This window comes from Paenibacillus pasadenensis DSM 19293, assembly GCF_000422485.1.
Taxonomy (GTDB): Bacteria; Bacillota; Bacilli; order Paenibacillales; family Paenibacillaceae; genus Paenibacillus_O; species Paenibacillus_O pasadenensis.
In genome coordinates this window covers 138,838-187,905 of sequence record NZ_KE383851.1, presented here as the reverse complement: position 1 = coordinate 187,905, position 49,068 = coordinate 138,838, and the positions used below count along the sequence as shown (strand labels likewise).

General features: G+C 60.7%; 33 protein-coding genes and 1 tRNA gene (1 of these 34 only partly in view). 6 read left to right on the top strand and 28 right to left on the bottom strand.

Translation table 11 applies throughout. The annotated features are described in order from the left end of the window. Positions 1 to 176 precede the first annotated feature (176 nt). From H582_RS28310 to H582_RS0117755, 3 genes are all read right to left on the bottom strand, one after another. Entirely contained in the window at positions 177 to 4,715 is a 4,539-nt protein-coding gene (locus tag H582_RS28310) for an endo-1,4-beta-xylanase (protein WP_052333396.1), read from the bottom strand. Between the two features lie 190 nt (positions 4,716 to 4,905). After that, positions 4,906 to 6,318 carry an arsenic transporter gene (locus H582_RS28305; RefSeq protein ID WP_052333395.1) on the bottom strand — a complete coding sequence of 471 codons (1,413 nt, stop codon included), beginning with the start codon at positions 6,316 to 6,318 and terminating at the stop codon, positions 4,906 to 4,908. Positions 6,319 to 6,742: 424 nt separating this feature from the next. Continuing rightward, complete coding sequence (locus H582_RS0117755; RefSeq protein ID WP_043111532.1) at positions 6,743 to 9,772, bottom strand: adenosylcobalamin-dependent ribonucleoside-diphosphate reductase; 3,030 nt, start codon at positions 9,770 to 9,772, stop codon at positions 6,743 to 6,745. Positions 9,773 to 9,945: 173 nt separating this feature from the next. Here H582_RS0117755 and H582_RS28300 point away from each other — a divergent pair, with 173 nt between their 5' ends. The 3 genes from H582_RS28300 to H582_RS30290 all read left to right on the top strand — a co-directional run bounded on the left by H582_RS28300 (position 9,946) and on the right by H582_RS30290 (position 13,863). Further along, a complete protein-coding gene (locus tag H582_RS28300) occupies positions 9,946 to 11,775 on the top strand; it encodes a DEAD/DEAH box helicase (RefSeq protein WP_084137405.1) in 1,830 nt (609 codons plus the stop codon). Further along, on the top strand, positions 11,772 to 12,719 hold the full coding sequence (locus tag H582_RS0117745) for a YqhG family protein (RefSeq protein WP_028599592.1): 948 nt from the start codon (positions 11,772 to 11,774) through the stop codon (positions 12,717 to 12,719). Before H582_RS28300 ends, H582_RS0117745 begins: the two co-directional genes overlap by 4 nt. 139 nt (positions 12,720 to 12,858) lie before the next feature. Continuing rightward, complete coding sequence (locus H582_RS30290; RefSeq protein WP_028599591.1) at positions 12,859 to 13,863, top strand: hypothetical protein; 1,005 nt, start codon at positions 12,859 to 12,861, stop codon at positions 13,861 to 13,863. Here H582_RS30290 and H582_RS0117735 read toward each other — a convergent pair. Next, positions 13,860 to 14,042 carry a YqzE family protein gene (locus H582_RS0117735; RefSeq protein ID WP_028599590.1) on the bottom strand — a complete coding sequence of 61 codons (183 nt, stop codon included), beginning with the start codon at positions 14,040 to 14,042 and terminating at the stop codon, positions 13,860 to 13,862. The two genes, H582_RS30290 and H582_RS0117735, sit on opposite strands and share 4 nt — an antisense overlap. Positions 14,043 to 14,168: 126 nt before the next feature. Here H582_RS0117735 and H582_RS0117730 point away from each other — a divergent pair, with 126 nt between their 5' ends. Next, positions 14,169 to 14,906, top strand: coding sequence for an N-acetylmuramoyl-L-alanine amidase family protein (locus H582_RS0117730; RefSeq protein ID WP_028599589.1), 738 nt, complete (start codon positions 14,169 to 14,171; stop codon positions 14,904 to 14,906). Here H582_RS0117730 and H582_RS0117725 read toward each other — a convergent pair. Both H582_RS0117725 and H582_RS0117720 read right to left on the bottom strand, forming a co-directional pair. After that, the gene (locus tag H582_RS0117725; RefSeq protein WP_043111531.1) at positions 14,871 to 15,692 is read right to left on the bottom strand and encodes a divergent polysaccharide deacetylase family protein; all 822 of its coding nucleotides are present in this window, start codon (positions 15,690 to 15,692) and stop codon (positions 14,871 to 14,873) included. The genes H582_RS0117730 and H582_RS0117725 overlap by 36 nt on opposite strands. A gap of 162 nt (positions 15,693 to 15,854) precedes the next feature. Continuing rightward, complete coding sequence (locus tag H582_RS0117720; RefSeq protein ID WP_028599587.1) at positions 15,855 to 16,826, bottom strand: aldo/keto reductase family protein; 972 nt, start codon at positions 16,824 to 16,826, stop codon at positions 15,855 to 15,857. 105 nt (positions 16,827 to 16,931) lie between these two features. On the opposite strand from H582_RS0117720, the gene H582_RS0117715 reads away from it, so the two are divergent. After that, on the top strand, positions 16,932 to 17,318 hold the full coding sequence (locus H582_RS0117715; RefSeq protein WP_028599586.1) for a MerR family transcriptional regulator: 387 nt from the start codon (positions 16,932 to 16,934) through the stop codon (positions 17,316 to 17,318). Positions 17,319 to 17,339: 21 nt separating this feature from the next. After that, positions 17,340 to 18,221, top strand: coding sequence for a 2-hydroxyacid dehydrogenase (locus H582_RS28290; protein WP_052333394.1), 882 nt, complete (start codon positions 17,340 to 17,342; stop codon positions 18,219 to 18,221). Here H582_RS28290 and H582_RS0117705 read toward each other — a convergent pair. From H582_RS0117705 to H582_RS0117605, 22 genes are all read right to left on the bottom strand, one after another. After that, the gene (locus tag H582_RS0117705) at positions 18,207 to 19,232 is read right to left on the bottom strand and encodes a Gfo/Idh/MocA family protein (RefSeq protein ID WP_240479038.1); all 1,026 of its coding nucleotides are present in this window, start codon (positions 19,230 to 19,232) and stop codon (positions 18,207 to 18,209) included. The genes H582_RS28290 and H582_RS0117705 overlap by 15 nt on opposite strands. Positions 19,233 to 19,267: 35 nt before the next feature. Continuing rightward, positions 19,268 to 20,194 carry a Gfo/Idh/MocA family protein gene (locus H582_RS0117700; protein ID WP_028599584.1) on the bottom strand — a complete coding sequence of 309 codons (927 nt, stop codon included), beginning with the start codon at positions 20,192 to 20,194 and terminating at the stop codon, positions 19,268 to 19,270. A 22-nt stretch (positions 20,195 to 20,216) separates the two neighbouring features. Next, a complete protein-coding gene (locus H582_RS28285) occupies positions 20,217 to 21,155 on the bottom strand; it encodes a carbon-nitrogen hydrolase family protein (RefSeq protein WP_052333393.1) in 939 nt (312 codons plus the stop codon). Between the two features lie 45 nt (positions 21,156 to 21,200). After that, positions 21,201 to 22,202 (bottom strand): Gfo/Idh/MocA family protein, encoded by a 1,002-nt coding sequence (locus tag H582_RS0117690; RefSeq protein ID WP_084137404.1) that lies wholly within the window; start codon positions 22,200 to 22,202, stop codon positions 21,201 to 21,203. Positions 22,203 to 22,272: 70 nt separating this feature from the next. Next, positions 22,273 to 24,927 carry a hypothetical protein gene (locus tag H582_RS0117685; RefSeq protein ID WP_127464333.1) on the bottom strand — a complete coding sequence of 885 codons (2,655 nt, stop codon included), beginning with the start codon at positions 24,925 to 24,927 and terminating at the stop codon, positions 22,273 to 22,275. 12 nt (positions 24,928 to 24,939) lie between these two features. Beyond that, a complete protein-coding gene (locus H582_RS0117680) occupies positions 24,940 to 25,923 on the bottom strand; it encodes a Gfo/Idh/MocA family protein (protein WP_028599581.1) in 984 nt (327 codons plus the stop codon). Between the two features lie 100 nt (positions 25,924 to 26,023). Beyond that, positions 26,024 to 28,060, bottom strand: a complete 2,037-nt coding sequence (locus H582_RS0117675) for a hypothetical protein (protein ID WP_028599580.1) — start codon at positions 28,058 to 28,060, stop codon at positions 26,024 to 26,026. A gap of 19 nt (positions 28,061 to 28,079) precedes the next feature. Continuing rightward, on the bottom strand, positions 28,080 to 28,916 hold the full coding sequence (locus H582_RS0117670; protein ID WP_028599579.1) for a carbohydrate ABC transporter permease: 837 nt from the start codon (positions 28,914 to 28,916) through the stop codon (positions 28,080 to 28,082). 12 nt (positions 28,917 to 28,928) lie between these two features. Further along, positions 28,929 to 29,876 carry a carbohydrate ABC transporter permease gene (locus H582_RS0117665; RefSeq protein WP_052333392.1) on the bottom strand — a complete coding sequence of 316 codons (948 nt, stop codon included), beginning with the start codon at positions 29,874 to 29,876 and terminating at the stop codon, positions 28,929 to 28,931. A 67-nt stretch (positions 29,877 to 29,943) separates the two neighbouring features. Next, positions 29,944 to 30,177 carry a hypothetical protein gene (locus H582_RS32070; RefSeq protein ID WP_127464334.1) on the bottom strand — a complete coding sequence of 78 codons (234 nt, stop codon included), beginning with the start codon at positions 30,175 to 30,177 and terminating at the stop codon, positions 29,944 to 29,946. Positions 30,178 to 30,300: 123 nt separating this feature from the next. Then, positions 30,301 to 31,410: an extracellular solute-binding protein gene (locus tag H582_RS28280; protein WP_127464335.1), complete on the bottom strand. Its 1,110-nt coding sequence runs from the start codon at positions 31,408 to 31,410 to the stop codon at positions 30,301 to 30,303. Between the two features lie 291 nt (positions 31,411 to 31,701). After that, complete coding sequence (locus H582_RS0117655) at positions 31,702 to 33,036, bottom strand: extracellular solute-binding protein (RefSeq protein WP_164820101.1); 1,335 nt, start codon at positions 33,034 to 33,036, stop codon at positions 31,702 to 31,704. Positions 33,037 to 33,314: 278 nt separating this feature from the next. Then, positions 33,315 to 34,367, bottom strand: a complete 1,053-nt coding sequence (locus H582_RS0117650; RefSeq protein ID WP_028599576.1) for a Gfo/Idh/MocA family protein — start codon at positions 34,365 to 34,367, stop codon at positions 33,315 to 33,317. Next, positions 34,364 to 35,197 (bottom strand): sugar phosphate isomerase/epimerase family protein, encoded by an 834-nt coding sequence (locus H582_RS0117645; protein ID WP_028599575.1) that lies wholly within the window; start codon positions 35,195 to 35,197, stop codon positions 34,364 to 34,366. The genes H582_RS0117650 and H582_RS0117645 overlap by 4 nt, the downstream gene beginning before the upstream one ends. A gap of 40 nt (positions 35,198 to 35,237) precedes the next feature. Beyond that, complete coding sequence (locus tag H582_RS0117640; RefSeq protein ID WP_028599574.1) at positions 35,238 to 36,401, bottom strand: ROK family transcriptional regulator; 1,164 nt, start codon at positions 36,399 to 36,401, stop codon at positions 35,238 to 35,240. Positions 36,402 to 36,509: 108 nt separating this feature from the next. Then, positions 36,510 to 37,595 carry a Gfo/Idh/MocA family protein gene (locus tag H582_RS0117635; RefSeq protein ID WP_043111530.1) on the bottom strand — a complete coding sequence of 362 codons (1,086 nt, stop codon included), beginning with the start codon at positions 37,593 to 37,595 and terminating at the stop codon, positions 36,510 to 36,512. Between the two features lie 42 nt (positions 37,596 to 37,637). Further along, positions 37,638 to 38,702: a carbohydrate kinase family protein gene (locus tag H582_RS0117630; protein WP_127464336.1), complete on the bottom strand. Its 1,065-nt coding sequence runs from the start codon at positions 38,700 to 38,702 to the stop codon at positions 37,638 to 37,640. A gap of 67 nt (positions 38,703 to 38,769) precedes the next feature. Next, positions 38,770 to 39,501: a 6-phosphogluconolactonase gene (locus tag H582_RS0117625; RefSeq protein ID WP_043111529.1), complete on the bottom strand. Its 732-nt coding sequence runs from the start codon at positions 39,499 to 39,501 to the stop codon at positions 38,770 to 38,772. Positions 39,502 to 39,655: 154 nt separating this feature from the next. Then, a tRNA-Leu gene (locus H582_RS0117620) sits at positions 39,656 to 39,742 on the bottom strand. Between the two features lie 130 nt (positions 39,743 to 39,872). After that, positions 39,873 to 41,597, bottom strand: coding sequence for an S-layer homology domain-containing protein (locus tag H582_RS0117615; protein WP_127464337.1), 1,725 nt, complete (start codon positions 41,595 to 41,597; stop codon positions 39,873 to 39,875). 36 nt (positions 41,598 to 41,633) lie between these two features. Next, entirely contained in the window at positions 41,634 to 47,186 is a 5,553-nt protein-coding gene (locus H582_RS30285) for a chitobiase/beta-hexosaminidase C-terminal domain-containing protein (RefSeq protein WP_084137402.1), read from the bottom strand. Positions 47,187 to 47,389: 203 nt separating this feature from the next. Beyond that, positions 47,390 to 49,068, bottom strand: the 3' portion of a protein-coding gene (locus H582_RS0117605; RefSeq protein ID WP_028599569.1) for a beta-galactosidase. 331 nt of this gene lie beyond the right edge of the window; only the last 1,679 of its 2,010 coding nucleotides appear in the window; its start codon lies off the right edge, out of view — the gene reads right to left on this strand; it ends in the stop codon at positions 47,390 to 47,392.

The window sequence follows — 49,068 nt, the reverse complement described above, 5'->3', positions numbered from 1 at the left end:
GCTGATGACGATGCACGCTCGCACACTACCAGCTTGAATCCATTCCGTGTCTTTCTTTCAAAAAAAGCCTTGCCAAGGTCGCTTTCATCGACCTCGGCAAGGCTTTAGCTGTCTAACGCTTCTAAAGGAAGCTCGCTTTAACCGCCTCCACCGATCAAGAATGGACGATGTTCTGGTTAGGATCCTGCTTGCCCGATCAAGGCAGGAGCAGCTTCCAAACCGCGTGGAGAAACGGCCGCCGCTTCGGCGCGGGTCAGCGCGCCGGCCGGATTCAGACGGCCGGCCTCGTCGCCGCGGACAAGTCCGGCCGCGACGAGCTTCTCCGCGTCCGCGCGGGCATAGTCCGCGACCTGGCCGGCGTCCTTGAAGCCGGCCAGTCCGCTGCCGCTGCCGCTGTCGAGCGGCCATCCAGCCGCCTGCAGCGCGCGCACGGTCAGCGCCATCATTTCCTGGCGGCTGAGCGGCGCTTGCGGCCGGAACGTGCCGCCGCCTTGGCCGCCGGCGATGCCGAGCTCCTTGGCGGCGCGCAGCTCGGCGGCGTACGGCGCGTTCGCCGGAACGTCGGCGAACGGAGCTTGCGTGCCGGCTGCCGCTCCGCCCTTGAGCTCGAGCAGGCGCAGCAGCAGCGATACATAATCCGCGCGGCGGATCGGCGCCGACGGCGAGTAAGCGCCGGCTCCGGTGCCCTGGATCAGTCCGCGCGCGGCGAGCGTCTCGACCGCTTCCTTCGCCCATGCGGCGGAGGATAGATCGGAGAAGGACGCCGGCACAACCGTCATCGCATACAGGCCGGACGCGGAGAGCGGGAAGCGGATCTCCGCCGCGGCGGCGTCATACGCCGAGCGGATGACCGGCACGAGCGCGCCCGTGCCGCTGCGGAACCGGATCGACGCCGCAGGGGCGGATGCGATCGCCGGTCCGTCCTTCGGCACGGCCAGCGTCGCGGAGGCTCCCGTCGCGGAGCTCGGTGCGAGCTCCTTTCCATCCGCTTCGAGGCTCCACTGCAGCGCCGGCAGGCCCGAGGAGCTGACGCTCCACGGCAATCCGGACGCGGATGCCTTGGCGAGCCGCAGCGTCACGACGCGGTCAGGCGCCAGCCCGGCGCCCTGCAGCAGCTGTCCCGGCAGCGAGACGGCCGCGAAGCCGGCGTCCAGCTGCAGCGTCAGCGCAGCTTGTCCGGCCAGCCAGCCGGCCGGCAGACGGACTTCGAAGGCGTCGGCCTTGGACAGCGCGGCGAGATCGACGGCGATCTGGCGGCTGCCCGCCTCGCCGACGGCGGCCGCTTCAAGCAGGCGCCGCAGGTACGCTTCCGTCAGCTCGACGGTCGCGCCTGCCGTGCCGCTCGTGACGACTGGCCCCGGCGTCGGCGATGGAGAAGGCGTGCTCGCAGCCGGAGGCTGCTGGCCACCAGGCGTCGATGTCGGCGTCGGCGTGGACGTCGGCGTGGACGTCGGCTGCGGCGACTCCGACTCGCCAGGCTCGCCCGGCTGGACGGCCTCGGCCAGCTGCAGCATGCCGAGTCCGCTCGTATCCTGGTAGGACTGGCCGGAGCCGTCCGCCCAGTTTTTGACGGAGTAGCGGACGCCGCTGCCCGTCTCGTCGTTGTTCACCTGCAGGTCGAAGCCGATGTACATGCCTGCTGCCGGCTGGATCGCATCCAGCGCGATCTTCGCCTCGACCGCATACCCGCCGTCGACGATGCGGACCGCCGAAGCGTAGTTGTCTTGGCTGGCATGGCCGCCCGTCGTGCGCACGTTCTTGAAGTTGATGCGGTACTGGCCGTCATCTCCCTCATAGACCGGCGTCTTGCCGTTGTTCTGGTCGACGAAGATCTCGATCGAGTCCTGCTCCCAGGCGTTGGCGCTCGCATCGCTCAGCAGCGGGTCCTTCACGACCGCGTATACATACAGATTGTCCTCGTCCCACAGCGTGCGGAAAGCTGCCGTCGCCCCTTTGTCGGCCGGACCTTCGACCGCCACCTGGGTCAGCAGCTCGTCGGCCTGCTGCCAGATGCCGTCCGCCTCGCCGTCGATGACCGGCGTTCCGTAGCGGGCTTTCGCTTCCTTTGATGCCGCGGCCAGCGTCAGCTCGCCGTAGCCGAGATCGTCGCGCTCCTGCGCGCTGCGGGGATCGCTCCAGGAGACGATCGCGCCGTTGCTGCCCTGCTCGGAGCCGTCGTTCACTCCGGTATCCGTCACCCGCAGGTCGAACTTCAGCTTCGCGCCGATCTGAAGCGGATCGGGCAGCTCGAACGAAGCCAGAACCGCGTAGCCTCCCGCTTTTTCCGCTGCGCCCTCAGCGCCGCGAGCGACCGTACGGACCAGCGTCCGATCGCCGTCCTTCAGGAACAGCTCGACCTGATCGCCGGCGCCGACGGAGGCGTCGCGCACGTCCGCAAGGACATGCAGCCTGCCGCCGTCCCACAGCGTCTTGAACGAGGCTTGCAGCGTTCCGATCTCTTCCGTCTTCAGAGCCGGCACCTTCTGCCAGGCCTGATCTCCGCCGCCTCCGCTTCCCAGCGCTCCTTGGCGGGAAACGGCGCTTTTGCCTACGACCGGCAAGCGGCTCGGATCGACCATGCCCCAGAAGGCGGGCTTCGCCTTGTAATTCTTGTCGAAGGCGAACGGCGCGTCCTGACGGCCCGTGCCGCTCGGACGGTCATGCAGCCACGTATGGTCGTCGGCGATGCCCCAGAACGTCACGTTGCTGATGTATCCGCCAGGAACGCCATTGCGCTCGCCCTCGTCATCCACTTTCTTGAGGGCGTCGAACAGCTCCTTGTACCGGTAGCCCTGCTTGTCGAGCAGCGCCTGAGGCACCGTCTGGTAGGAGTCCGTGTTGTTCGTATAGACGGATACGTCCAGCTCGGTCAGCTGGTTGTCGAAGCCGGCCGCACCGAACTTGCGGATCGACTCCGTGATCTCGGCGACCGACGGACCGGCGATGTTGATGTGCGTCTGATGCCCGACACCGTCGATCGGCACTCCTTCGGCGCGCAGCTTGACGACGAGATCATAGAGGAAATCGCGCTTCTTCGCATTCTGCGTGCCGTAGTCGTTGATGTAGAGCTTGGCGTCCGGCGCATGCTCGCGCGCCGTCTCGAACGCCGTGCGGATGAAGTCGAGGCCGGTGATGCGGTACCACTGGGAATCCCGCATGCCGTCCGGACGTCCCTCGTCGATCACCTCGTTGACGACGTCCCAGTCGGTCGCGACATCCTTGTAGCGCTCGACGGCGGCAGCGATGTAGTTGCGCAGCCGGTCCAGCACGAGCTCTTTGTTTTCCGGCGTCGGAGCCAGGAACTGGCCGCTCTCGTCCTGCAGCATCCAGTCCGAGCCCTGGCTGTGCCAGAGCAGCGTGTGGAAGCGCAGGTTCATGTCGCGTCCCGCCTGCTTCTCCGCGCGCACGTAGTTCGCCAGCACGTCGGCCCCCGACCAGTCGAACTGGTCGAAGCCCTGGCTGAGGTACGCGGGCTTCATCGCGTTTTCCGCGACGAGCGAGTTGTAATGAAGATCCAGCAGCTCCTTGTGCACGCCTACAAGCTGAGTGTTCGTCACCGCCGCGCCGATGCGGAAGTACGGAGCGTACGCCTCCTTCAGGCTCGGCAGATCCTTCTCGATCGAGCTCGGCGCCGGAGGCGCGATCGACACGTCGTCCACATAAAACGCATCGTCCACGCTCGACGTCTCGACGTAAAGCTTGAGCGTCTCCAGCTCGCCGGAATAGCTGAACGTTCCCTTCAGCTGCACCCAGTCCGTGCCGGACACGCTCGCCGAGGCGAGCGTCGTATACTTCGCGTCGCTGCCGGGCGCCTTGTTCTCCATCGACAGCCGCACCGTGCTCGGCTGCGCCGGAGCCGCAGCCAGCTTGACATACGCCGTCACCGCATACGGCACGGACGGCTGAAGCTGTCCGAGCAGATCGCGGTTCGGCCCGTTCCAGCTCTCGGTGCGGCCGGAAGCCTTGATGCTGTACGTTCCGGTGCGGGCCGCCTCGGAGCTGACCGCGACCGTTTCGCTGCCGCGCGGCCCCCAGCCCATCGACGTGCCGTCCTCGAAGCCGAACTCGATCGCCGCCTCGCCGGGCTCCGAAGGCTCCTGCGGGCCGGCCGTCAGATCGACGATCTCGACTTCATCGACATACAGGTCGGCGGACGATGCGGCCGTCTCTACGTAGAGCGTCATGAGCGTCGAGCCCGGCGGACGGGTGTACGAGTCGACGGACAGCGTCGTCCACTCCGCATCGCTCACCGGCTTGTTGCCGACGATCCACGTATAGTTGTTGCTCTGGCCCGTCGTCCGCATCGTGACATGGGCTTGGTCGCTTCCTTGGGCAAGGCGCGTCTTCAGGGAGATCTTGTACGCATGCCCTTCCTGCAGCTGCGAGTTCAGCTCGAGGCTCGGACTGCAGGTTTGCGAGCCGCGATTCGCCAGCTTGAGCGAAGCTTGTCCGCTCGCCGCCTGCTCGTTCGAGACGGACAGCGCGCCTGCTCCGGAGCCGCAGTTGAACACGCTCCAGCCCGCCGTCGTGCCGCCCTCGAAGCCATAGACGGCCCCTGTCGCCGTGCTTGCGCTCGCCGCGAGCGCCTTAGCCTCCGGCTCCGCGGAAGCGCGGGCCGCTTGCGGACCGAGCATCCCGCCTTGCGGAGCGAGCAGCAGCGCCGCCAGCGCCAGCGTCAGCGCCCGGCGGCCGGATTTTTTCCAACTGGAAAACATGATGGACAACCCCTCCTTCATGATGGTCGAGGAACATTTGAACCGCTTACAATTTCCCTCCGCTTCTATGTAAGCCCTTACATTATAACGAGCCGATTCGCGCAAGTTTACCCTGCAAACTATAGCATTTGCTTCGAAATCCATAGAACTTGACGGGGAAGGCATGAAAAAATACGCCGAACCGAGCGGTTCAGGCGTCGATGGATGGGGCCTGCTTCAAGCCGCGCGTCCGCCGCAGCAGCGCGAGTCCCGCCCAGCCGGCCGCGAGCAGTAGGCCGAGGACTAGAGCGGTCGCCCAGCCGGCGCTCAGCCAGCCGGCCGCGAGGAAGCGCAGCCAGACGTACAGCCCGCCGAGCGCGAGCAGCAGCGTCGGCACCGTCAGCACGATGCCGGCCTTCATATAATAGCCCCAGGAGATGCGGACTCCTTTGCCCGCCAGCACATGCAGCCAGAGCAGCGTCGCGAGCGAGCCGATCGGAGTCATCTTCGGGCCGAGGTTGCAGCCGATGACGTTGGCGTAGACCATCGCCTCGCGGATCGGTCCGGAGACGCCGGATTGCTGGATCGCCAGCGCGTCGATCATGACGGTCGGCATGTTGTTCATGACCGAGGACAGCAGCGCCGCAGCGATGCCCGTCGCCAGCGTGGCGGCGAGCAGCCCGTGCTCCGCCGCCGCGGCAAGCATCTCTCCGAGCTCTCCGGTCAGTCCGGCGCCGCGCAGCCCGTACACGACGACATACATTCCGATCGAAAAGACGACGACCGACCACGGCGCGCCGCGAACGACCTTGGCGATCGAGACGGCCGGACTGCGGCGGGCCGCGCCGAGCAGCAGCAGCGCCGCCGCCCCGGTCACGAGCGACACCGGCAGCTTCAGCAGGTCGCTCGCGAAGTAGGCGGCAAGCAGCGCGCCCATCACGATCCACGACAGGCGGAACAGCCGCGGGTCCCGGATCGCGTCCGCAGGCGCGCGCACCTCCTCCGCCCGGTAGCGGCCGCGCACGTCCCGGCGGTAGAACGCCCCCAGCACGAGCAGGCTCGCGCCGATGGAGACGAGCGTCGGCACGATCATGCGCGAGGCGTACTCGCCGAACGACAGGCCGAAAAAGTCGGCCGACACGATGTTCACGAGGTTGCTGATGACGAGCGGCAGCGAAGCCGTGTCGGCGATGAAGCCGCTCGCCATGACGAACGCCAGCACGAAGCGCCCGCCGCCGCCGAGCGCCCGCACCATCGCCAGCACGATCGGCGTCATGATGAGCGCCGCCCCGTCGTTGGCGAACATGCCCGAGACGGCCGCCCCGAGCAGGATGACGGCAACGAACAGCAGCGGCCGGCTGCCGCCCGCCAGCCTCGCCATATGCAGCGCGCACCACTCGAAAAACCCGATCTCGTCGAGCACGAGCGAGATCAGGATGATGCCGACGAACGCGAGCGTCGCGTTCCAGACGATGCCCGTCACCGCCGCGACATCGTGCAGCGTGACGACGCCGAGCGCGAGCGCCAGCAGCGCGCCGACCGAGGCGGACCAGCCGATGCCGAGCCCGCGCGGCTGCCAGATGACCAGAATCAAGGTAAGGATGAATATCGCTGCCGCAGCCATATGAAATTGCTCTCCCCCGCCATTCTATTTCTCTTAAACGCACGGACTCTATTATACAAAAAATGTGCATGACCGAGTGGCAGCTTTTGCAAAGCCCGAGTTGCGAGCTGTAACCCGATGAAATCGGGTTGCAGCTGGTTCAGAGCTCGGTTTGCGAGCTGTAACCCGATATATTCGGGTTGCGGCTGTTTCAAAGCCCGGTTTGCGAACTGTAACCCGATAAAATCGGGTTATAGCTGTTTCAAAGCCCGGTTTGCAAGCTGCAACCCGATAAAATCGGGTTGCAGCTGCTCCAAAGCCCGGTTTGAGGGCTGTAGCCCGAAAAGTTCGGGTTGCATAAAGAGGCCGGTCCTTCCCGAGAGAACGGACCGGCCTCGCGTTCCAGCCTCTGCAATCGTTCGGCGGAATCAGGCCAGGTTCCCGCTCAGCAGCGGCTGTAGCCGCAGCTGCCGCAGGTGCTGCAGCCTTCCAAGCGGAGCAGAGCCGCGCTGCCGCAGGAGGGGCATAGATCCGCCGCGACGGCCCGTTCTTCGGCATGCGCTCGGGAACCGGCATGTGTATCAGAGCTGGCATGCGCCCGGGAACCGACATGCGTATCAGAGCCGGCATGCGCCCGGGAACCGGCATCCGCACCGGAGTCGGCAGGCGCCCGGAAACCGGCATGCATCTCGGAACCGAGCGGCGCGTCCTTTGCGCGGCTGCCGCGCTCTCCGGCTCCAGCGTCCGGCGCGGCTGCCTCGCCGCCGCTGGCGGCATGCTGCTCCAGCGCCTTGGCGACCGCATCGGCGATCGACTCGACGCGGCTCGCGCCGAAGCCGGTCGCCCCGGAGCCGCCGATTCCCTTCAGATGCTTGATGAGCAGGCCGACCTTCCGTCCGTGCTCGCCGTACCGGAGGAACAGCGAGCAGACGCGTCCGAGCGCTTCCGCCATCGCGAACACATCCGATCCCGCCTTGCCGACGTTGAGGAAAATCTCTCCCGGCGTTCCGTCGAGATCATTGATCGTGATGTACGCCATGCCGAGCGGCGTGTTCATCCGATATGTCGAGCCGCGCAGCACCGCCGGACGCCGCTTGTACTCGTGGTCAACGATGCGCCCGGATGGGACCGAGGTCGATGGGGCCGAGGTCGACGGGACCGATGTTGACGGGACCAACGCGGACGAGACAGGCGAGGACAGTACCGGTGGTTCGGCCGCGTCGCCGCGTGCCGCGCCCTGTCCGGCGTCCGCCTCGGCGGCTCCGCTGCCTGCAAATCCGCGTGCCGCGCCCTGTCCGGCGTCCGCCCCGGCGGCTGCGCTGCCTGCAAATCCGCGTGCCGCGCCCTGTCCGGCGTCCGCCCCAGCGGCTGCGCTGCCTGCAAATCCGCTTGCCGCGCCCTCCCCGGCGTCCGCCCCTGATACGGCGCCCTCGCCCGCCGCCCCTGCGCCTCCCCCTGCCTGCCCGGCGTCCGCCCCGGCCGCAGCTCCGTCTCCCTCAGCACCGCCGCCCTCAGCAGCGCGTGCCGCGCCTTGCCCTTCCTCGCCCTTTTTGCCCTCGGCCGCGCTCAGCACCTGCGTATCCCGGCTGCCGTCGCGGTAGATCGTCACGCCCTTGCAGCCGAGCTCGTACGCCAGCTCGTAGAGACGACGCGTGTCCTCGACGGTGAAGTCCGCCGGGCAGTTGGCCGTCTTGGAGATCGAGCTGTCCACCCAGCGCTGGATCGCCGCCTGCACGCGGATATGGTCCTCGGCGGACAGGTCCATCGCCGTGACGAACGGCTCCGGCAGCTCCTCGCCCGGATGGGCCTCCTTCCATTGCCGCGCGATCGGCACGAGCTGCCGGTCGAGACCGAGCCGGCTCTGGCGAACATACTCAAAGGCGAAATAGGGCTCGATGCCGGTCGACGTGCCGACCATCGTGCCGGTGCTGCCCGTCGGCGCCTGCGTCAGCACGGTGACGTTGCGCATGCCGCTGCGGCGGACAGCCTCCGCGACCTCAGGAAACCGCTCGGCCAGGCTCCGCATGAAGCCGCTTTTCAAATAGGGCTCCGCCTCGAACGCCGGGAACGGCCCCTTCTCCGCCGCCAACTCCGCCGAGGCGAGATAAGCCTCGCGCGCGATGAAGCTGTACAGCCGGTCGAGGAACGCGAGCGACTCCGGACTGCCGTAGCGGATGCCGAGCCGGATCAGTAGCTCCGCCAGTCCCATCGTGCCGAGGCCGATGCGGCGCTCCCGCTGCTGGTTGCGCTCGTTCGCCGCGAAATGGTAAGGCGTCGTGTCGATGACATTGTCCAGGAACCGCACCGACCCGCGCACGACCCGGGCCAGCTCCTCCCAGTCGACGTCCTGGCGGCTCTCGTCGTGGAATCGGGACAGGTTGATCGCCGACAGATTGCAGACGCCCCAAGGCGGCAGCGCCTGCTCGCCGCATGGATTGGTCGCGATGAGCGGATTGAAATACCAGCTGTTCGACATCTCATTGTAGCGCTCCATGAAGACGACGCCCGGCTCCGCCGACTTCCAGGCCGACTCCACGATCGCCGCCCACGCCTCGCGCGCCTTGACCGTCCGCCAAGCCGTCACCGCGCCTCCGAGCTCGCGCCATGCGGCCAGATCGCCGGTCCAATGCTCGTCATAGAGCGGATGCTTCGTGTCAGGGAAGGCCAGCTCCCAGTCGTCATCCTCCCGGACCGCCTGCATGAAGCGGTCGCTCACGCAGACCGACAGATTGGCGTTGGTCAGCTCGCCCCTCGTCTGCTTGACCGCGATGAAGTCGAGCAGGTCGGGATGCCAGTCGTTCAGCATGAGCATGAGCGCGCCGCGCCGGCTGCCTCCCTGCTCGATCAGTCCCGTCGTGTAGCTGAACAGCCCGCCCCAGCTGACCGAGCCGCTGGAGCTGCCGTTCACGCCCGCGACCGGCGCGCGCCGCGGACGCAGCGACGACAGGTTGATGCCGACGCCTCCGCCGCGCGACATGATCTCCGTCATCTCGCCGAGCGTCTGCATGATGCCGCCCCTGCTGTCGCGGGGAGACGGCAGCACATAGCAGTTGAACAGCGTCAGTTCCTCGCTCGTGCCCGCTCCGGCCGCGATGCGCCCGCCCGGCACGAGCTTCCAGTCGTCCAGCAGCGAGCGGAAGCGCTCCTTCCACAGCCGCCGGCTCTCCTCGTCCGGCTCGGCCGCCGCCATCGCGCGGGCGAGCCGGTCCCACATCTGCCCGGGCTCGCGCTCCTCCGCGAGCGTCAGACGGTCCGCCTCGGTCTCGACCAGCTCGCCGGAGCGCGTCCGCACCGTCGCCCGCGAGCCGGAGCGCGCGACGACCTCGCCGACCTCTTTAGCCGGGAAGGCCGGATCGTCCTTCGTCAGCACGAGCACAGTGTCGCCGGGCTTCGCCTCGCGCGGATCGGCCTTCTTCCAGGCATAGCGGTCCAAAAAGATTTTTTCGCTCAAGCCTTCCAAACGGGTCGCCGTCATCGCATGCACTCTCCTCGCTTCGCTGGTCTATCTCCCATATCTAGTGTCTACTCCATTATATCCTACGACATCTAGATCAACATGTGATAAATGTCCGATTCCGCCTCCCCTTATTGAACTCCCGGACGCTGGGCATACTGAATGGCATATGACAACGAGAGGGGCCGATAGAGATGACGCGAACCGTCAAAGAAGGCGGATCGGGACGGCTTCATCCGCTCGTCGACCTGAGGATGGACCGATCCTGGTTCGAGGAGCTGCAAGCCCGCGTGGACCGCAACGGCCCGTGGGACGATTGGACGCTGTACCAGCTGGCGATGGAGGCCGAGCAGTCCCGGCGCATCGAAAGCTTCGACGAGCTGCAATGCCTGCGCTTCCTGAACGGCCTCGAGCCGATGAAGCATCAGACCGAGACGGCCGTCAAGGTGCTGCACGACATGGGCGGACGGGCGATCCTGGCTGACGAGGTCGGCCTCGGCAAGACGATCGAAGCCGGGCTCGTGCTCAAGGAATACATGGTGCGGGGGCTCGTGCGCCGGGCGCTCATCCTCGTGCCGGCCTCGCTCGTGCTGCAATGGGTGCGGGAGCTGAATACGAAGTTCGGCATCACCGCCGTCGCCCAGAAGCGCGCGCATACGTGGAACTACGATGTCGTCGTCGCCTCGATCGACACCGCCAAGCGCGAGCCGCATCGCGACCTGCTGCTCGGCACCGACTACGACATGCTCATCATCGACGAGGCGCATAAGCTCAAGAACAAAAAGACGACCAACTACCAGTTCATCACCCAGCTGCGCAAAAAATATTGCCTGCTGCTCACCGCGACGCCGGTGCAGAACGATCTCGACGAGCTGTACAACCTCATCACGCTGCTCAAGCCGGGCCAGCTCGGCGGGCAGGGCGAGTTCGCCTCCAACTTCGTCGTCGGCAAGCGGATGCCGAAAAACGAGGATCAGCTGCAGGAGGCGCTCTCCTCGGTCATGATCCGCAACCGCCGCGGCGACGGCGACGTGCAGTTCACGAAGCGGATCGTGCGCAACGTGCCGCTGCGCCTGTCCAAGGAAGAGATGGACTTGTACGAGGCCGTCACCGCGTTTGTCAAGGAGCGCTACGAGGAAAGCGGCGGCAGCCTGACGAGCATGCTCTCGCTCGTGACGCTGCAGCGCGAGGTGTGCTCGAGCCGCGACTCCGTGTTCCTGACGCTCGTCAACCTGTTCAAGAAGACGGAGGAGGATTCGCCTGTCCGCGGCAAGATCTGGGAGCTGATCGAGGTCATCAAGCGGATCAAGGCCAATACGAAGGCGGAAAAAGCGATGGAGCTCGTGCGCGAGAGCGACGGCAAGGTCATCATCTTCACCGAATACCGCGCGACGCAGGAATACCTGCTGCAGTTTTTCCGAGGCTCGGACATTACCGCCGTGCCGTACCGGGGAGGCATGGGACGGGGCAAGAAGGACTGGATGATGGACCTGTTCCGCGGCCGCGCCCAGGTCATGATCGCGACCGAAGCCGGCGGCGAGGGCATCAACCTGCAGTTTTGCAGCCGCATCATCAACTTCGACCTGCCGTGGAATCCGATGCGCGTCGAGCAGCGGATCGGCCGCGTGCACCGGCTCGGCCAGACCGAGGACGTGCAGGTATACAACCTGTGCACGCTCGGCACGATCGAGGAGCATATCGTGAACCTGCTGCATGAAAAGATCGACATGTTCGAATCGGTCATCGGCGAGCTCGACCATATCCTCGAGCGGTTCGAGCAGGAGGAGTCGATGGAGCAGCGGCTCGCGCGCGTCATGCTGGAGGCGCCGGACGAGGAGGCGCTCGCCGAGGGCATCGACCATCTCGGCCGCTCGCTGCGCAGCCTCGCCGAGCAGCCGGCCGCCTCGCCGAAGGTCCGGCTCTCCGGCGCAGACGGCCGCAAGCTCTCCCGCGCCGAGCGCAAGCAGGCGCTGAACCGTCTGCTCGACGGCATATCCCAGCCCGTGGAGGTCGATGCGCCATGAACGACAAGCAAGTGCAGCGCTTCGTCGCCCGCTACGCCGAGGCGACCGGCTCCCGCATCGTCGAGAAGTCGCCGATGCATCTGACCGTCAAGCTCTCCCCCGCCGCCGACCGCGAGCTGACGAACCGCCCGTACTATTGGAGCTACGTCGACCGGGCGGGCGTCGAGCCCGAGACGATGACGTACCTGTTCGTCACCGACAGCAAGCGCTACGACGAGCAGCAGCTGCGCCAGGCCAAGGCCGAGGCGGAAGCCGCCGCCGAGCCCGGCTCGCTCGATCAGGCGGCGCAAAGCGCCCTCGCCCGCTCGATCGGCTTCGTGCACGGCTCGATCCAGGGCCGCACGCCGCGCGAGGACCTGTACTTCGGCTCGCGCAAGCTCGACCAGCTGTTCGCCGCCGCCCGCAGCGGCGGCAGCTATGTCTGCCTGTTCCAGGAGCCGGAGCGCCGCTCGCTCCATCCGTTCGAGTCGGTCGCCTACACGGCCTGGCTCGGCGTCAACCTGCGCGTCGAGTTCGCCTGCGACATGAAGCGCGAGGAGATCCACTCCTACGGCATCTCGCTGGCGACGGGCAACATCCAGGAAAACTTCCACGAGCGCTTGTCCGGCCTCAAGCTGACGCCGAAGCTGCCCGCCAACGTGCATGCCGCCCGCAACGGGCTCACGCATGCGCGGGCGATGTCGCTGATCGAGGGCCATCTGGAGCGGAAGCTGCGCGCCGCCGACTTCAGCTGGGCGGAAGGCGCGAGCCGCAGGCTCCAGGAGGAGCTGGACATCCTCGCCCACTACTACGACCGGCTGCTGGAGTCGGCCGAGGAGGAGCAGCGGGACGCGATCGCCGCCCAATTCGAGACGAGGCGCCAGGAAATCCGCTGGCAGTACGAGCCGCGGGTGACGGTATCCGCCATCAACGGCGGCCTGTTCCATCTCGAGGGGATCGAATGAGCGCCTTTTCGCCAGCATGTCCGTCCATCCGCCACAAATAGCCCCGGCGCAGGCGCGGCGGAGCTGACAGCAAGCAACAGCCTTCGCCCGCGATCCGCGGTAGACTGAAGCAGAATCGAATCGACAGGAGGCAATCGTAATGGCCCAATCCTCGCTGCGCGCCGCCGCGGCCGCCTTGCTCGCCTTGATGCTGGGCGCCCTGCCGGCCGCCGCTGCCGCCGCCGCGCCGCCGCTCTCTCTCGCCGTGTCCAAGGCGCCGTCCCGCTACGCGAGCTCGGACAAGGCTCCCGCCGAGGATGCCTTCCGCTCCCGCTTGCAGGCGCAAGCCGCGAGCTGGCGGGACGAGCTGGCGCGCCTGCCCGAATTCGCCGCTTGGAAATCGGCCGAGCTGCGCCTGGAGCCGCTCGGTCCCGGCACGCATGCCTGGCTTGCCGACGTATTCGCAGCGGACAGCGGCGAGCAAGCCGGGTACATGATTCTGAACGCCAAGGAAGACGGTAGCGTCGAGCTGGGCGAATACGGCGTCGGCGAAAGCCCGCTGTTCCGCGAATCGGCGCTTCGTCAGGGGCTGAAGAAGGAAGGAAAAAGCCTCGCGGACTTCACGGCGCGCAAGCGATATGCATCGCCTTTCGCCGCCGTCTGGAGGCTTCAGGACGGACAAGGCCGCGTCCGCTACGCCGATGCGGCGAGCGGCGAGCTGCTGCCGATCTCGGACGCCGATTGGAGCCGCTGGGCGAGCGACGCGGCGCGTTCGGCCTCCGGGCAAGCAGCCGCGCTCCATGCCGCGACAAGCCAAAAACCGGCTTCAGCAACGAAGCCGGTCCATTTGGCAAGCCATCGCCTGTTCGCCGGCGACGATCCGCTGCAGCGTCTCTCCTGGCTGCTGCAGCGGCCGCTGTCCGCGCCGACCGAGGCGCAGCTGCTGCAGCGGCTGCAAGCCGGAACCGCGCTCGATTACGCCGCAGAAGCGTACGGCGGCAAAGCGCTGTTCATCGGACAAGCCGCCGGGTTCCACCGCTGGAGCGGCGCGCCGGCGTTCGGCGCGTTCCGCATGGCGGGCTCGGCCGGCATCCGCTACTTGCCGCTGGTCGACGCTGCGGCGGCAGGCTCTTTTTATCCCGTCGGCGATGTTGCGACCGCTTAGCGCTTCAGCCCGCGCAGCCACATGCTGATGCCCATGCCCGACATGCCGAACCAGCGCGTCAGCCACGGCTCGCGGCTGCTCTTGCGCTCCCGCCGCTTCTGGCGGCGCACTTGGCTGGGCGTATCGACATAGCGGACGAACCGCTCCGTCATATCCTTGATCCATTCTTCCGAATCCATGCCTCATCCCTCCGTCGCTTCGTTCATGGAGATAGTATTTCCGCCGCCGGCTGCTCCTAAACGCGAATAGAGCCCGGCTTCGAGTGGAAAAGTATCCGTAAGCTTTCCATGAATGGAGGATCGAGGATGAAGCAGAAGAAGCTTCCCCGCTGCCGGGCGGCCGCGCTGACCGTCGCCCTGGCGCTGCTTGCGCCCATGTCCGCCTATGCCGCTCCGACGCTGGATCTCGCGCCGCCTCTTGAAGAAGCCGGCGGTCCCAGCTACAAAGGCGCGCTTCCGTATGCCGAGGTGCTGATCGACGCCGGCCACGGCGGCATCGACGGCGGCACCTTTTACGAGAAGGTGCTGGAAAAGGACACCAACCTGGCGGTCGCCAAAAAGCTACTCGTGCGGCTGCAGCAGCTCGGCGTCAGCGCCGTGCTGAACCGGGTCGACGACTACGCGCTCAGCGACGACAACCGCTGGCTGGGCAGCCGGTCGCGGCATCAGAAGGACCTGTCCCAGCGGACCGGCCTGACCGAAGAAATCCATACCGGCATGCTGGTCAGCCTGCATGTGAACTGGTCCAAGCGCGGCGCGGCCCGCGGTCCGGTCGTGCTGCATCAGAAAAACCGCGGCGAAAGCGTACTGCTCGCCCTCTGCGTGCAGGACGCGCTCAACCGCCAGCAGCTTACGGCGGAGCTGCCGCGCGCGGGCAGCCCGTTTTATCTGCTCAACACGGTCAAGCAGCCGGCCGTCATCGTCGAGATGGGCTTCATCAGCAACGGGGACGATCGGGCGATGCTGACCTCGATGGAGGGCCAGCAGAAAATCGCCGAAGCGATCGCCTCAGGCGTGCGGCAGTACAAGCTTCTCTTCCGCTGAGGCCGGCAGCAGCTCCGTCAACCGCACGAATCGGCTCTGCGGCATCGATGCGGCGGCGGAGCGCACGGCGGCGGAGGTGATGAGCCCCGGCACGCCGACGTGTCCGATCGTGATGCAGTCGTTTTTCTCGCGGGCGAGCTTCCGCAGCTTGACGATCTGACCGGAAACATGGCTCGCGGTATAGACGTCATCAAGGAAGATGTCGTTGCTCAGCACCGGCACGCCCAGCTCGGCGCCGACACGCGGGATGACGGTCTTGAACGTCGTCCGGCTATCCAGGAAAAACAATCCCTTCTCCTTGCAGACCGCGAGCACGACGCGCATGATGCGCTCGTCCGCGGTTATTTTGCTGCCCATATGGTTGTTCATGCCGACGGCATGGGGCACCTCGGCAATCGCCTTCTCCACCGCCTGCCTCACCTCGGCATCGCTCATCGAGGCGCGGATCGCGCCGGGTCCGAGCCACTCCGGCTTGCCCTGGTTCGGCTCCATCGGCATATGCACGATGACGTCCAGGCCGAGCTTATGCGCCTGCTCGGCATCCTGGCGCGAAGTCGGCATGAACGGCATGACGGCGGCCGTCACCGGCACCGGCAGCTTGAACATCTCCTCGGTTCCCTTCATCTTGTTGCCGAAGTCGTCGATGACGACGGCGACGCGGCTTTGCGCCGCGGCTTGCTGTCCGCCCCGCTGCTGCTGCGCTTGCGGCGCGGACGCTCCGGCCCAGGAAGGCAGCAGCAGCAGCGCGGCGAGCGCGATCACGGAGCTTTTTCGGAATGTGGTCATGGCAAGAATCCCCTTTCTATTCGGGCTTTCCTGTTCATTTTGCATCCGAATGGAGACGCTTATGCCGGCGAGCGTAAAGGCAAATTGAGGCTCTTGCTTGCGCAGCACGCAAAAATGGCTTCCCGTTGCCGAAGCAGCGGGAAGCCATAGTCGAACGAATGCTTATCTCATCGGGGCAAAGCCGCTGACCTCGGACAAGATCTCCTCGGTCCGCTGGAGCACATCGTCGGTCAGGACGAGATCGAGCGCCTTGATGTTTTCTTCCAGCTGCGAAGGACGGCTGGAGCCGTTGATGGCCGAGCTTACGTTCGGCTGGCGCAATACCCACGCCAAGGAGAATTGGGACAGGCTCGCTCCCAGCTCCGACGCCAGAGCTTCCAGCTTGGCCGTGCAAGCGAGCACGTCTTCACGCAGGTAGCTGTTGATGACGCCGTTCGTCTGGTTGTTGGCCGCGCGGCTGTTTTGCGGAATGCCTTGGCCCGGTTTATATTTGCCGGTCAGGACGCCTTGAGCGAGCGGCGAGAAGACCACTTGGCCCAAGCCTGCCTCCTCGCATTGCTGGATGACGCCTTCTTTTTCGATATAGCGCTCGAAGAGGTTGTAGATCGGCTGGTTGGAAATCAAAGGACGCAGATTGAGCTGCTTTCCGATCGCAGCGGCGCTCTTGATTTGCTCGGCGGACCACTCGCTGACGCCCGCGTACAAAATTTTGCCTTGAGCCGTCAGATCGTCCAGCGCCCGCAGCGTCTCTTCGATCGGAGTTGTGTCATCGAAGCGATGGCACTGGTACAGATCGATGTAATCGGTGTTCAGCCGCTTCAAGCTCGCCTCGCATTGCTCCATGATATGCTTGCGGGACAGGCCGCGCTCGTTGGGGCCTCGGCCCTGCGGGAAGAACACCTTCGTCGCGAGCACATAGGTGCTGCGGCGATAGGCTTTCAAAGCCCGGCCCAGCACTTCCTCCGCGCCCTCATAGGAATTGGACGTATCGAAAAAGTTGATGCCTAGCTCGTAGGCTTTATCAATGCACGCCTTGGCGGTTTCCTCGGCCGTAACCGATCCGTATGTCAGCCAGCTTCCAAGACCGATCTCGCTTACCTTGAGGCCGCTTTTGCCGATTGCTCTGTATTTCATTGCCTTCACTCCTCCTAGTTGGGTTGTTCTTTACGAGCATAAAGGCTAAAGTTAACTTCAGGTCAAGCGTTTGATTGACCCACCTTGCCAAAGGAGAAGATCTGCATGGACTATACGATCAAGCAAGTCTCGGAACGCCTCGGCCTGCCCGTCTCTACTCTTCGCTACTATGACAAAGAAGGCTTGATGCCGCTGCTGAAAAGGACGGATTACGGAACTCGCCAATATTCCGAGACGGACATCTGCTGGCTGGAGCTCGTCTGCTGCCTCAAAAACAACGGCATGCCTTTGAATGAGATCAAGGACTTCATGGGCTTGTGCCTGGAGGGGGCGTCGACCTGCGAGCAAAGGAAAATCATGCTGGAGAAGCACAAAGAGCATGTCCTGCAGCAGATCGATTCCTTGACCCGCAGTCTTGACATGATCAACTATAAATTGGATCATTATGATGAAATCGGCATCTTCCACATCGATGCCCCGGTCCATTCCTAACTTTCTTTCAGGAGGTTCTCCATGCCGAAGCCGATTTGTTATGCCGAAGTCTCCCTGCATCCTCTCGCATGGGAGCAATTGAAAGCGCATTACGAAATCACGAGCGACGACAGCCGCTTGCCGGAGGCGTCCGCCGCGCTGGTGTATTCGGTGCCCGATCATTGGGCGTTCAGCGAATCGACGAGCAGGCTCAAGGCTGTCGCTTGCCACTCCTGCAGCAGCTCGGCCGCCGCTTGGATGAAGGAGCAAGGAATTGCTCTGACGCTGGCACACAGCTTGTGGCGCACCGTAGCGGAGCATACGCTGGCCTTGATGATGGCCGCGGCACGAAATATCGTGCCGGCGGACCGGGCCGTGCGCAACGGCGAATGGAGCGGTCAAGACTTGAAAATCCCTTACTCGGGATGGGATTTCCAGCAAAAAACCATCGGGATTTGGGGCATGGGCAAGATCGGCATCGAATTGGCCGGATTGATATCCGGCTTCGGCATGAACAGGCTGTACAACGATTGCCGCCGCCTCCCGGCGGAGCAGGAGCAAAGGCTGGGCATCGCTTATGCCTCCGTCGAGGACATGCTCGCGCAGGCGGATTATTTCTGCATCCTCCTGCCGCTGAACGAGCAGACTCGTGGCGCATTAGGGAAAGAGCAATTTGCGCGCATGAAAAAAGGCTGCATCCTGATCAATACCGCAAGAGCCGGCATCATCGAGGAGCAGGCTTTTCAAGAAGCGCTGGAAAACGGCACGATCGGCGCCGCCGGTCTCGATGTCTTTTGGCGGGAAAACGATGTGCAGCCCGCCTATCTGGCGGAAAGAACCAATGTCGTGCTGACCCCTCATCTAGGAGGATCCACCTATGAATGCGACATGGTTCTGGTGAATGCCGTGCTAGAGCGGAAGTAGCGGGTCGGAGACGATGAAGCGCGACCGCTCGTCCGCGTCAATCGCCGCCTTGACCGAGGCCAGGATGTCCTCGCCTGTCAGGATCGAGTCTCCGCCCTCGAGGCGCTTCAGAAAATCTGCCGTGATGGACGGCGGAGAATCCAGCCGCGCTTGGACGAAGGGCTCTGTATGCGTCGCCGTCAGCAGCAGCGGCTCCGCCTGCGCGCCAATCGCCAGCGGATCTCCCGCCAGCCGGCATTCGGCCGAGCCGCGCGTGCCCGCGACGAATATCCTTCCGTCCCCCCACGTCCAGCTCTGCCTGGGCGTATGCCAATCGGCATACAATTGAGCGACCAGGCCATTGTCCATGAGGACCTGCAAGGAGGCCGCGTCATAAAAATCCGGATGCTCCGGAAGGATGCGCTTGACCGCAACCCCTTCCGCATGGCGGATCTCGCTGCCCGTCAGCCAGCGGAGCAGATCAAAATCGTGGATGAGAAGATCCACGATGATGCCGCCGCTCTGCGTTTTGGAAAAAAACCACGGGGGGCGGCTCTCCGGGCTCAACCGATGCGGCTTGCGGATTCCGATCGACACCAATTGCCCTAGATCCCCTCGATCGATGAGCTGCTTCAGGGCATGGATGGCCGGCTGGAATCGTTCCGTGAGCAGCATGCCGACTTGAATGACTCCCCGGTCCATGACCGCCTTCAAGCGTCGATACCCTTCTCGATCCGTCACCGCAGGCTTGTCGACCATGACAGGCTTGCCGTGACGCTCGCATGTCTCGATCACTTCGATTTTTTCGTTGTGGATCGCCGAAGTGCCGATCAGCTTCACCTCCTCCGCCAGCAGCCTGTCGCATTCGCTCAGCAGAGGCACTTGATGCTGGGCGGCCAGCTGCGATGCGAGCGCGGTATGGCGGGGGTCATAGATGCCGGCGCAGACATGGCCCAGTGCCAGCATTTCCTCAAGAAAAACTCCGATATGCGCATGCTCGCAGCCGAGAATGCCGAACGTCATCGTTTTCATGTCGAACTTAAACCTCCTTGACGGCTGCGGCTTGGTCAGAGAGAGAACCGCTTCTGCTCGCGATAAGCTCGCGCGAATGCGGCGCCGTCGTAGCCGCTCGCATCCGGCGTCAGGCTCGGCAGCTCCACCGGTTGTCCGCCTCGCTCCTTGGACAATCGGGCCGCGATCGCGGCCAGCTCGGTCTCGATCACGGCCTCGAGCTGGACCGGCGCCGGGGCCTCGCCGCTAAAATACGGCATGACGGCCTCGAGCAAGGACCGATACAGTCGGCTGCTGTCAGCCGTGATGAATTCCACTCCGGACTGCGTAATCATCGTGGCGTAGAACGGATGGCTGCTCTCCGTCGCGCCTACGCTGACGATCCCCCGGCGCCCGTCCGACCAGGACAGCTCATATTGATCCTGTCCCGAATGCCCCAGATGGCGCACGCTGCGAATGCCCGGCCCCAGAAGCCCGTGCAGCAGCGTAAAGGCATGAATGCCATAGTAATACTCGTCGTTGGCACAGCCGGAAAGAGCGTAGATGAACGAATGCGGAGCCGCGGCTTGCCGCCTCAATGCCTGCACTTCTGGCGCATAACGCAAAGCGGAGCCGCCCGTGACGACCGCCCCCCGGCTTGCCCATTCTTTGATTTGCAGCAGGTCGCGGACATTGCCCGCTAGCGGCTTGTCGATAAAAACAGCTTTGCGGGCGTGGACAAAAGGCAGCGCCCTCGCGACATGAACATCCCAGTTGCAGCTATGAATAAAGGCCATATCGACTTGTTCGGCCATTTCCTCCACGGACGCATAGACCCGCTCGATGCCGTGATCGGACGCGAATGTTTCTGCATAGCCGGCTGGATTCACCTCTCCATGGTCGCATACGCCGACGACCTCGTGACCGAGGGATCGCAGGATGGGGATGAAGCTTTCGGGGTGAGACGTATCGGGATCCACCAGTCCGATTCGCAAGGCTTTCATGACGCAACGCCCCTTTTCTGCGCTACTCGGCGCGCCGACCTGCGGATACCCGCTCCAAATAATCGTCCAAGCGTTCGATTTGGAATTCCTGGATGATGTCTTCTATCGTGCATTCATCCGTCTCGCAGGAGATCAGAACGGAGCCCAAATGCCCGGGATCCGCGATGGCCACTTTTGATCCGTATTTGGATTTGAGCTGCCGCAAACGCTCCATATTGTAATCGAGATGCACGACCGCGCAATCCAGATTGACGGATGTCGTCGCGAAGTCGAAATAGCTGGTGCTGGATGCCAGCACCTCGCCGACCGGGGACAGCACCGCGCTTGGCAGGCCGCCTCCGATGGCGCCGACAAAATGCGATCGGCAGGAATAAGCCCAGTAAGGCTGCATGATTCCGCCATGATACAGAGAGGAAAAAAGGATCAAATCGGGCTTTGACTGGACGTATTGCAATCGCAGCCGGTCAAAGTTCAAATCAAAACAAATCGCGCATGCGACCCATCCGAAATCGCATGCGATGATCGGCGCCTCGGTGCCGCAAACGACGCCATAATCCTCGATTTCTCCCAACGTCAGATGGTTTTTCGCATACTCGCCGATCGGTTCGCCGTTTCGATCCAGCACGACGATTGAGTTTCGCCAGGTCCGATCCTCCTGCAGCCTCAAGGTCGGATACGCGATATAGCAGCCGTTCTCGCTCGCCATTTCGGAGAAGAGACGCTGAATTTTATCTCCGCGAACGCGGCAGTATTCATGCGTTTTGGCCGGCGACAAGAAAACATTGGACGGAATGTCGCAAAATTCAGGCAAAACGATTAGATCAGGCTGATCGGGAAGCACCTGGCTCAGCTTCTGTTGCAGGTGCTTCATCATGCGATCGACCATTTCCTCCGTCGCCAGCTGCTCCTCTACGTTGAACTCACGATTGCCGATCGTGCTGATTTTGACGTAATTGCTCATGGCTCAAGGCTCCCTTCGCGCCCGGACGGCATGCGGAAGATCCGATCAGCTCAGGACGGGTTGATCTCTTTGAATGAGAGACCGTATCGGCTCGGGCTTGCCGCTCTTCACGGATTTTATCGCCTGCAGCATCATCAACGTCGCGTACAGGCCGTCCATATGGTTGATCGGCGGCTCCGCATTCTGTCTCAAACTTTCGATGAACGCTTTATTCTCTTCGAGAATGCCGGTTTCCTTGCCGCGATACAAGATCGTTTCCTTGCCTTCTTCGCTGTAGATCAACGTCGTCAAGCGATCGGACAGCGTAACGGTCTTGTTCTCGGCGAACAGCTGCATGAAAAACTTGCTGGTGAAGGGCGGACATTTGCAATCGCCCTGAATCAAATTGCCGACGACATTGTCGTCGAAGCGGAAAATGGCGGCTATATTGTCCACTTGGGCATTTTGCTGGTAATAATTCGCCCCGGCCGCGTAGACATCGATCGGGTCCTTGCCGACCATGAACCTCATGATGTCGGCCGAGTGGCAGCCTTGCGACAGCACATTGCCGCCCCCGAACGTCGGATCGTTGGCCCATATGCCTGCCGGCCACTTGTCGTCCATCATCTGCATGCTGACCAGCAGCGGCTCCGGAATCAGTTCCTTCGCTTTCAACAGCATATCGTAATAGCGCATCTTGAACGCCGTCATCACCTTTTTGCCGCTTCGTTTGACGGCTTCGTCGATGCGCAAGCAGTCTTCCACATTCATGGCGAGCGGTTTTTCCACCATCACATGCTTGCCCGCTTCCAACGCCCGGATGCAATAATCGGCGTGCGTATTGTGCATGGTGGAGATATAAATCGCGTCGATCGTCTCGTCGGCGTACAGCCTTTCCGCATCGTCGGTCGCATAGTCCCCGCCGAACTCCTCCAGCAACTTCTGAGCGTTGCCCACATGCACATCGCAAAATGCAACCATATCCATACCGTCCAGCTGGCGGATGCATTCGGTATGAATCCTCCCGTTTTGTCCGCAGCCGATGAGTCCGGCTCTAAAAGTTCGCACCGTTTATCTCTCCCATTTTCAGAGCATGTATGATTCCGCAGTTGTCCGACCGTCTGATCCTCGGATAGGATCAGACGCTCCGAAGGAGGGCCTGCCAGGAATGATGGCTGCGGGCGTTCAACGGATCGCGCTCCCACTCGCTCGCTTCCATTCCTGCAGCCGACTCCAGGCAATGGCTCGCTGAAGCAAAAATCGTCCCCCGCAGCCCATTGTCGACGAGCTCCAGCTCGATATCCACCGGCGAGCTGAAGACAGCCGCGCGTTCTCCCATTCGCAGCTCTCGCAAGCCGAGCGCCGTCAATCGCCGATGCGCCGGGTCCGATAGGACCGCTTCGGCGTCGATCTCGCAGCCTTGCAGCCGGATGGACGTCGCTTTCTTCCCGAACTGCAGCTCTGCCCCGCCTTCAAATGAAATGACGCCTTCCTGCATCGAGACCTCACCGGCGGTCGCGGTGACGGCAAAGAGGAACGCTCCTTGCTTGACCTGCGACGGATAGGCAAGACGCCAGCGCTTGTATCGCGGAAAGCGCCCGTGCTTGATATCCTGCTCGCCGGCGTTGCCGTTCAAGCCGTAGATATAGGTCGGATGCCATGCCGGCTCCTCGATGTTGACTTGCCGGTCGTCCGGTCCATCCAAAATGCTGACGAACACTTCGCCCTTTTCTTCGTCGCTCAAGCCTTTGTCGCCATCCTTGATGCCTGCGATGAGGTTGGCCTGGCCGCCTGTAAGCCGATACTGGCCCGCTCCGAGATCCGTTGCGGCGCCCGAGCAATGCAAATGCGTCGCGAAATGGAGGGGGCGGCGGCCCTCGAACGAATCGGACAGGACGATGGCGCCGGTGCGCTGATCCACGACGATGATCCGCTCGGCTTGCTTCACCTCATGCCGGGGATGAAGCTCGTTCGTGATGACGGCATGCGCGTAGATGAATCGTTCGCCGATCAGGCAGCGGCGAATATACGAGCTTTTTTCCGGTCCGACATTTCCGTTCAAGTATTGCCCTTGCGTGTAGCAGCCCCCGTCGTCAAAGCACATGGAATTGCAGAGGGAGCTGTCTATGCCGTAGGTTCCGATGTCGATCAAAACGGGAGAACCGTCCGCGCTGAGCTGAATGCCGCCCATGGCCGGCGGGAACTCGCGGTTATGCGTCTGGATGTTGAAGCTGACGGAGCGGCCCGCTTTAAGCCCGGCGGTGAACGCCCCGGCGATCCGTCCGCCGGACGCAAACGTAATCATGCCGATATCCTTCGCAAAGAAGGGCCGCTCCGGATACGGCGCAGCCGCGCCTTGCCCCTGCGGAGCGAACAAGAAGTCGAATAATCCAAGCTCGACGTCTCCCGCCGTTTTTCGCTCTTGATCCACGAAGGTTCGATAGATGGAATCGATGCCCGGCGTCGGATGGAACCGGGTCAAAAAAGCCGTCAGGTAGCGATGCTCCCGCGTACGCAGTCCCCGCTGCAATTCCTGGCTGTTCGGCGCGTTGAAGCACGCCAGCATCGCGTGGCCGAGCCGGTCCAGAAAAGGACTCTCGTCCAGCTCGGGACGCTGTCCGCCAAACGTATGCGCCGCCGCCAGATAACGAATCAGATGAAAGGGGAAGTAGGTGACCCATACGTTTTTGCCGTCCTGCGGGAACAAGCGAAGGCTTTCGGCAAACAGCCCGTGAAAAAACGGAAGGGCTTTGCGTGCCGCCTCGAGATCGTCATAAAACGCCATGCAGGCGATCGCCGTTCCGTTCCATGTGCCGAGCGAATGAGGCTCCGGCGTCGGGCAGCCCATATACGCCCGCTGCAGAACGGTAAAGTCATACAATTTCCGGATGTACGTTCCGACCTTTTCCTTCATGCGCGTCTGCTCGGCCGCATCGAACAAATCGGAGCACCAATCCCAGGCAAGCCCGATCGCATACAGCTTCAGGGCGATGCCGCGATCGTTCTCTCCGCCCATGACGAGCGGGTCCGCTTTCCCCGACCAGGTCGCCAGCCGGCATAATTCATCGACTTTCGATTTTACGGACGCGCCGATCTCCCGATCCCTCGTCACCAGGTACGCCAGGCAGACGAGATCGAACTCGACGCTGCCCGGCGGGCCGCTTTTGATGCGCTCGACGATCGCCTGGAAGGCGGGATCTCCGGCCAACCGGCGGCGCAGCGGCTCCGCCTCATCCGCGTTCAGATAGACTCGCGGATGCCCTTTGCCTATCGGCGCCAGCTCGTGCAGCTTGCGGTCGTCGGTTTTGATTTCGATGAACTTGATCCGCTGCCAGTCGATCCGGCTGCGATCGCGTTCGACGAACTCCAGCCTCAATTCGGTTTCGTCGGCGTCGGCTTCGAAGCCAAAATCGGCATTCAGCCGGCTCGCTTCGATATCCTCCGGCCCGGGCATGTCAAACCACATTCCGCCCAGCAGTCTGCCGTTCACATACGTTCTGGCCATCGGCATGGCCATGACGCCGCTCAGATGATCGAAATCCCAAGGCCCGACGGGCTCAAGCGCCCCATCCGGCACCCGCACCATCGGAATCATCGCCGTATTCATGTCAAAGGCGCCGTCCAGCGTCTGCAGCCGGCAGCGATAGAGGCCCGGCGGCAATGACACTGTTAGGACGAGCCGATCGGCGTCCGCTTCGATATCCGTGATCCGGCCGGTCACGTCGCGCCATTCCGTCCCGTTGAACCGGTTCGGCGACGGCTGCAAATATGCGATCAAGTCGCGGTTAAGCACGCTGAGTCCCCCTTACCGCTGATGTAAGACAACTACTTCCTGCCCGCTGCGATGCGAGGCATAGATCGCTTGCACCGCAGCAACGACGCTGCGGCTGTATTCTCCGGAGCATTCGGGATTGACGTCCGTGCGGATGCTGCTGAGCAAGTCGCGGTATTGCAGGACGAACGGAGGGGCTTCCTGCGACGCCTCTACCGACCGATATTCGCCGGATTGGCCGATCCAAAGCCCAGCTCCGGTGCTCAGCTTCAGCATGCCTTCCGTAAACACAAATTCCGTTTCGTCCCTGTTCACGCCGCCGTATCCGCTTTGGCTGATCGTACACGGCACGCCTCGGTCCGTTTGGACCCATGCCGTCACGCTGCCTTCAATGTCTCCCTTGGCGCCGTAATGGCTGACCGAGGCTTTGACCTGCACGATTCTGCTGTCCGTCAGCCATTGAATTTTATCGATGGAATGCGATCCAAGGTTCATCGCAATTCCGCCGCCCGATTTTGCGCTCTCGAAAAACCAGGCCGGCCGGTTCGGGGAATAATAATCGACATGCCGCACATCGTTGATCATGACCAGCTTGCCGAGCCGACCGCTTTGAATGATTTCCTTGGCGATCCGATTTTCGGCAAAATAATGCTGGGTGTGGCCGACCATGAGCTTGATCCGGCTTTCGCCTACCGTCTTTATGATTTCATCGCATGCCTCGACGTCGATGGCCATCGGTTTTTCCAGCAAAATATGGCAGCCGCTGCGCGCGCACCAGATCGCGCACTCTTTATGCAAATGATGCGGCAGCGTAATGACCACGATATCCGGCCGCTCGATCTCGACCATGCGCCGATAATCGGCATACGCTCGAACAGGATGCTGAGCGGATGCCTTGCGGGCCCGCTCCTCGTCGATGTCGGCGATCGCAACCGCCTCGATCTCGTTCATTTCCGCCAGAGCCTGCAGATGCAAGGAGCTGATGGCTCCAGCTCCGATTATGGCCGCCTTGAACATCGTTCACCTCCAAATATGACGTCGCGATTCCCGTTGCGAGCAGCGAATGCAGGGTCATCGGCCTTAAGGACATGGACATCGGCCATGGCCGAGCTCGCCCTCACTCCTCGCGATCGCCGATCGCGGAAGGCCATTCTCCCCATGCGACCGTCAGATCCTCCCAAGGGAAAAAGGACGGAATCGAGGCGAAGGGTTCATTCAAAAATGGCAGCTCCTCGCTTGTCACGCCGTCAATGGCCGCTATCGGCTGCTCGATTCGAGCGCCGTTGATCGTCGCATACCGCGTCGCCATCGCTCCCGGACTCCAGGAGGTTTCAAGCTCAAGCGGCGGCCTGGCTTTGCCGGCAGGGCGTCTGTACCGCACCCGGCGCGTAGTCCAGTAATAGTCGGTAAACTGAGCGGATTCAAACTCCTCCGCGAACTCGGCCAGAGAGGCGTACTCCGAAACGCTCGCATGCTCGGCTACGAATCCGCCGAAAAGGAATCGAAGCTCGTCTCGGGCAAAGCTTCGCTCCTCCCCTTCATACAGGCTGGAGCAGATGAAATTATAGTTCCCCTTTGATTCCAGGCGGATCGAAACCGGCCTCTGGCTTGGCGTGTAGACCATGGGACGGAAGGCCGACAGCAGCTTCCCGGTGCGGCAGACGATCCATTCTCCGTGCTGCACCTCTCCGGACCAGTCCTTCCGCGGAATGCCTCCGACGATCAGCTCCTCTACGTCTCCTCCGTGCGTCGACAAGATGATCTGCTCGCGGATGGCCGACAACGGCTTGCGGGCCGCCGCCTCGTCGAAAGACGGATGCGGATGCGTGAGCACCAAAGCCGTAGATCCGGACTGGATCGTAAACGTGTTGGCCCAGGAGGAGAGGATGTCGGCTTCTCCGACATTGGCATATTCCCGATCGCCGTCTCTTGCCCGGACTTTCGTTCCCGGCACGTCGCCGTTGACCGCCAGCTTCGTGAAGATCGTTCCGATATCCCGATAGGACTCAACCTGATCCTGCCGCTTGTAGGTGACGAAGTAGCTGTTGTTCTGATCCATGCTGCCGAACGGCGCGCTGGACGTTCCGAGCGCGAAGTCGCGGTGCAGCACCGTTTCGATCCGGCTTGTTCTTGCCAGGAAGTCCGTGCCTTCGCCGGCTCCCAATTCGCAGGAGGCGACCGCTCGGAACGGAAACGGCTTGGCGTCGAACAGCCGCAAGGCCGTGTCGGGGATATCGTAGTGTCCGCCGGCGAACCAGCAGAATTGCGCGACATTGAACGGAACGTCTCCCATATGGTGAAGGACAAGGTCGTCGGGCTTGTCGAACAGCAGCATCGGAGACGGGTGGACCCGGTCGCCCAGACAGAACCAAAGCAGGCTGGAGATGCAGCTGGCATGCGCGGCCGTGTCCACGGTGTAGGCGCGCGAATACGGTCCCGCGAGCACGCCCATTTCCGGGTGGAACCGGGCGGCCAGATCGATCCAAAGGCGCTGCTCGATCCCGGACGCCAGAAGGCGCGCTTCCTCGTTTTGCGCCTGAGCGGCGATCTCCCCCATGGCGCGGATCGTCAAGCCCGAATACGTCGGCGAGTTGAACTCGCTGTTGATGCCGTTCCGGACCAGCATCGCCCTGAATTGCCTTAGATTCCAAAGTCCATAGTCGACCGCTTCCTCGCAGCCGAGCATTTCCCCGCCGAGAATCAGCCCTGCCGTCGCCTTGGCAGGCATGTTGTCGTTGTAGCCGTGGAATTGAAAGTCCGGCTGCCGGTTGCCCGGCTTGAACGAAAACCCGTCTCGCACGAGACGCTCGAGCTCTTGCCGGACGGCTGCCGACATTTTGTCGCGATGAGCGACTAACAGGCTGGCGGCTATATTGGTATTGAAAATGTTAAACCGGATCGCCCCGTACTTTTCCGTCTCGCCTTTTGCGACGATGGCATCCGCCCATTCGGCTTCTCCCGCTGCGTACATGGCGCCGGCCAGCCAGTACCGTTCCCTTGTGTGGGGCGGCGTGGTGTCGGCCAGCCATTCGCCTTCGCGGTCATACCATTGTCCGGCGGCATCGACCGCCCTCGCCATGAACCGTTGCGTTCGTTCGCGGAAGCCCTGTCCGTTTCCGCTATTGGAACGCTGCTCTGCTTGATTTTCGACCATCGGGATTCCTCCTGACCGCTTACCCCTTTACGGAGCCGAGCGTAGCCCCTTCCATAATCCATCTTTGGAAAAACATAAAGACCAATACGGAAGGAATCATCGTGATGATGACGCCGGCGAACAATGTCACCCAATCGTTGGTGTACTGCATCAGCATGTTGGCATGGTAAATATTGACGCCGATCGTATATTTGCTCGAGTCGCTTAAATAAATGAAAGGCTCCAGGAAGGAATTGTACAGGCCGATGAATTTGAAGATCGCTACCGTGACGATCCCCGGCATGGAGAGCGGCACGATGATGCGGATGAACATTTTAAATATCGACGCGCCGTCGATCGTCCCGCTCTCCTCCAGCTCGCGCGGCAGCGACCGCATGAACCCGCCCAGCAGCATGAGGAAAAAGACGCTTTCCCCCAGGCAGTTCAGCAGAATGAGGCCGGTAAGGCTGTTGGTCAGATGCAGATCGCGCATGAGGATATACTGCGGGATCAGCGCATTGATGCCCGGCAGGAACAGCGAGAGCATGATCATGCCCCAGATGAATTTCCTGCCTTTAAATTCAATGCGGGTGAGCGCGTAGGCGTTCAGAGCGGTCAGGAACGTGCCGATCACGAGGCTCGCCCCGACGTAATACAGCGTATTGAGCATCGCGGTCAGGAGATTGTAGTTGAGCCAAGCCTTCTTGTAGTTCATCCATTGGGGATGATCCGGCAACGTCCACACATTTTGGAAAAACTCCGGATTCGTCTTCAGCGATTCATAGAGAACCCATACGATCGGAAAAAGAATGGTTAACGACCAGGCGATGAGTACAAGCCACCAAATCAGGTCGATATAACTGCGCCGCTCCTTCATGGTTCACCACCTTTAATATTCGTAACCGCGGTCTGGCAAAAGCTTGTCGACCAGCAGCTTGGCTCCGACAAGAATGACGAACAAGAACATCCCGATCGCCGAAGCGTAGCCGTAGTTCTGGACTTGCTCCCCGAAGGCCATGTTGAACATATAGAGGCCGATGACGTCGGTAGAGCCTGCCGGACCGCCGCGCGTGAGGATGAGGATCAGATCGAGGCTCTTCAGCGTGCCGAGCACGAGGAAGATGGCGCTCACCCGGATCAAAGGCGTAATGAGCGGGATCGTAATGCGGAACAGCCGCGTCATATGCCCCGCCCCCTCCAAAATGGCGGCTTCGTATAAACTCTTGGGAATCGTAGTCATGGCATTCATGAAAATGACGATGTACAATCCGACGCCCGCCCATACGTACGGAGGCAGCACCGCATACATGGCCGTCCGGGTGTCCCCGAGCCAATAAAAGCCGTCCATGTCGATGCCGAACACCTTCAGCAGCGCGTTCAGCAGGCCGAAGCTGCCATCGTAGATGAACGCCCACAGCAAGGAGACGACTACGGTAGACAAGACGTTGGGGAAGAAAAAGAGCACCTTGTAAAACGACGTGCCCTTGTAGCCTTTGTTGGTCAGAAGGTAGGAAAGCACCAAGGAAATCAAAATGACGCAAACCGGCACGGTGGCCATATAGAATAAATTGTGGCCGAGCGCTCGCCATACATAACGATCGTTGAAAAGGCGGACGTAGTTTTCAAAATAAATGAACTTCGGCTCCGTAATGCCGTTCCAATCCAGCAGCGAGTAGTAGATCGACAGTAGATTGGGATAAAGCGCAAACAGCAGGTAACCGCCAAAGGTCGGCACGATGGCAAAGGTGAGGAAGATCCACTTTTGAACATTCGCCCTTTGCAGCAGGCTGCTTCGCTTCGGTCTAGTCAGGTCGCGATCTGTTCGAAGTGTAGCCAAGGTTCAGCGCTCCTTTCTTGAGGTCAGCCGATAAGAAAGGAGGGGGCCTCCCCCCTCCTTGGCGGATTTACTTGCCCTGTGCGTCGATCGCTTTCTTGAGGTAGTTTTCCGCTTCCTGAAGCTTCGGCTGCGGATCCTGTTTTCCGGTCGCGATCTGTGTAATCGATTCGGACATGACCTTGTTCGCCTGCTCGAATGCGGGGTCCGTCAACGTAACGTCTGCGGAGCCCGAATCCATTTTTACTTTATTGTCCTTCATATAAGCCAGGAATGCGCTAGGCAAGCTCTGGAGCTTCTCCAAGCGGGACGCGTCGTCGGCAAAGTCCGCTCTCAGAGGAATCATGCCGCCCTTTTCCGCGATCTGCAGTTGATTGTCCAGGTTCCACAGCCAGACGATGAATTCCTTGGACCAGTTCTTGTTCAGCTAAGGCTTGGCCGCCCAGATCAGGAAGCCCGAGCCCGGTGTGAACGTAATCCATTTCGTATTGTCAGGCTTCTCGGCCATTGGAACCGTCATGTAGCCCCATTTGAAGCCTTCCGGCGTCGACTGCTTCATTTCGTTCTCGACCCAGGTGCCCGTCGCCACCATCGCCGCTTTGCCTTGTACGACCTGCATTTGAGATTGCGTATGATTCAATGCGGCAAGGCCGCTCGGGAAGTAGCCCTTCTTGCCCATATCATAGATCCGGTTCCAGCGCTCGACGTTTTCGGCAGCGAGGAAGTAAGGCTGATTGAACTTGTGGTAATCCTCATACACCTTATCCAGCGTGCCGTTCTCCTCCGCCAGCTCGTATACCTTGGGCGGGCCGAACGCGTTGGTGATATAATCCGGATACACGCCGGGGAACGTAATCGGATATAAGCCGGCCGCTTTAATATCCTCGCAAAGCTTCAAAAACTCGCTCCACGTTTTCGGGTTCTCGTTCCAGCCGTTTTGCTCGAACAAAGATTTGTTGTACATCAGACCGGATCCGCTTGCCGAGATCGGGAAGGCGTACGTATTTCCCTTCGTGCGCGGAGACGACTCAAAGCTGCCTTCGAAGGAAACCTCTTTCAGCGTCTTACCGCTTCCGTCATACGCTTTTCGGTCCCACAGGTCTTCCTGCGATTCAAGCTTGCCCGCTTCGACGTAGCTCGCGATGCCTCCCGGTATGCTTCCCGAGAACAGATCGAACATGTCCTTGTCGTCATTCGCCGCGATTTTCGTTTGCGTGACCTGCGAGATCGTAGGGGAGTACGTGACGTCGAACGAGACGTTGGGGAATTTCTGCTTGAAGGATTCGAGAGCGTAGTCGAACCATTCGCGGCCCATTCCGCCTTCAAAAAAACCGACCTTCAGCGTTACTTTTTCGTCCTTCGGCAGCCCGTTCTCCGAATAGACCTGGGCGCCCGCGTCCGTCTCGCCGGCCGAGGCATTGACCGGTGCGGGAGAATTGGCGGCATTGTTCGAGGAATTGCTGCTGCAAGCGGTAAGTGAAGTAAGAACAACGAGCGATGCAAGTGATACTGAAGTCGCTTTCAAAACCTTTTTCATGTAGACCCTCCTTGGAAGTTAGAAGTCATGGTTTTGCTGAATTAGCCTTCGTATAAATGCTTGTTCTTACACGCAATCGACGAGCGGCTCACCTCCCGCATGGGCTCCATCCGATTGGAACCGATTGAACCCCGCCCAATCTGCTGTATATTTGATTTACTTTACTTAAGCCAATTTTAAGCAGGTATCGCCCGGTTGTCAAACTAAATTTCTCATCATATACAGCAGATTGGATAAAAAAGTGAGTTTATAGAAAAATAGTACAGCAAAAAGGGAGGGAATCCTCCCTCCCTACCCGTTGACAAGCAGTTCCTCCACCTTGGCGCACAGCTCTTCCTCGGTGATGAGATCCGACCAATACCTTTTCAACAGCCGGCCGAGCTGGTCGAACGCTTCCGCCGATAGATTCAGGCGGCTGCGCGAGCTGTACGTCGCCATGATCTCACGGAAGAGCGGATAGCGCGACGGCCGGTTGATCGAATCCCGCTCTTCCAGACGGATTTCATTCAGCGATCTGACCGCCGGTATGCTGTTCGTCCACTTGCGGATCATGCCCTGGGCTCTCGAGGAAGCCAAATAATCGACGAGCAGACGGGCAGCCACATGATCGGTCTTGCGCATGGACACCCCGATCGTGTGGAGCATCGTAGCGGGCGCTTCAATGAACGGAGCCGGCGACAAGTCGAAGTCGATGGACGAGTCCTTCAGCTCGTTCAAAGCCATGTAGCTGGCCAGCATCATCGATACTTTGCCCTGACGAAACAGGTCCATGACATCCTTATTGTCCTCGATCAGGAAGCCAAGGTAGTTGTCCTGCGCCTTGATGATGCGCTTGCACAACCGAATGCTCTCGAGCAGCTTGCTGCCTTGAAGTCTGAATCCGCCGCTCGGGTCCGGCCCGATCTCTTCCCCGCTCTGCATGAGAAACACCGGCCAGCGCAAGGAGGACACCATGATGAAGTATAGCCCCAGCCTCCCGTCCGCCCCTCTGGACAGCGTCTCGGCATGCTTCAGCGCATCCTCCCATGTCCAGCTCCCATCCGGTTCGGGGACTTGCGCTTCGCTGAAGTGAGTCCGGTTGTACGCGAGTACGATAGGGGAAAAGACGATAGGGACGGCATACTGCAGCGATTGATGGCTGAACACGTCGTTCAGAAACGGATAAATCTCCTTTTCCGCTTTCAACGGCTCGAGCATGCTCAGCGCTCCGCTTTCTTTCAGCTCCTGGAAATGAAGGCTGTTCTGCGTGAAGACGTCAATGACCTCGTTTTCCAAATAGCTCTCGATCTGGCTCGTGTAGTTGGTGATCGTGATCGTCATGATCTTGACGCGTATATGAGGGTACAGCTCGTTGAAGTCGTCCAGCAATTTCGAAAGGAGGATGTCCTTCTCGATCGAAGAACTGACGCCTAGCGTAACGACCGTCGATTCATGGCCTTTTTCCGTCACTTTGCTTCCGACCCGATTCACTTTGACGATCAGGCCTTCCGCTACCAGCTCGTCAAGCCCTTTCCGGATGGATTTGTTGCTCAATCCGTACAGCTGGACCAGCTCGGACTCCGAAGGAAGAAACTCGCCCGGTTTATAAGTGCCGTCCAAGATCCGGTCCCGCAGCTGATCAATCATGAATTTCAATCGAGACCGGAATTTAGTACGACCTGATTTAGGTTGATTCCCCATTTGAATATGAGCCGCCACCTTTCGAGACGCATGTTCGTTGCATGAATAGCATTTTTCTTAAATCTAAACGATTGAACCTTCAAAGTAAAGCGATCTGCTGTATAACTTCTGACTTTTCGGAAATGCAAACAAGCCATCGGGCCGCAAGGGAGGATCTCCCTGCGCCGCGATGGCTTTAAGCTCAGGCGATAGCGCCCGACTTTTTGCCGGCTTCGGCCATGCTCTTAACTTCCCATTCGAACTTCACGTCCTGATTTGGAGGACTCATAGATGGCGTCGATGATCCGATTGTTGAGGTATCCGGTTGCGGCTGAGGGCAGAGGCTCCTTCCCTTCGAGGACGCATTCGACAAAGTGCCGGCTTAACAGCAGCCGCTCGTCGGCTTTCTCATCCGGCGTCATCTCGATGTCGACCTTTCGATCGAACAGCTCCGCATGCAGCACGCCGGAATTCAGCTTGATCGTCGCCCCGCCCTCGGTTCCCATAAGCTGCAGCAGCATGCCGTCCTCGTTGCCGTTGTGGCTGGCCCAGCTTACGTCGAACAGCAGCGTCGCGCCATCCTCCATCTTCACGAACGCCGTCGCGAGATCCTCCACGTCAAAATAGCCGTTCCAGTCGTGGGTTCCCCAATTGCCGATGCCGAGCTTGCGAGGTCCGAAGCTCGCATAAGTCGAGCCCGATACGCTGGCCGGCGTCGGGTTGCCCATCAGATACAGCGCCAGATCAAGCAAATGGATGCCGACGTCAATGAGAGGCCCTCCGCCGGAATGCTCCATCCGCGTAAACCACGAGCCCCAGCCGGGGATATTTTTACGGCGCAGCCAATTCGCCTTGACATAATAGATCGTGCCCAGCTTGCCTTCCTCAATCAGCTTTTTGAGCTGCCTCGCCGGCCACACCCACCTGAGCTGATGGGCAATCATGAGCGTTTTGCCGGACTTGAGATGCGCCTCTTGGATGCGAGCGGCCGCCTCTGCATTGATGCCCATCGGCTTCTCGAGCAGCACATGCTTGCCGGCTTGAAGCGCCTGGATCGCCAGATCGGCATGCCATTTGTTGGGGACGCCCAGGACAACGGCGTCGATCTCCTCGCTCGCGATCATCTGATCTGCGGAATCGAAGACGCGTTCGATGCCGAGCTCGGCGGCAGCCTTTTGCGCGAGCGGCAGATGGGCGTCGGCCATGCCCGCGACGACGGCGTTGTCGAGCTGCTTGAACGTCGCGGCATGGATCTGGCCGATGGCGCCGGCTCCGATGATTCCGATGCGAAGGCTCATCGCTTTTCCTCCTGAGCTAAAAGCTCGTTCCACTGCTGTTTGACGAGCTGCAGGCTTCGAACCATGGCCGGCATCGGATCGTGGTCATAGGGCTCGTGCTCCAACGTCAGCGCCCCTTGGTAGCCGATCGCATGCAGCTCGCGAAGCGTCCCCTTGATGTCGACGACGCCTTCGCCCAGCCCGCACGAGTCATGCGCGCCTGCCGCGAGAACGTCCTTCAGGTGAACATGCTTCAAATACGGCGCAAGCTCGCCGACGGCAGCGCTGACATCGCAGCCGTTCGTGCCGAACCATCCCGTATCCAGCGCAGCCCCGATCCAGGGCGAATAAGGGGAAATCTTCTCGATGATCTCCTGCGCATTGCGCTCCGGATGATTTTCCAGTCCAAAGAAAATTCCGTATCGCTGCGACAGCTCGACAATCAGCTCCGCATTCGAGACGTTGAAGCTGCTCGCGAGCAGCGGAGCGCCGATCGCGCGGGCGATCTCGAATCGACGGGCTCCCTCCTCAAGCGTCATGTTCGGCGATGAGAACGAAGCGGTATAGGACACGACGGAGAGCTCGTACTTATCCAGCAGCTCGCGCGCCTTGCGCACCATCTCGTCCGTCGCCGTCTCCGGGTGCAGATGCCCCACCCATAGCTCGATCGCATCGAATCCATTTTCTTTGATGCCGCTGATCAGCGACTCGAACTTCAGCTCGAATTGACTGCCGTGGAAGCTCCGAATCGTCGCTTCCGTGCATCGTCCCCAATCCTTGAACCAGTCCGTCACATCCTTGTAGCCGACTTCCTTCGCCACGTAGTTCGCCGTCATGAACGCCCATTCCATCCCGTACCTCTCCTCGCTTCCTAAGCTTCGTGCGGCTGACTCAGCCTTCCAGCCACTCCATCAGCCGATGATTGGTGGCAATCGCCGCAACGCCGACTACGCCGGGATCCCTGCTCAGCTGCAGGTCACATCGGACGTCGATGACGCACAGCCGCTTCAGGTATTCTTTCACTTCATCCAATAATGCCTCTCCAAGCGCCTCAACGGTCACGCCGCCCAGCACCACGTCCGTAATGTCAAGAGCGGCGACCAGGTTGGAGATGCAGAGCGCCAAATGCGAAGCGATGTAACGGATCATCTCCTCGAAAGGACCGCGATGCGTCGTCGGATAGCCCCCCGCTTGTCCGTCGTTCAGGATGTTCTCCAGGAAGCTCCACTTGCCGATCAACGGATGAATGCCGAGCCTTCCTTCGATCCAGCCCACCTCCGTCTTGGACATTCGGAAGGCTGGATCGAAGGAGGTGAAGGCGATCTCGCCGGCCAGGCTATGCTTGCCGCGACGGATTTGGCCGTCCAGGATAATGCCCGCGCCAATGCCTGAGCCGAGCGAGACATACAGCAGATCTTGCAGCGCTTCTCCGCTTCGCGTGATGTACTCGCCCCATGCGGCTGATTTGACATCATTGTCGATGGAGACGGGCAGTCCGATTTGCTCGCTCAGCCGATCGATGAGGCTTCTGCAGTCTCTTCTTTCTTTGACGCCGACGATAGGAGCGGCGAACTCGATCTGAGCCGTGTCCGGATCCACGACTCCGGGGATGCCGATGCCGACGCCGAGAATGCTCGGCCGGGCTTCCCCGAACTCCTCCATGAAAGCCCGCAGGATGACCGGCAGCCGAAGCTCGAGCATCTCGTCCAGGTTGGCGACTGCCTTGAACCTTTTCCGATGCTTGATATTCCCGTTCAAATCGACGAATCCGACATCCAGATAATCGCCTTCATACACGACTCCGATCGACCATGCGGCATCCGGATTGAAGCGGATCAGCTGAGGCTTCCTTCCTGCCGTGGAGATGCTTCCCTCGCCTAATTCGATGACCAGGCCCTTCTCCTGAAAATAACTGACGATCTTGATGACCGTAGGAGAACTGATTCCCGTTCGCCTGCTGATCTCGGCTCTGGAGATGCTGTCTACCGAAGACAATAAGTCGAATACCGTCTTGCGGTTCATATCTTTCAGATGGGTTTGAATGAAGCTCGCCATGAATGTCCCTCTTCTCATTAGTTAAGAAAGCTTATTAACCAAATATAGAGGGACGACCGCGCCCCGTCAATGACACGGGGCTATCGGTTTCCCCTTCCAGTCCTGCCGCTAAACGCCGTGCCAGAGATCGATCGGTTTCTTTACTTGGGGACGAAACGGAAGCTCCACCTTGTTCCCCGTTCGGGCAGATTCGTAGGCGGCATAGATGATTTCCAGGACAGCCCTTCCGTCTTCTCCGGTTACCAAAGGCGTCTTGTCATAGGCGATGCATTCAATGAAGTGCTTGAGCTCTTGCGGATAGCCGTAGTTGAACGCTTCCTCGTAGATCGTAAACGTCCAGCCCTTTGTCGTTCCCGCCTTCTCCGCCGCATAATCGTACCCGTCCACGCTGTAGGTCAAGGCGGAGTTGCCCATGACCATATCCGCGTAGCTGACGCCTTTTGTACCATGAACCTCGATCTTGTCGTCCATGCCGCCATGCTTCGCCCAGCTGTCTTCCGCAACGCCGAGCACGCCTCCCTCGAATTCGATGAGGAGAACGGCGTTGTCCTCGCCTTTCGTAATCTCGTTGTGCAGCACGGTCTGCATATGTGCCTTTACGCTCTTCACGCCCGGGTTCCCGCCGAGCATCCAGCGGAACCATTGGATGGCATGGCAGCCCATGTCCATCACCACGCCGCCGCCGGACAGATCCATGTCATAGAACCAAGGGCTGTGAGGACCGGAATGCTTCTCGGTCTGCTTCAGCATATAAATTTCGCCTATCGCGCCATCCTGAACGAGCTCGCGAACGCGTTCATACTTCGGGGCAAAGCACAATTCCTCGGCATACATGAGCTTGACGTTCTGCGCCTTGCAGGTCGCGATCATATCGTCCGCTTCTTCAAGCGTGACGCAGAGCGGCTTCTCTATGATGACATGCTTGCCGGCATTGGCGGCGGCGATGCAGACCCTATGGTGGAGAAAGTTTGGGAGGCAAATGTCGACGACGTCGCAGCCCGATTCCGCGAGCAGCTGGCCGATGTCTGAATAAGCCTGCGGAATATGATGCTTGGCTGCGAATTGCTTGGCTTTATCCAGATCTCTCGCATAGACGGCGACGACTTCCGATTCCGGGACGAAACGACGATAGCACTCTGCATGGTAATCCGAGATGAACCCGGCTCCGAAAATAGCCACCTTTACTTTTTTCATCCTCCATGGCCTCCTTCGTGGAATTAGACCGGCTCCCGCAAGCTAGCCGGGTTGTTTCTCGCTTGGCTGATCATCGTCATGGAAGCCGGCCAGATGTTGAACCAGCTGGGCGGGCGTCGGACTTGTGCCATGCTTTACATAGTAGCTGGCTACGGCGTTGCCGGTCTGCAGGCTCTCTTTGACGCCGAGTCCGAGCAGCTGCCCCGAGCAGTAGCCGGCGTTGAAATGGTCGCCGCTGCCTGTGAGGATGACCGGCTCCTCAATGGCATAGCTGTCTGCTTGAAACAATTCGTCGCCGCTCCAGGCGAACGCCCCGTCCTTTACATGCACGACAAGCTGATCGACTCCCGCGTATTCGTAAAGCTGCCGCGCCGCATGCGCCATGTCCTGCTCGTCCTGGTCAAGCAGCTTGCGGCCTGCTGTCGCCAATTCGTTCTCGTTCATGCCGAGCACAACGTTGCAATGACGCTTGAATGCCTTCAGGAGCGAGAAGGCTCGGCGAAGATCGGCCTCGCTTTTTTTAGAGCAATCGGACAAGTCGATGAAGATCGTCTTCTCCGAGGCGTTCCGGGCGTTCGGGATAATCTCATTCAGAAAGCCCTCCCAAATCTGAGAGGCATGCTTCGTCTCGCTCCAATTCAACAAGCAGATCAGCGGATTGCTGTCGAACCAGGAGAGGAGCCGCTCCTTCCCGACGCATTGGACCAATCTGTCCCAGTCCATGGAATCCAGGCAGCTGACATCGGCCAGCATGACCTTCCCGTCCCGGAATTCTATCGCCGTCGAGAAGCCTGGATCCGTCACGGAAATCGCTTCATGGACCGTTCCGGTCAGCTCCGAAAATTGCGGCTTGATCCCTTGACTGCCCAGCGCCCCGATGCTCGTAAGCCGGAAGCCGAGCCTCCCCAAGGCGAGAGCCATGATCGGCATGTTGCCGCCGAGCTTGTTCGTTTGCTCTACCAGCTCGATCGAGCAGTTTTTGCCGCTCTTGTCCACTAGATATTGCCCGAACTCGCTCATGGTCTCGAAATAGCGGGCTTGATCCTCCTCGTCACGCCGCCGTACCGCGCGAACGACGCTGTCGATGAAACCGTCAAATCCGAGCATGACCCCGAACTGCTCTGCCTTCTTATACTTGATCGCGATTTGTTCGGCTATTGGCTGCAAGCTTCCTTCAGTCCTTCCTTGCCTTGACGGCCGCCTCGCTGTCCAGCAGCAAGCAGCCGTTCGGATGCTTCCGAACGAGGCTCGCCGGCAGCTGCTCACTGATCTCCTCGTTAACGATGCGCTCGACGATGTCGGCTTTGTGGGAGCCGCTGACCATGAGGACCACGCTCTTCGACTCGGCGAGATGCCTCAACCCCAACGTGACGCCGGTCCGAAGCCTCATCGGCTTGGTGAAATATTTCTGGCCGACCTGTTGGGTCACCTCATCCAAATTCGCCACATGAGCATACGTATCGAACGAAGTCCCCGGCTCGTTGAAGCCAATATGCCCATTCATTCCCGCTCCTACGAGCATGAAATCAATGCCGCCGAGCGTTTCGATCCGCCGGTTCATGGCTTGGCATTGTCCGGCCAGATCCTCCGAGCAAGCATCGAACATATAGAGCTGGTCTTCGGGAATTTGCAGCGGCTCAAAAATCTCTTCATAAAGTAATCGCTTACAACTGCCTTCGTCCTCGCGGCCAAGTCCGGCCCACTCATCCAGTCCGACAAAACGGCATTTCGACAAGTCGACCTTTCCTTCTCTGGCCATCGAGACCAGCTTCCGAAAAGCGCCTACCGGCGTAGCTCCGGCTGCCAGACATAATACCGCGTCCGGCTTGTCTGACACGCACTTCGCAATCCATTCGCTTGCTCTCTCCGAAAGAGCTTCATAATCGGATTCGATGATCGTCTGCATAGTCACCACCTCGGGTCCATGATTTAATTAACTAACTTTATTAATTATAATAGGTTGCCTCTACGGCCCCGTCAACCCCTATCGGTAGGCCAAACGAAAAAAAAGCTCCCGAACCGTCACTAGGACGGGTTCGGGAGCTTGTACATTTCTGGGGTGGTGCGGTCAAGAGGACTCGAACCTCCACGGTATTGCTACCACTGGCACCTGAAGCCAGCGCGTCTGCCAATTCCGCCATGACCGCATAACCAACGAAAAATAATATACCATGATTTAAAGTTCACGGTCAAGCTCTTTTATGATTTTTACAAAAAAGAAGGACCGGCTCCACGGCCGGTCCTTCTGCTTTGCTCCGAGCTCGCCTTACGCCGCTCTTACTTCCATTCCTTGATTTCGAACAGCCGATAGAGCACGGCTGCGGCTTGCGCCCGGCTCGACAATCCGAGCGGGTCGAAGACGCCTCCGCCCATTCCGTTCATCAAGCCCGCCTGCTCCACGGCAGCTGCCGCTTCCTTCGCATAACCGGCAATCTTGTCTTGGTCCGCGAATGAAGGGGCGGCGGCATTCGCCGGCGCGAGCACATCCAGCTTCATGTAGCGGGAAGCGCGGTACAGCATGACAGCCATATCCTGCCGGCTGATCGGATCGCCGATCCCGATCGTGCCGTCCTTCTTCCCTTCAACGATGCCCGCCTTCTGAGCGGATGCGATGGCCTCATAATACCAGGCGCCTTTTTTCGCATCGGAGAACGTGGCGGCCGCCGCCGGGTCCGTCAGGTCGAACAGCCGGACGAGCATCGTAATGAACTGCGCCCGGGTCAGCCGTCCGTTCGGATCGAAGGCTTCGCCGCCGACGCCGGTTACCGCTTCGCGGGCCGCCAGCGCCTTGATATACGGCTTGGCCCATCCTGCCTCGTTCAAGTCGCGGAAGGTGAGGTCGGCATAGCCAGGGAAATAAAGGCTGAAATGCCGGGGGCTGAACGAAATCATGCCTGTGGCCGGGTCGTATTTGGCGTTTTTGACGACCTCGAGCTCGCCGTTATCGGCGATGTAGTAGATGACGGCCTGCTCCGGCTGCTCGCCAGCGCGGAGCGTGTACGGAACCGTCACCGTCACTTCGCGGGCATCGAAGGCGCCGACCGGCCGGCCATCCAGCGTCAAGCCGAAGTCATAGATCGTCGCGTCCGCCGGCACGTTCCCGCTTGCGGCCGCAGGCAGCTCGGACGCCGCCTTCCGGCCGACCGACAGCTGCAGCTTCGCGCCGTCCGCCGCATTCTGCTTCGCGAACCAGCTCCGATCCAGCGAGACGACCGCCAGGCCGTTATCAATCGTCAGGCGTTCCACATTCGACGCCATGGCGCTGCGGATCGGTCCGAAAGGCAGGACGAGCTCGACCTGCTTCGTCGCCGGATCGGAGACGAGCTTGATCGTCAAGGCATGTCCCTCCAGCTTGCCGATCGCGCTTTGCAGACGGGCCGCATCCAGCTCGACACGAGCGGTTCCCGCTGCATTCGGCGCTGCCTTGACGCTGATGCCCGAGCCGCTGATGACCGGATCGTTCCCGGCGTCCGGAATGACGGGAGCCGGGCCGCTGTCGCCGCCTCCGCCGCTGACGATCTGCGTGCTCGTCCGCACGCCCGGCGCATAGTCGGTCCACCGGTCGCCGTCTTGGCCGACCTTGATGGCATTCAGCGAGAAGGCTCCGCTGCCCGCCGCTTTAGCGGTGAACTTCACCTTGCCGAGCATGAGGTCGCCGCTGTCGCCCGCCGCATGTCCCAGCTTCGTATAGACGGCACGCAGCTGGCCTTCGTCCAGCAGCTCCGGGTTGACGACCGCGCTGAACCCGCTCAGGCCAGTCGTGAACGAAGACGCGCTGACGCTCCACAGGGCGGCGTCGAACGACAGATTCAGCTCGAAGGCCGTCCACGCTTGGGCGCCTCGCACTCCGATCTCGACCTCTACCTGGTCTCCGACCGCCACGCTCGACTTCGACGCGCCCACATAAAACGCAGGCTCATCGCTTGCTGCTGCCGGCGAGACCGGCAGCAGCATGAAGATCAGCAGGAGAGACAGACTCCATGTCCATAGATTTGTTCTCAATGATTTCGACTTCCTCTCTTCCGATTCGCTCCGGCTTTAGCTCAAGATAAGCTTGGCCAACTCGCGCAGATCCTTGATGTCGATGACGTTGTCGCCATTCAGATCCGCCGCCTTGACGCTGCTCCAGTCGGTGTCCGCGGCTTTTTTGCCGTAACGGGCCGCCGCCAGGCTCAGATCCTCGATCCCGACGCGTCCGTCTCCGTTCAGATCGCCCGCAACAGGAACGCTCGGAACGTTTTTCAGCGCCTCGAATGCCTCTACGGCTTCATTCAGCGCGATCATAGCCTGCTGCACGTCCTCCGTCTCGGCCGTATCGTCGTTCAGCACAACGCTTGCCTGATCGATCGCCGCTTGCAGCGCCGCCTTGGCGCCTGCCGGATATTGGCCGTCCAGATCGCCCTCCGTCGCCGCGTCATGCCGCGCTTGCGCATCTGCGACCGCAGCGGCCAGCGAAGACTTCGACACCGCCATCAGGACGTAGCTGTACGTAGCGCCATTTGCAGCCGGCGCTTCCAGACCCGTACCGTCGGCAAGAATGACATCCGACGTGTATACGCTTCCGGTCACCGTCTGCTCCAGCGCCTTCGCCTTGAACTGCAGCTTAAGCTGCGCGACGTCGGCATCCGGCGTCTGCGTTCCGCCGGCCTCGACGGTCGTAACCCGGACCTGACCCGGCGCCACTTCCGTTTCCAGCTGGAAGATGTACCCCGGCTTCAGCGGCTCCGCCTGGATGAACTCCAGCTTCGCCGGATCGTAGTTGATGGTGTACTCCTTAGCATATACGCTGTCGGTGACCGAACGAAGTCCAAACGCGACCTCGAACGTCTGATTGGACACCACGTTCGCAGGCCCCGTCAACGACAGCACGGTATCTTCCAGTCCTCCGCGATCCGCCTCGACGGTGTAGCTCGCTTCCAGAATGCCGCTCGTCACGCCGTTTACGATCGCGATCGCCTTCAGCGTGCTCATGCCGACCGGCAGCTCGATCGCCCCGGCATACGGCGTGCTGGACAAGGTCGGCGTGCTGCCGTCCAGCGTGTAGTACAGCTGCGCATCCTCGACGTCATGGGACAGCTTCACCGATTGCGGGAAGCTGTACGTGCCCGACGCGAGATCGGCGCTCGGCGGCGTCAGCGTGTACGGATCCGCCGAGTTGGCGTATACCTGAACCTCGACAAGCCCGCTTCCCCATGCGTTGCTGAGGGCGTTGTTGTTGACGCGGCGAACCTCGTTTACTTTCAGCTTCACGTACCGGTAAAGGCCGCTCAGCGTATCCGAGTTGAAGCCGGCCCACATATTCGTGCCGTTGTTCACCAGCTCCGTCCAGTTGGCATTGTCATTGGAGGCCAGGATCTGGTAGCGATGATACATCTCCGAACCATTATACAGCCGGTAGGCGACATCGATCCGCGACAGATCATAGATCGCGCCCAGATCGATCGTGTATTCGTACGGAGCCGCCAGCTCGAAGAAGCTGCTGGAATCGCCCGACGTATGCAGGTTGAAGGCATAGCCGTCGTTCGCCTTCTCGATGCCCGCGGCCTCGTCGTTGCCGGTAATCGTAGCGCTTTTTCCTTGCGAGACGAGATACGCCTGCGGCATCTGCACGCCGCCGGTGGCCGCATTCAGCTTCCAGCCCGTCGTGTATTTCATGGAAGCCGTATGCTGCTCGGCCTCGAACTCGATCGGCAGCCATACGTAACGCGAGTCGGACAGCTGGCTCGAGCGCCATTTGTCGCCCATGTAGACGTAGGTCCGGGTGCCGTCCGCGCCGGTAAGCTTCATGATGTTGGTCGGCTGGCTGTAGTACGTGCTGTTGTTTCCGAACGCATATTTCTCGATGATTTTTCCGTCTTCTCTGACCGGCGTCCAGCCGTGCGGATCGCGGAGATCGGCGCTGTAGCTGATCGTTCCTTGGTTCGGCATCCAGCCGGACTGCCCGGATGACGCCATATAGTAGCCGTCGTCCGTCCGCACGACTGCCGGAGCTTCGCGGCCGACGTCTTCATAGAAGCTGTAGGATTCAAAATCGGTCGCCTTCGATTCGGAATCGCTGAATTCATAGGTGGTGAAGTCCACGTCGGTGTAATCTTCGTTCAGCCGGTGGACCCGCATGGAATGTCCTTCCGCCGACATCAGGTAAGCCGTGCCGTCGTCATCGGCGAACACGGTGAAGTCGCGCGAAAGATAGCCCATTTGCGATTCGTCCTGCTGAACGGAAGCCGGAATCGCCGCCTTCACGCCTCCAGCTTTGAAATATTCCGAATCGCTGTAATTGTTGACGTCGCTGCGCCAGTTGCGCAGCGTGCCGCCCGGACGCCAGTGTCCGAGGAACGTATACGGACCTTCCGGACTATCCGCCGTCGCCACCGCGATCTGGCTGCTGGCGTAGCTGCTCGCCGTCTCCCAGTGGCCGTACAGCACGTACTTTTGCGTCTTTTCGTTGTAGAGCAGCTTCGGCCGCTCCCACTTGTTGTCGATCAAACCGAATTCCGCCCCCGGCACCGTAGCCGAGAACGAGTTCAGAATGTCGCCCTCGTTCGTCCAGTTGACCAGATCGCGCGAGGAATACAGCGACACGGCATGGAAGTTCGCTTGGTTATGGATTTTGTTCTCGCCTACCCAGTAGTAGATCGGGTTGCCGTCCGCAGCGGTCTGCTGCAGGAATCCGCCGCCGTGAGCCTGGATCGGGTTGCCTTCGGTATCGTACCAGAGCTCGCCGACCGGCACGCCTGCCGCCGCATAGTCCACGACCTTGTCCGGATGGACGTTCTGAGCCCAGGTGAAGGCCTCGTCGAGCTGCTGCAGCGCCCGGTCAATCGTCCACTGCGTTGCGGAAGAATCGTTCAGCACCGCCTCCGCGTTCCGAAGCGCCTCCGTGATGGTATTCCAGCTTCCGTTCGTAAACGTGCCCCGCTCCGTGTCTTTATGCGCGGCATACTTGGCCTGCAGCGCCGTCTTGTCGAGATGCGGCGTGCCGTAGACGGACAATTCGATGATGCCGTCCGCCCAGATCGCGCTGTTGCCGTTGAATACGTTGATGACGTTGTCAACGGTCAGGCGGACGTAGCGATAAAGCGATTCGTCCGTGACCGGATTGGTCACAAAGCCGACGACGTTGTTTTGCGAGCCGTCCGTCAGCAGCGTCCAATTCGCATTGTCCATGCTGCCTTCCAGCTTGAAGCGATAAGCCGTATCCGAGCCGCCGACCTCGCGGGTGGTGAAGTTGATCTCGGAAAGCTGAGACGCCTGCGCCAAATCAATCACGATGTTATACCCTGCAGCCTTATGCTGCACGCGCGGCGACGAGGCAAAATCCGCTCCGTCCGTCACGGCAGTGGCGTCGAGCCCTTCGGAATCGACGGCTTTTTTGCCGAGCGAGAGCAGCTGCCCGGATTGGACCGGAATGGCGCCGATGGCCGGATCGTAGTCCAGCTGATGGAACCAGTCGGCGGTTGCAATGCCGTCGTGGAACACCATCGGGAACAGACGCGAATAGGTGCCCATCGGGTCCCTGAACTCGCCGGGATATTGGTCGCCCCAGTGGTAGCCGTTCAGCGCGAACGTTTTTTGTCCGCCCGTTCCGGTCCAGGTGCGGGTTCCGTTCGCCTGCGTGGCGAAGGAGGAGCCGTTGCCGATCGGCCGAAGCGGCGTCCAGTCGCCGTCGAGCGATGTCGCAGAGGCATACTCCGCCTGGCTCGGATACCAGCCATTCGCCGTCGAGCCGAAGAAGTAATAGCGCCCTTCATGCTTGATGACGGTCGGAGACTCCTTGTGCTTGCCCACGAACGCCGTGTTCACCAGAGCCTCCGGCTGCTCCCAGCTGTCGTTCAGCCGGACGATCCCGATGTCGTTGTTGTTGCGCGTAGCGAACAATACGTACGCCGTTTCGTCATCGTCGACGAACAGCACCATGTCGCGCGCTTCCATATCGAACGGGCGCGCCCGGAACGTCGCCTCGAAGTCGTTCCCGCCTGGAGTGACCGAGGCGATGAACAGCTTCGCCTGCTGATAGTCGAAGCTGCCTTCCTCATGCGCGGTGAAGACGACTTTGCCGTCGGGATGCAGCGTGTAGCCGGCTCCCTCCGCCCGCATGTCCTCGAACGAGCCGAGCAGGCGCTTGTTGCCGTAGGAAAGCCCGTCGGCGCTCGTCTGCTCGTAGATTCCCGTCGTGACGACGCCGGTGACCTCGTCCTTCGTCGATTCGTAGACGTAATCATACCAGGTATTGCCCGACTTGACGCCATACGGAATTCCGTTCGTAAGGCTGTCCGCGCCGGTCGTATTGATCTTCTTGTGCGTGATCGCCGCAGCGTCGTAGCCGAACGTGCGCACCGCATTCGTGCTCGCCTCCGCGATTGTCGCGCCGGCAGCGATCGCCTTGACCGTATACGTATAGTCTTGATCCGTCTCGAGTCCGTACTCGTCCGCGACGTCGCCGTAAGTCCGGCTGATGAGCTGGTCTCCGCGATAGACTTCGTAATAGTCCGCACCCGTAACCAGCGGCCAGGCAATCTTCGCGTTTACGACCTCGGACTGTCCGTCAAGCCGGAAGCCGGTCGCGGTCGCCGACCAGTCGCTGCCGTAGAAGTCCGCGCTGGCGATCGCGCTGCTTTTCCCTTCCGCGGAAATGGCGACGGCCTTGATCGTCGTAATTCCGTGGACCGGGATCGGTCCCGCATACGTCGGGCTTTCCGCCGTAGGGGTCGAGCCGTCCGTCGTGTAGTGAATATACTGCTCCCCTGCCGGATGCGAGATCGCGATCGGAGCGTAAGCCTGTCCCTCGGATGGAGAGAAGGTAGGAGGAGCGCTGGTCAACCGGTTCTCAAGCAGCTCTTGCTCGCTCAATGCCCGGCTGTACATCTTGAAGTTGTCGATCAGGCCCGCGAAATATTCGCCTCCGCCCCAGTTGCCCTTCCCGAGCTGAAGAATGCCTCCGGATTCGGTCAGGACGCTCGACATCGGATAGGGACTCGTCACCGTCGACTTGAGCGTACCGTCGACGAACAGCTTCGTTTCCGTCATCGTAATGACGACGTCCACATGCTTCCATCTGGTCGCTGAAGTTTCCGCTTCTGCCGCTTCCGGGCGGGAGCCGTTGTTGTTGAACCGCTCAACGCCGACGAAGCCTGGCCGATCCAGGATCCCTATGTAATGCTCGGCCAGATAGTTCTGCGTCTCCGCATTCGGCGCGGCAAAAAACGCCCAGGTGCTGCCGCCGTCCGGCTTGCTGTCGTACGAGACGGTGATCTCTTCCATCCCGGCCAGCAGCGGCGTGCCGTCCTGCTTGGTCAGCTCGAGCCAGAAATTGTTGCTGAGATTGGCCGCCTTTCCTCCCCCTTCGTAAGAGTCCTCATAGCTGGGGGTGCCGTGAACCGTAACCTTCGCCAAGCTGCCCTCCAGGCCGCCAACCGGATCCTCGAAGTTGAAGTCGGCCATGATCGACTCGTCGCTGTCGCCGTTCGAGTCATCGGCCGCCCAAACGCTTTGAAGAGGCATGAGCATGTTGAAGGCCAGGCATGCGATAAGAAGCAGCACTCCCGGCTTTCGCCCTTTAGCTCGCCCCCTTCTTCCTGCACTTCCGTTCATTGATTATCCTCCTTTGCTTGCTTGAATCCGCCCGCCGAAATTTTTTCAGGAAAGCGGTTCCATGAACTCATGACGAATCATAAGCCAATCATCCGCGCTTTTTCTAGTGAACATATCGATCACCATTGGACATGTCGAGGATTTTGACGGTGAACAATATTGATCTTGCTGCATAAACAAGCCCTTCCTCGACCGTCCGCCCGTCAGTACCCGATCATCGGCACCGATTTCGGCAGCTTGCCATAAGGCATTGCCTCGCCGTTTTTGACCTGATACAGCACGCGCGACGTTTCGCGAGCCGCCTCCATCAATTCCGGGTAAGGCTGCATGCAGATGTCCACCATGCCGATCTGATAATTCTCGCCGTCATACCTGCCCAGGCAGAACTGATCGTTATACTGGAACCAGTGGGCGCCTACGCCATAAGGATGGGCCGCGACCTTCTCCACGAAATGCCTCCACATGACGCCTCGTTCCTCTTGATCGGGAACGCCCTTCAGCCCGGTCGCCGGCAGCCCTCGATCCAGCGCCCCGCAGTGGTACTCTCCGAGCAGGATCGGCAGGTCCACTCTCGCATGCTGGACAAAGTCCATGTCGCGAGTCGGGTCGAAATCATAACAGTTGATGGAGAATACGTCGAAGTACTCCCAGCCCTCCATCATGTCGAGATTGTAGGCTTTGGACCATCTGAGACCGAGGTTCAGGTGATTCGAGTCTACCGCTCTGCAGGCCAAGGACGGTACTTTGATATATTCGCGAATGAGATGAGCCGAAAACTTCCGAATATCCGGCTTTGATTTTGGATACGTCGTGGAGCAGCTGTAGATCGGCTTTTCCAGTTCCGAAAAACTCTCGAATGCGGAATCCCAGGCGAGATTCAGCTCCTCGATCGTCGTGTAAGCGCTTTTCAAAAAGGCAATGAGTCCCGACCGGCAATGCGTTTGCGCGGGATTATGCAAAACCTCGTCGGCAATGGCCAAGCCCTCCACGAAGTTGAACTCCGGTTCATTCCTCAAAAAATAACCGATCAGCCAAGGGTCGTCCTTCCACGCCGACAGCTGGCGCGCATACTGCTCGGCTTTCTCTTTGTACTCCGGCGAGAGGACATCCGGGAAATCCCTGAAAATGAGCGTGTCGGTCGTCGGGAAATTAGGCAGTTCTCGAACATAAGGCAGCTTTGTCCGGCCGCTGGCCATGCCGAGACCGGGGAAATTGCCTTGCGAATTGATGCCGTTTTTCATCAGGATATGGTGGGAAATCTCCTCCCATTTCTCATGCCATCGCTCGCCATACGCTTTTTTCATATTCAATGCGGTGAAGCGGATGATTTTGAACGAATCGAGGGGCATGTAGGCCGCTCGCCTTGTCGTCCCGATTTTGTAAAATTCCCCGAAGTCCGGGTCGTCGGTCTCCGGAAGCCAGTCGCACAGGTCCTCGAAGCTGTCCACGCGGCACTGATCCCCCGGATTCGTCCCGCACGGGCCTAAGGAGAAATAATCGCAGCCGCTCGGGTCTACCAGATGCCATCTTCCGTCCTCGGACTTGAAGGTCGAGAAGTAGCCGGTGCCTTCCTTCAGCTGGCGGGTTCGGTCTCCTCCCCACTCGTTCCATTCGGGAAACGGGTATTCCGCCGGCCCTTCGTTCGCTTCCAGCCTCTCCTTCAGCTCGGCCAAGGAATGGATTTTGCCCGGCCAGTCCTTTCCTTTCCACTGGCCGAATTCATCCACGAGCTTTGTCCGAGGCAGCGGAAAATCGGTCGGCATCTGATCCGTCAGATGAAAATGCTCGAACCGGACGCGGACATCATGAAAGGCCTTTTCCATGCCGAGCTCGAAGCGCTCCACGCTGCCCAGCTCGGTCCGCTGCCCATGTACGACCAGCT

What these genes read in the sequence shown, in the direction of transcription:
- H582_RS0117645 (WP_028599575.1), bottom strand. Translation starts at nt 35,197, where the DNA reads ATGGAATGGGCGTTCATGACGGCGAACTACGTGGCGAAGGAAGTCGGC.
- H582_RS0117725 (WP_043111531.1), bottom strand. Translation starts at nt 15,692, where the DNA reads ATGACCACATTCCGAAAAAGCTCCGTGATCGCGCTCGCCGCGCTGCTG.
- H582_RS0117730 (WP_028599589.1), top strand. Translation starts at nt 14,169, where the DNA reads ATGAAGCAGAAGAAGCTTCCCCGCTGCCGGGCGGCCGCGCTGACCGTC.
- H582_RS0117705 (WP_240479038.1), bottom strand. Translation starts at nt 19,232, where the DNA reads ATGAAAACGATGACGTTCGGCATTCTCGGCTGCGAGCATGCGCATATC.
- H582_RS0117720 (WP_028599587.1), bottom strand. Translation starts at nt 16,826, where the DNA reads ATGAAATACAGAGCAATCGGCAAAAGCGGCCTCAAGGTAAGCGAGATC.
- H582_RS30290 (WP_028599591.1), top strand. Translation starts at nt 12,859, where the DNA reads ATGGCCCAATCCTCGCTGCGCGCCGCCGCGGCCGCCTTGCTCGCCTTG.
- H582_RS0117655 (WP_164820101.1), bottom strand. Translation starts at nt 33,036, where the DNA reads ATGATTGATCAGCTGCGGGACCGGATCTTGGACGGCACTTATAAACCG.
- H582_RS0117650 (WP_028599576.1), bottom strand. Translation starts at nt 34,367, where the DNA reads ATGAGCCTTCGCATCGGAATCATCGGAGCCGGCGCCATCGGCCAGATC.
- H582_RS28285 (WP_052333393.1), bottom strand. Translation starts at nt 21,155, where the DNA reads ATGAGCAATTACGTCAAAATCAGCACGATCGGCAATCGTGAGTTCAAC.
- H582_RS30285 (WP_084137402.1), bottom strand. Translation starts at nt 47,186, where the DNA reads ATGAACGGAAGTGCAGGAAGAAGGGGGCGAGCTAAAGGGCGAAAGCCG.
- H582_RS28310 (WP_052333396.1), bottom strand. Translation starts at nt 4,715, where the DNA reads ATGTTTTCCAGTTGGAAAAAATCCGGCCGCCGGGCGCTGACGCTGGCG.
- H582_RS0117680 (WP_028599581.1), bottom strand. Translation starts at nt 25,923, where the DNA reads ATGTTCAAGGCGGCCATAATCGGAGCTGGAGCCATCAGCTCCTTGCAT.
- H582_RS0117630 (WP_127464336.1), bottom strand. Translation starts at nt 38,702, where the DNA reads ATGCTCGGATTTGACGGTTTCATCGACAGCGTCGTTCGCGCGGTACGG.
- H582_RS28290 (WP_052333394.1), top strand. Translation starts at nt 17,340, where the DNA reads ATGCCGAAGCCGATTTGTTATGCCGAAGTCTCCCTGCATCCTCTCGCA.
- H582_RS0117625 (WP_043111529.1), bottom strand. Translation starts at nt 39,501, where the DNA reads ATGCAGACGATCATCGAATCCGATTATGAAGCTCTTTCGGAGAGAGCA.
- H582_RS28280 (WP_127464335.1), bottom strand. Translation starts at nt 31,410, where the DNA reads ATGAAAAAGGTTTTGAAAGCGACTTCAGTATCACTTGCATCGCTCGTT.
- H582_RS28305 (WP_052333395.1), bottom strand. Translation starts at nt 6,318, where the DNA reads ATGGCTGCGGCAGCGATATTCATCCTTACCTTGATTCTGGTCATCTGG.
- H582_RS0117715 (WP_028599586.1), top strand. Translation starts at nt 16,932, where the DNA reads ATGGACTATACGATCAAGCAAGTCTCGGAACGCCTCGGCCTGCCCGTC.
- H582_RS0117640 (WP_028599574.1), bottom strand. Translation starts at nt 36,401, where the DNA reads ATGGCGAGCTTCATTCAAACCCATCTGAAAGATATGAACCGCAAGACG.
- H582_RS0117635 (WP_043111530.1), bottom strand. Translation starts at nt 37,595, where the DNA reads ATGAAAAAAGTAAAGGTGGCTATTTTCGGAGCCGGGTTCATCTCGGAT.
- H582_RS28300 (WP_084137405.1), top strand. Translation starts at nt 9,946, where the DNA reads ATGACGCGAACCGTCAAAGAAGGCGGATCGGGACGGCTTCATCCGCTC.
- H582_RS0117755 (WP_043111532.1), bottom strand. Translation starts at nt 9,772, where the DNA reads ATGACGGCGACCCGTTTGGAAGGCTTGAGCGAAAAAATCTTTTTGGAC.
- H582_RS0117745 (WP_028599592.1), top strand. Translation starts at nt 11,772, where the DNA reads ATGAACGACAAGCAAGTGCAGCGCTTCGTCGCCCGCTACGCCGAGGCG.
- H582_RS0117670 (WP_028599579.1), bottom strand. Translation starts at nt 28,916, where the DNA reads ATGAAGGAGCGGCGCAGTTATATCGACCTGATTTGGTGGCTTGTACTC.
- H582_RS0117700 (WP_028599584.1), bottom strand. Translation starts at nt 20,194, where the DNA reads ATGAAAGCCTTGCGAATCGGACTGGTGGATCCCGATACGTCTCACCCC.
- H582_RS0117735 (WP_028599590.1), bottom strand. Translation starts at nt 14,042, where the DNA reads ATGGATTCGGAAGAATGGATCAAGGATATGACGGAGCGGTTCGTCCGC.
- H582_RS0117675 (WP_028599580.1), bottom strand. Translation starts at nt 28,060, where the DNA reads ATGGTCGAAAATCAAGCAGAGCAGCGTTCCAATAGCGGAAACGGACAG.